This window comes from Gemmatimonadota bacterium (assembly GCA_009838645.1).
GTDB lineage: Bacteria > JAAXHH01 > JAAXHH01 > JAAXHH01 > JAAXHH01 > JAAXHH01.
The window spans coordinates 57,672-105,568 of record VXRC01000005.1; the positions used below are offsets into that span (position 1 = coordinate 57,672).

43 protein-coding genes (1 of these 43 only partly in view) are annotated in these 47,897 nt (G+C 62.2%); 16 read left to right on the forward strand and 27 right to left on the reverse strand.

The features are described 5' to 3' along the window. The 5 genes in view from F4Y38_02345 to F4Y38_02365 are tightly spaced (at most 57 nt apart) and all read left to right on the forward strand, a layout consistent with a single transcriptional unit that may run on beyond the window. Positions 1-182, forward strand: partial view of a sugar phosphate isomerase/epimerase gene (locus F4Y38_02345; GenBank protein ID MXY48118.1) — the final stretch only. It extends 865 nt beyond the left edge of the window; 182 of the gene's 1,047 nt are visible here — the last part of the coding sequence; its start codon lies off the left edge, out of view; the stop codon is at positions 180-182. A gap of 17 nt (positions 183-199) precedes the next feature. Further along, positions 200-1,309: a hypothetical protein gene (locus tag F4Y38_02350; GenBank protein ID MXY48119.1), complete on the forward strand. Its 1,110-nt coding sequence runs from the start codon at positions 200-202 to the stop codon at positions 1,307-1,309. After that, positions 1,306-5,016 (forward strand): HAD-IB family hydrolase, encoded by a 3,711-nt coding sequence (locus tag F4Y38_02355; protein MXY48120.1) that lies wholly within the window; start codon positions 1,306-1,308, stop codon positions 5,014-5,016. Before F4Y38_02350 ends, F4Y38_02355 begins: the two co-directional genes overlap by 4 nt. After that, complete coding sequence (locus F4Y38_02360; protein MXY48121.1) at positions 5,013-6,248, forward strand: zinc-binding dehydrogenase; 1,236 nt, start codon at positions 5,013-5,015, stop codon at positions 6,246-6,248. Before F4Y38_02355 ends, F4Y38_02360 begins: the two co-directional genes overlap by 4 nt. A 57-nt stretch (positions 6,249-6,305) precedes the next feature. Further along, positions 6,306-7,946: a SpoIIE family protein phosphatase gene (locus tag F4Y38_02365; protein ID MXY48122.1), complete on the forward strand. Its 1,641-nt coding sequence runs from the start codon at positions 6,306-6,308 to the stop codon at positions 7,944-7,946. Between the two features lie 24 nt (positions 7,947-7,970). Here the strand turns inward: F4Y38_02365 and F4Y38_02370 are convergent, their stop codons facing one another. Genes F4Y38_02370 through F4Y38_02380 form a run of 3 tightly spaced genes read right to left on the reverse strand, consistent with a single transcriptional unit; the run spans position 7,971 to position 9,478 of the window. Next, entirely contained in the window at positions 7,971-9,056 is a 1,086-nt protein-coding gene (locus tag F4Y38_02370) for a Gfo/Idh/MocA family oxidoreductase (GenBank protein MXY48123.1), read from the reverse strand. A gap of 15 nt (positions 9,057-9,071) precedes the next feature. Beyond that, entirely contained in the window at positions 9,072-9,278 is a 207-nt protein-coding gene (locus F4Y38_02375) for a type II toxin-antitoxin system HicA family toxin (GenBank protein ID MXY48124.1), read from the reverse strand. Further along, entirely contained in the window at positions 9,275-9,478 is a 204-nt protein-coding gene (locus F4Y38_02380) for a type II toxin-antitoxin system HicB family antitoxin (protein ID MXY48125.1), read from the reverse strand. The genes F4Y38_02375 and F4Y38_02380 overlap by 4 nt, the downstream gene beginning before the upstream one ends. Before the next feature lie 456 nt (positions 9,479-9,934). Here F4Y38_02380 and F4Y38_02385 point away from each other — a divergent pair, with 456 nt between their 5' ends. Then, the gene (locus tag F4Y38_02385; protein MXY48126.1) at positions 9,935-11,734 is read left to right on the forward strand and encodes a cyclase family protein; all 1,800 of its coding nucleotides are present in this window, start codon (positions 9,935-9,937) and stop codon (positions 11,732-11,734) included. A gap of 36 nt (positions 11,735-11,770) precedes the next feature. On the opposite strand, the gene F4Y38_02390 is transcribed toward F4Y38_02385, so the two are convergent. From F4Y38_02390 to sprA, 16 genes are all read right to left on the reverse strand, one after another. Further along, on the reverse strand, positions 11,771-12,031 hold the full coding sequence (locus tag F4Y38_02390) for a peroxidase (protein ID MXY48127.1): 261 nt from the start codon (positions 12,029-12,031) through the stop codon (positions 11,771-11,773). Positions 12,032-12,067: 36 nt separating this feature from the next. Continuing rightward, positions 12,068-12,349 (reverse strand): hypothetical protein, encoded by a 282-nt coding sequence (locus F4Y38_02395; GenBank protein MXY48128.1) that lies wholly within the window; start codon positions 12,347-12,349, stop codon positions 12,068-12,070. Beyond that, a complete protein-coding gene (locus tag F4Y38_02400) occupies positions 12,336-13,691 on the reverse strand; it encodes an amino acid permease (protein ID MXY48129.1) in 1,356 nt (451 codons plus the stop codon). The genes F4Y38_02395 and F4Y38_02400 overlap by 14 nt, the downstream gene beginning before the upstream one ends. Positions 13,692-13,706: 15 nt before the next feature. Continuing rightward, positions 13,707-14,510: a phytanoyl-CoA dioxygenase family protein gene (locus F4Y38_02405; GenBank protein ID MXY48130.1), complete on the reverse strand. Its 804-nt coding sequence runs from the start codon at positions 14,508-14,510 to the stop codon at positions 13,707-13,709. Further along, a complete protein-coding gene (locus F4Y38_02410) occupies positions 14,503-14,808 on the reverse strand; it encodes a hypothetical protein (GenBank protein ID MXY48131.1) in 306 nt (101 codons plus the stop codon). The genes F4Y38_02405 and F4Y38_02410 overlap by 8 nt, the downstream gene beginning before the upstream one ends. Beyond that, on the reverse strand, positions 14,808-15,302 hold the full coding sequence (gene rfaE2, locus F4Y38_02415; protein MXY48132.1) for a D-glycero-beta-D-manno-heptose 1-phosphate adenylyltransferase: 495 nt from the start codon (positions 15,300-15,302) through the stop codon (positions 14,808-14,810). The genes F4Y38_02410 and rfaE2 overlap by 1 nt, the downstream gene beginning before the upstream one ends. A 112-nt stretch (positions 15,303-15,414) precedes the next feature. Beyond that, positions 15,415-16,530: a DNA-protecting protein DprA gene (gene dprA / locus F4Y38_02420; GenBank protein MXY48133.1), complete on the reverse strand. Its 1,116-nt coding sequence runs from the start codon at positions 16,528-16,530 to the stop codon at positions 15,415-15,417. Positions 16,531-16,637: 107 nt separating this feature from the next. Beyond that, positions 16,638-17,663, reverse strand: a complete 1,026-nt coding sequence (gene obgE, locus F4Y38_02425; GenBank protein ID MXY48134.1) for a GTPase ObgE — start codon at positions 17,661-17,663, stop codon at positions 16,638-16,640. Positions 17,664-17,769: 106 nt separating this feature from the next. Then, positions 17,770-18,999 (reverse strand): NADP-dependent isocitrate dehydrogenase, encoded by a 1,230-nt coding sequence (locus F4Y38_02430; GenBank protein MXY48135.1) that lies wholly within the window; start codon positions 18,997-18,999, stop codon positions 17,770-17,772. 69 nt (positions 19,000-19,068) lie between these two features. Beyond that, on the reverse strand, positions 19,069-19,992 hold the full coding sequence (gene mdh / locus F4Y38_02435) for a malate dehydrogenase (GenBank protein ID MXY48136.1): 924 nt from the start codon (positions 19,990-19,992) through the stop codon (positions 19,069-19,071). Positions 19,993-20,035: 43 nt separating this feature from the next. Continuing rightward, positions 20,036-20,575 (reverse strand): NYN domain-containing protein, encoded by a 540-nt coding sequence (locus F4Y38_02440; protein MXY48137.1) that lies wholly within the window; start codon positions 20,573-20,575, stop codon positions 20,036-20,038. Positions 20,576-21,239: 664 nt separating this feature from the next. Next, complete coding sequence (locus tag F4Y38_02445) at positions 21,240-22,451, reverse strand: pyridoxal phosphate-dependent aminotransferase (protein MXY48138.1); 1,212 nt, start codon at positions 22,449-22,451, stop codon at positions 21,240-21,242. Positions 22,452-22,500: 49 nt separating this feature from the next. Then, the gene (gene coaD / locus F4Y38_02450) at positions 22,501-22,986 is read right to left on the reverse strand and encodes a pantetheine-phosphate adenylyltransferase (GenBank protein MXY48139.1); all 486 of its coding nucleotides are present in this window, start codon (positions 22,984-22,986) and stop codon (positions 22,501-22,503) included. Continuing rightward, positions 22,983-23,621: a 16S rRNA (guanine(966)-N(2))-methyltransferase RsmD gene (gene rsmD, locus F4Y38_02455; protein ID MXY48140.1), complete on the reverse strand. Its 639-nt coding sequence runs from the start codon at positions 23,619-23,621 to the stop codon at positions 22,983-22,985. Before rsmD ends, coaD begins: the two co-directional genes overlap by 4 nt. 223 nt (positions 23,622-23,844) lie before the next feature. Next, entirely contained in the window at positions 23,845-24,306 is a 462-nt protein-coding gene (locus F4Y38_02460) for a ComEA family DNA-binding protein (GenBank protein MXY48141.1), read from the reverse strand. Positions 24,307-24,324: 18 nt separating this feature from the next. After that, the gene (gene sprA, locus F4Y38_02465) at positions 24,325-30,633 is read right to left on the reverse strand and encodes a cell surface protein SprA (GenBank protein ID MXY48142.1); all 6,309 of its coding nucleotides are present in this window, start codon (positions 30,631-30,633) and stop codon (positions 24,325-24,327) included. Positions 30,634-31,246: 613 nt separating this feature from the next. On the opposite strand from sprA, the gene F4Y38_02470 reads away from it, so the two are divergent. From F4Y38_02470 to F4Y38_02505, 8 genes are all read left to right on the forward strand, one after another. Next, a complete protein-coding gene (locus tag F4Y38_02470; GenBank protein ID MXY48143.1) occupies positions 31,247-31,513 on the forward strand; it encodes a MoaD/ThiS family protein in 267 nt (88 codons plus the stop codon). Beyond that, on the forward strand, positions 31,494-32,024 hold the full coding sequence (locus F4Y38_02475) for a molybdenum cofactor biosynthesis protein MoaE (GenBank protein MXY48144.1): 531 nt from the start codon (positions 31,494-31,496) through the stop codon (positions 32,022-32,024). The genes F4Y38_02470 and F4Y38_02475 overlap by 20 nt, the downstream gene beginning before the upstream one ends. Before the next feature lie 15 nt (positions 32,025-32,039). Next, entirely contained in the window at positions 32,040-33,191 is a 1,152-nt protein-coding gene (locus F4Y38_02480; GenBank protein ID MXY48145.1) for a cysteine desulfurase, read from the forward strand. A 30-nt stretch (positions 33,192-33,221) separates the two neighbouring features. After that, positions 33,222-33,440, forward strand: coding sequence for a sulfurtransferase TusA family protein (locus F4Y38_02485; GenBank protein MXY48146.1), 219 nt, complete (start codon positions 33,222-33,224; stop codon positions 33,438-33,440). Positions 33,441-33,616: 176 nt separating this feature from the next. After that, entirely contained in the window at positions 33,617-34,684 is a 1,068-nt protein-coding gene (locus tag F4Y38_02490; GenBank protein MXY48147.1) for an Mrp/NBP35 family ATP-binding protein, read from the forward strand. 13 nt (positions 34,685-34,697) lie between these two features. Continuing rightward, positions 34,698-35,738, forward strand: a complete 1,041-nt coding sequence (locus F4Y38_02495; protein ID MXY48148.1) for a thiamine biosynthesis protein — start codon at positions 34,698-34,700, stop codon at positions 35,736-35,738. A 13-nt stretch (positions 35,739-35,751) separates the two neighbouring features. Next, positions 35,752-36,009, forward strand: coding sequence for a HigA family addiction module antidote protein (locus tag F4Y38_02500; GenBank protein ID MXY48149.1), 258 nt, complete (start codon positions 35,752-35,754; stop codon positions 36,007-36,009). Further along, positions 35,883-36,674, forward strand: a complete 792-nt coding sequence (locus tag F4Y38_02505; protein ID MXY48150.1) for a carboxylesterase — start codon at positions 35,883-35,885, stop codon at positions 36,672-36,674. The genes F4Y38_02500 and F4Y38_02505 overlap by 127 nt, the downstream gene beginning before the upstream one ends. 65 nt (positions 36,675-36,739) lie before the next feature. Here F4Y38_02505 and F4Y38_02510 read toward each other — a convergent pair whose 3' ends face one another. The 4 genes from F4Y38_02510 to F4Y38_02525 all read right to left on the reverse strand — a co-directional run bounded on the left by F4Y38_02510 (position 36,740) and on the right by F4Y38_02525 (position 39,482). After that, positions 36,740-37,495, reverse strand: coding sequence for an amidohydrolase family protein (locus F4Y38_02510; protein MXY48151.1), 756 nt, complete (start codon positions 37,493-37,495; stop codon positions 36,740-36,742). A gap of 13 nt (positions 37,496-37,508) precedes the next feature. Beyond that, positions 37,509-38,327, reverse strand: coding sequence for an amidohydrolase (locus F4Y38_02515; GenBank protein ID MXY48152.1), 819 nt, complete (start codon positions 38,325-38,327; stop codon positions 37,509-37,511). Positions 38,328-38,419: 92 nt separating this feature from the next. Further along, positions 38,420-39,268 carry an amidohydrolase family protein gene (locus F4Y38_02520; GenBank protein ID MXY48153.1) on the reverse strand — a complete coding sequence of 283 codons (849 nt, stop codon included), beginning with the start codon at positions 39,266-39,268 and terminating at the stop codon, positions 38,420-38,422. A gap of 10 nt (positions 39,269-39,278) precedes the next feature. After that, complete coding sequence (locus tag F4Y38_02525; GenBank protein ID MXY48154.1) at positions 39,279-39,482, reverse strand: hypothetical protein; 204 nt, start codon at positions 39,480-39,482, stop codon at positions 39,279-39,281. Positions 39,483-39,881: 399 nt separating this feature from the next. On the opposite strand from F4Y38_02525, the gene F4Y38_02530 reads away from it, so the two are divergent. After that, the gene (locus tag F4Y38_02530; protein ID MXY48155.1) at positions 39,882-41,336 is read left to right on the forward strand and encodes a hypothetical protein; all 1,455 of its coding nucleotides are present in this window, start codon (positions 39,882-39,884) and stop codon (positions 41,334-41,336) included. Positions 41,337-41,339: 3 nt separating this feature from the next. On the opposite strand, the gene F4Y38_02535 is transcribed toward F4Y38_02530, so the two are convergent. Beyond that, complete coding sequence (locus tag F4Y38_02535) at positions 41,340-42,725, reverse strand: aspartate aminotransferase family protein (GenBank protein ID MXY48156.1); 1,386 nt, start codon at positions 42,723-42,725, stop codon at positions 41,340-41,342. 216 nt (positions 42,726-42,941) lie between these two features. Between F4Y38_02535 and F4Y38_02540 the strand changes: the two genes are divergently transcribed. After that, complete coding sequence (locus F4Y38_02540) at positions 42,942-44,036, forward strand: Gfo/Idh/MocA family oxidoreductase (protein MXY48157.1); 1,095 nt, start codon at positions 42,942-42,944, stop codon at positions 44,034-44,036. 20 nt (positions 44,037-44,056) lie between these two features. On the opposite strand, the gene F4Y38_02545 is transcribed toward F4Y38_02540, so the two are convergent. From F4Y38_02545 to F4Y38_02555, 3 genes are all read right to left on the reverse strand, one after another. Beyond that, complete coding sequence (locus F4Y38_02545; GenBank protein MXY48158.1) at positions 44,057-44,359, reverse strand: hypothetical protein; 303 nt, start codon at positions 44,357-44,359, stop codon at positions 44,057-44,059. Between the two features lie 540 nt (positions 44,360-44,899). Continuing rightward, entirely contained in the window at positions 44,900-45,280 is a 381-nt protein-coding gene (locus F4Y38_02550; protein ID MXY48159.1) for a hypothetical protein, read from the reverse strand. A gap of 159 nt (positions 45,281-45,439) precedes the next feature. Further along, positions 45,440-46,147: a hypothetical protein gene (locus F4Y38_02555; GenBank protein MXY48160.1), complete on the reverse strand. Its 708-nt coding sequence runs from the start codon at positions 46,145-46,147 to the stop codon at positions 45,440-45,442. Positions 46,148-47,897: the final 1,750 nt, after the last annotated feature.

Consider the following 47,897-nt stretch of genomic DNA (forward strand, 5'->3'; position numbering starts at 1 on the left):
TGCTGCCGTTTTTGCGGCTGTACTGGTCCCACGTCCGTCCCGTCGGGGAAGACTGGCGCACGCCCAGGGAGAAGGACGAATCCACCGAGGCCCTGAAGGCATACGAGACGCGGGAGTTCGAAGAAAGCGTCGCCTATCTGAAAGAAATCGGGGCCGTCCGGGCGGACTCCGGCACATCCTGAACCAGGCGGGTCGATTCATGAGCTTCTCCTATCAAACCGGCGACCCTATTGAAAAGAAGGCGGCCCTGATGAAGATGGCACGCCTGGACCAATCCGACATGCATGGGTCCATCGGATCGATCCCGGACCAGATGGAGGCGGCCTGGGAGGCCATGGCGGGACGCACTTTCCCCGACGCCTGCCGGAACGTCAACCACGTGGTCGTGGCGGGCATGGGGGGATCGGCCCTGGGCGCCCACCTGATACAGGACGTCTTCCGCGACCGGCTGCGCGTTCCGGTCACTATCGTATCCGATTACGCGGCCCCTTCGTGGATCGACGAGCGGACCCTCATCGTGCTGTCCAGCTATTCCGGGGGCACAGAGGAAGTGATGGCCGTGGCGGAACACGGCCTGTCCAGGGGAGTATCGATGATCGCCCTGACCACGGGGGGCGACCTGGAAGCGTTCGCCGGGCGCCATGGGCTGCCGGCCGTGGTGTTCGGCAGCGAGCTCAACACCTGCGGGCAGCCGCGTATCGGCCTGGGCTACGCGGTCACCTACCTCCTGGCGATGTTCCGTCAACTGGGGTTCGTGGCGCTTGCCGAATCCGAGGTAACGAGCACTCTCATGCTGCTCCGGGAGACCAACCCGGATTACGCTGCGCCCGGTGAGGAGAACCCCGCCTATGAGTTGGCCTCGGCCACGGGGGGGAAGTCGATCCTGATCATGGCTTCCGAGCATCTCACGGGCAACGCCCACATCCTGGCCAACCAGTGGAACGAGAACGCCAAGAACCTGGCCGTCTGGTTCGCCATACCGGAACTGAATCACCATCTGCTCGAAGGGATGACCCACCCCGTGGAGCACCGGGACGGACTCGCCGCCGTGCTGATCCAGTCCGGCCTGTACGATCCGCGCAACCGGCGCCGCCACGAGATTACCCGCACGCTGCTCGAGCAGCAGGGGATCGCGTGTTCCGTAGTAACGCCCGGGGGAGAGACGGCGCTCGAGCAGGCCTGCGACCTGCTCCTGCTCGGTACCTACGCCAGTTTCTACCAGGCAATTATGAACGACGTCGATCCGTCGCCCATACCCTGGGTCGATCAGTTCAAGCGGCTGATGGCATCAAGAGACGGTAAGGTATGAGTGAAATCGTCACCTACCTGCGGGGAAAGAACCTGCTGATCACCGGCGCCACCGGATTCCTTGCGAAAGCGGTCGTGGAGAAGATCCTGCGGTGCGCCCCGGAAGTAGGCCGTATCTACCTGGTCGTCCGGGCCCGAAGGAGGAAGGACGGCACCACACTGACGGCGCGGGAACGGGTGGAGGAAGAGATCCTCCAGTCCGCCGCCTTCGCCCGGCTTCGCGAGACCCACGGCGAACGTTTCGCGGATATCATGCGCGCCAAGGTCCACGCCGTCGAGGGCGACCTTACCCAGGACCACCTCGGACTGGAACCGGACCTGTACCACCGGCTCGCGGCGGAAGTCGACGTGGTGCTCACCTGCGCGGCATCCGTGACCTTCGACGAAGAAATCGACGCCGCGCTTCAGCTTAACACCCTCGGTGCGCGGCGCATGATGGAATTTGCCAGATCGTGCGGCGACGCCACGCTGGTCCACGTCTCGACGGCCTACGTTAACGGCCAGACCAAGGGCCGCATTCCCGAAGCACCGCCCCGTCCGGACTGGTCCATGGCCCAGGAAATGGGGCGAAGCGACGCGCCTTTCGACCTGGAACGGGAAATCCGGGACATACTCGCCAGGGCGGATGAGATCCACGACGACTCCCGTTCGCCGGGACAGCAGGAGCGTTTCAGGAAGATGGCGCTGCAGCAGAACCCGAGCCCCTCGCAGCGCTGGCTCGACGCCCAGATGGAGACCTTTCGCAAGCGCTGGCTCAAGGAACGGCTTATCGAAGAGGGCATGCGCCGCGGGCAGCAGTGGGGTTGGCACGACAGCTATACCCTGACGAAGGCCATGGGCGAGCAGTTGATCGTCAAGCACCGGGGCGACCTGCCCACGGCCATAATAAGGCCGTCCATCGTGGAAAGCGCGCTGGTCGAGCCCGAACCGGGATGGATCGAGGGGCTCAAGGTAGCCGACCCGCTCATCGACGCGGTGAGCAAGGGGCGCCTGCCGGACTTCCCCGGCCAGAAAGACATGATCGTGGACATCATCCCGGTGGACATCGTGGCCAATACGACCCTGGCGGCCATGGCGCGCACGGCCCGGGAAGGCGGGATCGGCGTGTACCACGTTTCGACGGGCGACCGGAATCCCGTCCTATTCCACCAGGCCTTCGAGCACTCATACGAGTACTTTCAAAAGTACCCCCGCCTGAACCGGAACAACGAACCCATACCGATCCAGCGATGGACCTACCCGACCCTTGGCCAGTTCCGGCGCCGGTACAACCTGCGCTTCGTCTACCCCCTGAACGCCGCGTTGTGGACGCTCAACCGCTTCACCCGGATTACCCTGCTGAACAACCTGAAGCGCAGAATCGCCGTGATGAAGTCGGCGATCTCGCGCATGCTGTACTACGCCGCGATCTACAGTCCCTACACGTCCCTGGAATGCACCTTCGAGACGGACCGCACGGTCAGGTTGCACGAAAGTCTGGATCCCGAGGACCGGCTGCTCTTCAACGGCGACGTCTCCAGGATCCTCTGGAAGACCTATTTCCAGGATATCCATATCCCCGGCCTGAAACGCCACGTGCTGAAGACCGATGAGCCGAAGCCCGCGGTCACGGAAGAAGAGGAGGTGGCGGAGCGATCCGGGTTCGCCCAGGCCGGGGAGGATGCGCTGCCCCATCTCGATACGCTGACGGACATACTGGCCAAGAGCGCGGACATGTACGGAGACAAGACCGCGCTGCAGATGCCGCGGGACGATGGCTGGATCCGCTATTCCTTCAAGGACGTGTTCGCCCTGGCCGGACACATCGGCTGGCAGTGGCGTTCCAGCGGCCTGCATTCGGGTGACCGGGTCTTGCTCTTCTCGGAGAACCGGCCCGAATGGGGTATCGCCTGTTTCGCCGGGATGGTGGCCGGGGCCGTGCTCGTGCCTGTGGACCGCCGGTCGACACCCCAGGAAGTATGGCGCATTGCCCGGTTTACCGAATCGAGGGCCATCCTCTGCACGGAAAGCGGTCACGCATTACTCACCGCGTCGGCGAAGCCCGGCGGTGAACCGGCGGAGCCCGGCGGCGACGTCATGTTCTGGAACATCGAAAACTACGGTCTGCCGTTCGACGCGCCGCGAAGGTCCGCGTCGCCCGTCACACTGAACGAGGAGCCGCCCCCCTGGGCGCCAGTGGATCCCGATACGCCGGCAGCCATCATGTTTACCCGGGGCATGGCGGCCGAATCCCACGGCGTGGTCCTGACCCATCGGAACTTCGTTTCGAACCTGCTGTCCCTCGCCGAGATCCTGCGCGCCTACCGGACCGACCATTTCCTGTCCCTGCTGCCCATGAGCCAGGCCCTGGAGTTCACGGGCGGTTTCCTCATGCCGTTCTACGCGGGGGCGACCATTACCTATACCACGTCGGTAAGGCCGCGGTCCCTGGTCGGCCTGATTGATGAAACCGGGGTCAACTGCCTGATCGCTGCGCCACGGTTATTCGGGCTGTTGCACGGGTCGCTGCGACAGACGGCCGAGAAAAACGGCGACAGCGTCGTTTCCCGCATGCGGCTGCTGGTCAGCGGCGGCGGCACGCTCGATTCGGACCTGTACCACGCCTACCGGGAGATCGGCCTGACGATCCACGAGGGATACGGGCTCACGGAAGCGGCCCCGGTCGTGACCGTAAATCCCATGGACCGAAGCAAGCCCTCCTCCGTCGGTGTGGCCCTGCCGGCGGTAGACGTTGAAATCCAGGCCCCCGACAAAGAAGGCAACGGCGAGATTATCGTGCGCGGGAACAACGTCATGCAAGGGTACTACAGGAACCCTACGGCGACGGAGAACCGTCTCCGCGGCGGGTGGCTTCACACGGGGGACATCGGACGCATCGACCGCGACGGCTATCTGTACATCATGGAGCGCCTGGGCCAGGCCACCGGGTCCGCCGGTTCCGCCGGTTCCGCCGGTTCCGCCGGTTCCGCCGGGTCCGTGCCAGGAGGTCCGGAAGGAGCGGCCGGTCGACGGGCGGGACGCTTCGTAAACGGCCGGGAACACGCCGCGACGGCCTTCTTCGACGTGGACGGCACCATCGTGGACGCGACGATCGTACACTACTACGCCTTTTACAGGACCTGGGGATATTCCTCCCTGCGGCGCCTAGTCTGGACCATCGGATTCCTGCCGAAAATCCTCTATTACATCGTCCTGGACAAGATCAGCAGGAGCCGATTCATCCAGGCGTTCTACCGGCAGTACCGTGGTTTCGGTCGCGGGGAATGCGTTTCGAGGAGCGAGCAGCTTTTCGAAAAAGTCATGCGTCCACGCATGTACGCCGGGGCCGTCGATCGCATTCGGGCGCACCAGCAACGGGGCGAGCGCGTGGTCCTGGTCACCGGGTCCCTGGATTTCGTCATGGAGCCGCTGGCGGAATACACCAAGGCGGACGACCTCATCGCCCTGTCCATGAAGGAAGACGACGGCCAGCTGACCGGCGAGACGGAAGGGCCGCCCATCGGTGACGAGGCGAAGGCCCGAATCGTCCGGGACTACGCCGAGCGCCGCGGTATCGACCTGGCCCGGTGCTATGCCTATGCCGACAGCAGTTCGGACGCGCCCATGTTGGGCGTGGTAGGACACGCCGTCGCCGTGAACCCCGGCGGGAAGCTGAAGAAAGCCGCGGAAGCCGGCGGGTGGGAAGTCGTGCACTGGACCCATGTATGAAAGCCGTACAGTACATCAAGAGCGTACCCCGGTACCTGTTCGTCCGCACCCTCGGCCATCGCCGACCCGGCCCGGCCACCGGCGCGCTGTCGTGCATCCGCATGGCGGACGTCGATCCCCCCGCGCTTCCGACGCCTGAATGGATGCGTGTCAGACCGCTGTTGAGCGGAATCTGCGGATCGGACCTTTCCACCATACGGGCGAAGGGCAGCCCCTATTTTTCGCCCCTGATTTCCGCGCCTTTCGTCCTGGGCCACGAAGTGGTGGGCGAGGTGGAGGAGGCCGGTTCAGGTCCCGGGGAAGTTTCCCGGGGAGACCGCGTGGTGATCGAGCCCGGCCTCTGCTGCGCCGTCCGGGGTATCCACCCACCGTGCCCGCCGTGCGGGGAAGGCGATTTCGGGCTGTGCGAGATGGTCATGCACGGCGACATTTCCCCGGGGATACAGACCGGGTACTGCAGGGACACGGGTGGTGGATGGAGTACGTCCCTGGTGGCGCACCCCTTCCAGGTCCACCTGGTGCCCGATCCGCTTTCCGACGAGGAAGCGGTCCTGGTCGAACCCTTCAGCTGCTGCCTGCACGCCGTGCTGAAGTCCTTTCCCGGTGATGACGAGACCATCCTGGTGATCGGCTGCGGCGCCGTCGGACTACTCACCATCGCGGCCATACGGGCCCTGGGAGGGAAGTGCCGCATCCTCGCCGCCGCGCGGTATCCCCATCAGCAGGCCCTGGCGCCCGCCCTCGGCGCCGACCGCGTCATCGGCAGGGGCGAAGACCTCTACGATACGGTCAGCGAAGTGACGGGTGCGGAGATCCATCGGCCCGAGATCGGGCGGCCCGTATTCATCGGCGGCGTGCACCGGACCTTCGACTGCGTCGGGTCGTCGCGCACCATCGACGACGCGCTGCGGCTGACCGGCTCCGGCGGCGTCGTCACCGTGGTTGGCATGCCGGGCATTCCATCCGGGATCGACTGGACGGCGGTGTGGTACAAGGAATTGAAAGTGCAGGGGGCCTACGCCTACGGGACGGAGGAACACGAAGGTCGGTCCGTCCGGACCTTCGACCTGGCCATGGATCTGATCGCGTCGGGGGAGGTCGGCCTGAAGCCTCTCGTGACGGACCTCTTCCCCCTTACGGCATACCGGAAGGCCATCGGCCGGGCCCTGGAAGCCGGCCGGCACGGCGCCGTCAAGGTGGCTTTCGACCTGAGAAACGAACCGGGGCCGTAAGTCCGATGGGGACCGCACCGAGGTTTCAACGGTAACCGTGCGAATCGGAGCACACCCGTGCCTTACCTGAAGTTGTTGCACGCAAAAGCCCCGCAAGTCCATGTCCTGTCAAGGGATGTCACTACCCTGGGCCGTTCCGGCGAGGCCGACATCGCCATAGGCGGCGACCGGGGCGTTTCGAAGCTTCATGCGCGTATCGAAACGGAGGCGTCGGGCTACGTGATCGCGGACCTGGGCAGCCGGAACGGGACTTACGTCAACGATCATCCAATCGGCGACGAGCCCGCCCCGCTGCTGCCGGGTGACCGCATCCGGCTCGGACGATCGGTTTTCGTCTTCGAGGGGGGAGAACCCGGAGAGCGCGCCGATGATCTGCAGGCGCCGGCCTCCCTCTTCCGGGCGGACCAGTTGCCGTACACGATGGCGGGCGGGACACCCGCCGTGAAGCCTGAGGATACCGACGGACGGCTGCTGAAACTCACGGAACTGAGCAAGGAAGTCATGACGGCCCGCAGCGAGGCCGAGCTGGGAGACCTCGTGACGGGGAGCCTGCTGGAATGGCTGGAGGCGGACTGCTGCGCGATCGTCCATCCCGTCGAGACCGGGGATGGCTACGATTTCGAAATCCGGACGCTGGCCTCCCGGCCCGGTTACGAAGACCGCTCGATTTCGATCAGCACGACGGCGGTGAAACAGGCCCTGGAAAACCGGATGGCCTCTATCACTTCGAACGCCCCGGGGGACGAGCGGTTCAGGGACCGGCAGAGCGTGATCGTCCGCCGGCTGGTGTCCATACTGTGCGTGCCCCTGTGGCATGAAGACCGGGTGTTCGGCCTGCTTTACCTGGATTCCGCGGATCCGGCCGTGGAGTTCACCGTGGACCATCTCGGCCTGTCCAGCGCGGTGGCCAACCTGACCGCCATCAAGACCGACAACCTGCGCCTCTTCGACGCCGCCGTGGCCAAAAGCGCACTGGACAAGGAACTGGCCCTGGCGGGCGAGATCCAGGCCGGGCTGCTGCCGGGAGAAAGCTATGCCTTCAACACGCTGGCCTGCGCGGGCGCCCATGTGTCCTGCGAGGAGATCGGCGGGGACTATTACGACTTCATTCCTTATGGCGAGGATGTCCTGACGGTGACGATCGCCGACGTCACCGGACACGGCCCGTCCAGCGCGTTGCTCATGGTCGCCTGCAAGACCATGCTGACCACCCTCATCGACATCGGCGTGCCACTGGTGGAACGCGTCGGCAGGCTGAACGATTACATACTCCATCATTCCTCGGTGAGCCAGTTCATCACCTTCTTTCACGCCGATATCGATACCGGGGCGAACACCCTGCGGTACTGCAACGCCGGGCACAATCCGCCCATGCTTCTTTCGCAGGATGGACCGGTCCAGAAGCTGCATGCAGCCGCGCCGCCGCTGGGGATCGCCGACGTTTCCTTTGAGGTGGAATCGGTACGGTTCGAATCCGGGACCAGGCTGGTCATGTATACCGACGGCGTCACCGAGGCGGCCAACGCCGAAGGCGATCTCTATGAAGAACAACGGCTCGAGTCCCTGCTGACGAAGCACAGGGGCCAGGATGCGGGCGCATTGAAGGACACCGTCATGGCGGCGGTGTTCGGGTTTTCATCGGAATCCCGGCAATGTGACGACGTCACCCTGGCCGTGGTGGAGCATACCGGCGCGTAATACCCGCGCGTCGCCGTGGATCCGTCAGATCCAGCCGTGATCGATGTTCACCGGCGTGCCGGACTGCTGGTGGGTCCACTGTCCCCCACTGGCCAGCGGCACCTCCCTGCCCGAAATGGAAGAATGCTCCGCGGCGAACAGGATCTCCATGACGTGGCGGCCCCATTCTCCGGGCGTGGGCGGTTCGATATCCTTGCGGATCGCCTCGACGAACCCCTTCCACTCGTTGTACATGGGATGAGGCGGGTCGTCGAAGGGCACGTCCTCCCACCGGTTGTCCTTGCCCACCCTGACGTACTTCTCGCCGGACTCGCTGAAGCGCAGCGATCCGTTGGCGCAGATCACCTGGCACTCGTGATTGGGGCCGCCGTCGGCGTACCCGACGGCCACCGCCACGCCCGACGTGCCGTTCTTGTAGCGGATGAATGCCGTGGCGGAATCGTCCGCGGCCTGGTAGTGGGCCCGGTTGCCGATGGTGGCGGAGACCGAGACCGCCTGCGAGGCCATGACCCAGGAAAGCCGGTCCACCACGTGGACCCCGTTGGTCATCCACATGCCGCCGCCGTGGAACCGGCTGCGGTACTGGGGTCTGCGGCTGCCGTACCCCCAGTTCTTGGACATGTAGCACACCCCCGTAATGGCCGGTCCCAGGGCGCCAGAATCCAGGATTTCCTTGGCCTTGATGCTGGTGCCGTAGAAGTGCTGCGTCAGGCCCACCATGAGCTTGACGCCGTTGGCCGCCGCGGCGGCGATCATGTCGTCGCACTGTTCCAGGCTGATCGCCATGGGCTTTTCCACCAGGACGTGCTTGCCGGCGTTGCAGGCGTCCACGGTCAGCCGGTGATGCAGCTGGTGGCCTAGGACGATGGCCACCGCTTCGACCTCGTCGTCCTCAAGCAGTTCCGTATGGGTGGCGTAACCCCTGGGGATGTCGTACATGTCCATGTATTCACGGCGCTTTTCCTCGAGCAGGTCGGCGACCGCCACGATTTCCACGCCGTCCTGGTTCGCAATGGCTTCGCAGTGGGGACGGGCGATGCCGCCCAGTCCGATGATGCCGACGCGCAGGTTAGACACGGGTGAGACTCCTTTAGTCGGTTCTGTCTTAATGACTGGCCGTCTGGATCACAATTCATTTTCCGATATCTGTGCGATCCTCATCAAGTGTGCCTGCAATCCACGTTTGAGCGTTACATTCCCATGGACCGGAACCGAAATGCGCGCGACTTCTCCATCTTTGGCATAAATATGATGACTGCCACTTATTCGTTTGAGATGCCATCCATGAGATTCAAGCAACCGGCAAAGGCGCTTCCCGGTAATCGCTTTCACACGGCCACTTCTATGATGCGATCGGTCTCAGAGATTTCGAAGTCACCGACTTCGACGGACAGGCATCCGTCAATCGCCTCAAGGATGTTGCTGCGCAACTCATCCAGCGAATCACCTTGCGACACGCATCCTGGGATTGCGGGGACTTCGGCCCAATATCCACCTTCTTCGGCTCTATGTACGATGACTTTGAGTTTCATTGTTCTCCTCGGGTTCCGTTTGCGGTAATCAAATTGGTGGTCCAAGTCCTCGAAATCGATCACCATGAGGACCTCCACCAGGAACGTCAGACGCCGGTTTACTGATATCAGGCACGGCGTGGCGGTCTTACTCAACTCACCCTGCGTTACGTGTCTTCAGACTGCAGTGGTCAAACGATACGATCATAGTATTACGGTAACTCGTAGCCTGCTGGTTGACAACCGTTATTCGCTGTCGACTGTTCCATTGACCACAGGACCGTACTGTATGTCAAGGAGCATCTTTGACATTACTCCCGTCGTACTCTTCAGGAGGATTTTGACAGGTTGACAACCGGGAAAGAAAACACCAAACTTCTATCACTACAAGCAAACAGCCTGACATTAAATGGTTCTCGTTATCCGGTCGCATTTAACCCCGTGACCTCAAGTTTTGCAGATTCCCGGGAGCACCCCATGTACCATCAACGGAAACACGGACGCATTCGCAGGCTGTCCCTTAGCCTGATCCTTGCGACCACGACCCTCTGCCTGCTTGCTACCTCGAACTCCTCCGCCCAGTACACGCCGGTGGGCCCCGGCGACGTAGTCGATCTATCGCCGGTCATATCCGGCCGCCATTACCAGTACTGGCCGGGTGGGCAGATCCATCACCAGCCCCTCGTCGTGCCCTATATCGTCCACGGAGACCGGCCCTGGGCATCGGACCTGATCATCCTGGACGAGAACACGGCGACGCAGACGGACACGCCAGCCCACATGATGCCGCCCCAGCACAGCGGGCTGCCGAACGCCCACTACTGGGGTGATCTTACGGTGGAAAAAGTCCCGGCCTGGCAACTCGTGGGCGAGGTTTACAAAATCGACGGCCGGTCCATGCTGGACCAGGCCCCGCCGGGCGTGAGTCCCCTGTTCACCATAGATGTGGTAAAGGCCGCCGAGGCGGCGCACAGGCCCATGGGACCGGGCGACGCCGTCCTGTACTGGAGCGGGTACGACGACCGCCACGACCGGCCCGCGCCGGACGACCGCCGCCTGATCGTGGAACCCGTCGGTGGGACGGCGCCTGGATGGCCCGCGCCGGACTACGACGCGGCGGAATACGTGGGCAGCCGGGGGGTCTGGCTCATGGGCATCGACAGTCCGAGCATGGGTGGACTGGGTCCGCCCCGCTACATCGCGTCGGGTCCCGAGGGCATGTACGTAAATCCCCTCGCCCTGGAAAGCCATCTCGGCCATTTCAAGTACGGTGCCGTGCACACGGAGGGACTGATCAACCTGGACAGGACGCCCAACGGATCCCTGTACATCGCCCTGCCGGTCAAGCACGAGAACTCACCCACGGTGGAAACGCGGGCGGTGGCCATAACCAATCCGGACCTGGCTGCACGTCTGCTTGAGGCCGTTAAGTCGAAACGGGTGGTCGACCTCTCCGTAACGCTGTCAATGGACCGCCCCGTCTGGTGGCCGGGCCGCGGCGTGGGCCGTCACGTCTTCCCCTATTCGAGGGTGCAGCCGGTGAACTATTTCGATGGTCCCTTCGGCCCCTACTGGGTCAACACCCATATCATGGACGCCCATACCGGGACCCACGTGGATCCGCCCGCGCACTACGGCCCTCCGCCCGGATTCGACACGGGCAGCTATGACGAAACGGTCCGCGTCGCGCTAAGGGAGTTCGAGGCCGAGCACGGTCCGCTGAAGCACACGGAAATGACGACGGAAAAAGTCCCGTTGCACCACTTCATGGGCCCCGCCCGAGTCGTCAACGTGCAGCACCGTGTGGGGACGACCTCGAGGGATGACTGGCCGGCCTCACCGGCCATCACGCTGGACGATGTCAGGAGACACGAGGAACTGTACGGGGAGATCGAGGGCGGTGAGGTCGTGCTCTTCCATACGGGACATACGGACACCCATTTCCGCCGCTTCATCCGGGTTGTGGTGGAACAGACTGTCAAGGCGCCTCTGGATGGACAGTCCGAGGGATGGCCGGCGCCGGGTGCGGAAGTTATCGCCTACCTGGCCGGCAAAGGCGTGAAGCACGTGGGCATCGATACGCCCGACATGGGATCGGTGGACCCGGTGGAATCCATGAAGACGCACTGGACGGCGGTGAACCACGACATGATCTTCACGGAGTATCTGATTGGCGTGGGCCAGCTTCCGCCGAAGGGCGCCTTCTACGTCTTCCTGTGTCCCCGCCTCGAGAACAACCACGGAGGTCCGGGAAGGGCCATCGCCATACTCCCGTAAGGCGGCGTAACGATCGCCACCCGCCCGGGCGGCCGTTTACGAGTCGTCCGCGTCCCGTCCCACCCCAAGGGCGTCCGCGACGCGGTTGATGTAGTTGAACCACGACGCGATCAGGGTGATCTGGAGGATGGCGACGTCGTCGAACCCCACGGCCCGCAGTCCTTCGAGATCGCCTTTGCGTATCTGCGTGGCATCCTCGGTAAGCCGGATGGCGAAATCGAGCATCGCCCGGTCCTGCGCGTTCAGCGGCGCCTTGTCGTAGTCGTACTTGATCGCTTCGACCAGTTCGCTGTCCAACGTGACCCGACGCAGAAACTCTGCGTGCGAATCAATTCAGTATACACACCGGTTTCTCGACGAGACGATGGTCGAGATCATCTCGTGCTGCCTGCGGCTCAACGGCAGATCCGGCGACAGCAACACCCCGAAGGTGGCGAAGGCGTGATGCAGCGCCTCCGGGATCAATGAATGGGACGCCACGATGCCGGACGTGCCGTCGTCGGTGGGATGCACCGGCGTGTCGTACTCCGCGGGATAAAGCGCGCGCTGTGCCTCGAGGGCGGCGAGCAGCCGTTCGTCCCCATCCGACGCGGAGACGGTCTTAATCCATGCCATGGGCTTCTCCTGACGGTCTTTGCTGTGTGGACTGTTTTCTGAATACGAGAAAGTACACCGGTATCCCAAGGACCGTCACGCCGACGCCGAGCAGGGCCTGCACGGGACTGTTGCCGAAGAGCAGCACGAGCAGGACCGCGGCGAGGATCAGGAACAGCACCGGGGTGACGGGATAGAAGGGGGTCCGGTAGGGAGGCGTCTCGGACGACCTGCGGCGTACCACGAACAGGCCCGCCACGGTGAGCGCGATGAACAGTACGGCCACGAAGATGAAGTAATCCAGGATCTGGCTGAAGGTCCCCAGCCACACCAGCAGCGAGGCCAGTCCGCCCTGGATGGCGATCGCACGGTAGGGCGTGCCGAAGGCGGGATGGACCGCGCCGGCGAAGCGGAGGAAGACCCCGTCCCTGGCCATGGCGAAATACACCCTCGGCGCCATGAGCAGCAGTCCGGTCAGGCTGCCGACGATGGACAAGATGACCACGGAGGAAAACAGGATGCCGCCGCTGCGTCCGAAGAGCACCTCGCCGGCCTGCGCCGCGAAGGTCTCGTCGCTGGTGACCTGGGATACGGGTACGAGGTACATGAAGACGGCGCTGGTGGTGATGTAGGTCAACGCGACGATGCCTACGGCCAGCAGCAGCGCCCGGGGCAGGATGCGCGCTGGGTCCTTGATTTCACCGGCCACCTTGTTCAGGTCCCACCAGCCGGCGAAGGCGAAGAAGGCGCCCACGATGCCGCCGGCGAGGGCGCCGAACAACGGGCCGGAATCCGCGGGCCGCGCCACGAAGGGCGTGAAGTTCGACCAGTCGCCGAGCCCCAGGCCGAACCCCAGGAGGGAGATGACCGCGAGCACCCCGACCTTGAACACGGTCAGCAGGACGATGATCCAGGCGCCGATGCGCACGCCGTAGATGTTGACGGCGGTGAGGACGGCCAGCACGACGATGGCCAGCAACTTCATCGCGACCGGGTCCATCGCGTAGATATGGCCCGCGTAGCTTGCCATACCGGTCGCCAGGGTCGCCGTGATGCCCGGATCCAGCACCATCAGGGACATCCATCCGTACAGAAAGGCCGTCGGCGTGCCGTAGGCCTCCCGGAGATATACGTATCCGCCGCCCGCGTGGGGATAACGGGAAGCCAGTTCCCCGAAACACAGCGAACCGCAGAGGGCCATCCCGGCCATCGTCAGCCAGATGACGAGCAGCAGCAGGGGCGATCCCAGCGACTTGGCCATCCCGGCGGGCACCAGGAAGATCCCCACGGCGATCATCCCGCTGATCACCATGGCCGTGGTCGGCCAGATACCCAGTTGTCGGCGCAGGTTACCCGTGGTCATGAACGCGTTTTCGTCTCACACCAGTTCGGGTTCGTTTTCGATCCGGCTCAGCCAGTAGTGGTTGTCGAACTGGTCGTCACCGGTCAGGAACCGCCAGAAGTGGATCCGGTTGACATGTTCGATGCGTTCTTCGTTCCCGTGCCACGGCTGGTTCGTGCTCAGGATATGGCTGACTTCCGGATCGTCGATGTCATCCGTGTTCCAGAGCCTTAGCTGCCGGACCGTGGGGTTGAGTCGCAGCTTGAACATGTACCGCATCTCGTCGGTGCGATTCGGCTGGGCGCAGTGCCACATGCCGTGATGGAGCACGATCACCGTCCCGGCCTTGCAGATCATCGGCACCTGGCCCACGAAGTTGTGGTACCGGGCGATGTCGGATTCGCTGATGCGTCGGTAGTGGCTTCCGGGAAGGATCAGCGTTCCTCCCATTTCCCTGGGCGTGTCGTGGGCGAAATACATGAACTGGATGTCGAAGTGCAGCCGCGTGTCTATGATCGCGTCCGCGTGCCAGTGCTGTCCGAAATGGTGGCCTGCCGCTACGGTGTGCACGGCGTGGTGGTCGTATAGCGGATCCGGTCCCACGAGGCTGTGGATGATGCCTTCGATCTCCGGCAGCCGGAAAACGCGTCCCACGGCCGCTTCCGGCCAGATGACGCTCAGCGGCAATCCCGCCTCTTCCCGGGGGATGGCCTGGTTGTCCATTTCGGCTTTCACGGACTGGTTGAGATCTTCGGGCACCAGTTCGTCGAAACGGAGATACCCCTCCGCGACGAACCGCGCCATTTGCTTGGAATTCAACAGATGGGTGCTGTCAGCCATCGACCACCTCCATTTTTTCGAGTATGTACTCGTACTTGAGATAGGACACCTGGTATTCCGTACCCGGATAGGCCGGATATTGCTGGGGAAACTGGACGACCCGCCAACCGTCCCGCATGGCGTCCACTACCGACGCGTAGGGGGGATTCGTAGCGCCGCCCGAGTCCGCGGCGTCCCCCGATGTGTGGCGTTCGTCGGCGGCCGAGGTGCCGTCGAATTCGGACCAGGCCACGACGCCGGCGTGAAGGTCGGGGGTCCGCAGGTAAAGCACCAGCAGTTTCTGGCGTGTTTCAGGCATTACGTTCCCTTTCCGGTGATGCGCGCTATCGTGTCGGTGGTCGACATGCCGTCCAGGACGGGCACTCTCTCCACGCGGCCGCCGTAGGATTCCACCACGTCCCAGCCCACCACTTCCTCGTGGCCGTAGTGACCTCCTTTGACCAGGACGTCCGGCTTGAGCAGGTTGAGCAGCGGGATGGGCGTTGGCTCGCCGAAAAGGACCACATGGTCCACGCAGGCCAGGGCGCCGAGCATGTAGGCCCGTTCCGTTTCGCCGTAGATCGGCCGGCCCTCGTCCTTGATCGCCCGGACGGACGCGTCGGTGTTTATGGCCACGATGAGCAGGTCGCCGAATGATCGCGCGGTCTGCAGGAGATGGACATGGCCCGGATGGAGCAGATCGAAGCAACCGTTCGTGAACACGACGGTGGCGCCATTCCGGCGCGCGCGCTCCACGACCGATGCAAGTTCATCGCGTTCGAGGAGTTTACCGCGGGTCTGCTGATCGGGCATAACCGGCCACAACGTACGTTTTGACGATTCTAGCGAGTTGTCCTTGATGTAACATCGGGAGAGCGGGGCGTGTCAACCTAAATAACCGGGGCAGGCGGTCGGACGGACGAGGTCAGGATCTCACGAACATCATGCCCGGCAACTGACGCACCGCGCCTTTCAGTTCGAGCGCCAGCAGGATGCCGAGCGCCTGGGAGGAAGTAAGGGAAAGGGCGGACGCCAGGTGGTCGATGTGTTTGGGATCCGAGGTTACCTGGCCGTACATGGATTGCTCCTCGGGCGGCAGTTCCAGGGCCGTGCCGGCCGGTTCCGGTTCCGACCGGATCGGCTCGAAACCCAGCCGGGGCGCCAGTTCGTCGATCACGTCGTCGACCCGCTGGATCAGCTTGGCCGTACCGTCCTTGATCAGCCGGTTCACCCCCTCGCTGCTCGCCGCGTTCAGCGGTCCGGGCACGGCAAAGACCTCGCGGCCCTGGTCCAGGGCGAAGCGCGCGGTGATCAGCGCTCCGCTGCGCTTGCCGGCCTCCACCACGATCGTTCCCAGCGTCGATCCGCTGATGATCCGGTTTCGCTGGGGGAAATGGACGGCGTCCGGGCCGGTTCCGAAGGGGTGCTCCGTCATCACGGCGCCATGTTCCCGGATGGTCGCCATCAGTTTTCGGTTCTCCGCGGGGTACGGCCGGTCGAGGCCCGAACCCAGTACTGCCACCGTGCGGCCGTTACCACGCAGTGCGGTCCGGTGGGCGAGCGTGTCCACACCCCGCGCCAGGCCGCTCACGACGGTGAACCCGTATGCGCTCAGTTCCGCGCTGAAGGACTCGGCCATCTTTCGGCCATAGGCGGAGGTAAACCGCGTACCCACGATGGCGATGGACTGTTCGTCCTCCGCTTTCCAGCCGCCGGAAACGAAGAGCAGGGGCGGCGGATCGTAGATCTCGCTAAGCCGCTCGGGATAGTCCCGGTCGCGGAAGGTGACGATGCGTGCGTCGTGCCGATCGAGCAGGCGCAGCTGGCGGTCGACGAAGGCCTGGTCCCGGTGGCCGCGCACCGCCCGGGCGATCTGCGGCCCCACCCCTTCGGTCCGGGCCAGTTCGTCCACGGAGGCGGACAGGGCCGCGGAGGGCGACCCGAACCGCCGCAACAGCGCGTGGAACCGCGACGCGCCCACGCCCGGTACGCGCGCGAGGGTCAGCCAGGATGCCAGGTCGGCCATAGACAAGTCCTCCATAGCCAGGTCCTCAAGGGACAGGCCATTCGGTGCAGTTGCGGGTTACGGGACTAACCGGGAACCCGTCGGCGGGTAACGCGTTCCGAATCCGACGCGATTCAATGTGATTAGTCGGGCGAGTCGGTTCCGATCTCGTGAAGAATCTGGCCGATTTCCCCGAGGAGGTCGGGGATGCCTTCTCCGGTGGCGGATGAGATCGCCAGCACGGGGTTGTTGCGCTGGCCCGCGTGCTTCGCGCGGTCGGGATCCACGACGAGGCCGTCCAGGGCGGAACGGTCCACGATCAGGTCCAGTTTGGAGAAGACGACCAGGGCGGGGCGGGAGAGGAGTACGGGATTGAACTGGCGGAGTTCGTTGACGAGCACTTGGTAGTCGTGCACGGGATCGGGCTGGCTTGCGTCGAGCAGGAAGACGAGGATCCGGGTCCGCTCGACGTGGCGGAGGAACTGGTGTCCGAGTCCCTTGCCCTCGTGGGCGCCCTCGATCAGGCCGGGGATGTCCGCGAGGACGAAGCGGTCGTAGTCTCCCAGCTTGACGATGCCCAGGTTGGGTTCTAGGGTGGTGAAGGGATAGTCGGCGATCTTGGGTCTCATGGCGGACAGACGCGACAGCAGTGTGGATTTGCCCGCGTTCGGATGACCAACCAGTCCCACGTCGGCGATCAGCTTCAGTTCGAGTTCCAGCAGGCGTTCCTCGCCCGGATGACCTTCCTCCCATCGCCGGGGCGCCCGGTTGGTGGACGTGGCGAAGGCCGAGTTGCCGCGGCCCCCATGGCCTCCCCGGGCGATGACCAGGGTCTGGTCATCGCCGACCATGTCGGAAATCACCGAGCCGGACTCCCGGTCCTTGACGATGGTACCGGGAGGGACGCCGATGACCAGGTCCGGGGCGTTCCGTCCGTGCATGTCCTTGCCCTGTCCGTGCGTGCCGTTCCGGGCACGGTACAGGTGCTGGAACTGGAAGTCGAGCAGCGTGCGCTTGCCCGGGTCGACCTGCAGGACGACATGGCCTCCGTCGCCGCCGTGTCCGCCGTCCGGCCCGCCCCGCGGCACGTTCTTCTCGCGGCGGAAGCTGCAGCAGCCGTTGCCGCCGCGTCCGGCCTTTACGTGGATTTTCGCGAAATCGACGAACATGAGGGATATCCGAAGAGCCGGCCGCCCGCGATCGCCAAAACGATCGCGCCGTACGAGGACTGCACAGTCACACGCCCCGCTCGATGTCGGCCGCGTTGACCTAGGCCTACATCCGCTCGATGATGGCGGTGCCGAATTCCGAGCACTTGACTTCCTGCGCGCCGTCCATCAGGCGGGCGAAATCGTACGTCACGATCCGGCCCCCGATGGCCTTTTCTATCCCCTGGATAATCAGGTCGGCCGCTTCGTCCCAACCAAGATAGCGCAGCATCAGTTCGCCGGAGAGGATGACGGAACCCGGGTTGACCTTGTCCTGGTTGGCGTATTTCGGCGCCGTGCCGTGGGTCGCTTCGAACACGGCGTGTCCGGTCTTGTAGTTGATGTTGCCGCCCGGCGCGATACCGATACCGCCCACCTGGGCGGCCAGGGCATCGGAAATGTAATCGCCGTTCAGATTCATGGTGGCGATGACGTCGAACTCGTCGGGACGGGTCAGGATCTGCTGCAGGAAGATGTCGGCGATGGCGTCCTTGACCAGGATCTTGCCCTCCGGGACGTCGCCCCCGCATTCGTCCCAGCTGACCAGCCGGTCCGGGTATTCCTCCTTCGCGAGTTCGTATCCCCATTTCTGGAAGGCGCCTTCCGTGAACTTCTGGATGTTGCCCTTGTGCACCAGGGTGACGCTCTTGCGGTTCCGCGCGATGGCGTACTCGACCGCCGCGCGGATCAACCGCTTGCTGCCGGTCTCGCTCACCGGCTTTATGGCGATGCCCGAATCGGACCGGATTTCCCACCCGAACTGTTTCCTGCAGAACGCGATCAGCCTGGCGGCCTCGTCGCTGTAGGCCTCCTGTTCCTTCCCGGCGTACACGTCCTCCGTATTCTCGCGGAAGATGACCATGTCCACCTTCTCGGGATGACGCACCGGACTGGGCACGCCGGTAAACCAGCGTACCGGCCGCAGGCATACGTACAGGTCGAGGATCTGGCGCAGCGCCACGTTCAGGCTGCGGATGCCGCCCCCCACGGGCGTGGTCAGGGGTCCCTTGATGCCCACCAGGTATTCCCGGAAACTGTCTACCGTTTCATCCGGCAGCCAGCTGTCCGTGAGATTGAAGGCTTTTTCTCCTGCCAGCACCTCGTGCCACATGATGCGCCGGCCTCCGCCATACGCCTTGTCTACGGCGGCGTCGAAAACGCGCTGTGCCGTCCTCCAGATATCCGGTCCCGTGCCGTCGCCTTCGATAAAAGGGATGACCGGTTGGTCCGGGACGTTGAGCACGCCCCGGTCATCGATGGTTATGTGCTTTCCACCAGCGGGTGGTTTTGCAGCCATGTCGCTTTCTTCCTCCTCCGTCGGGTTTATTTCATGTTAGATGAAAATCATGTGGAAGTCGTGTGGATGCTATATGCCCAGTTCGTCCAGGCTCTCCTGGTACACCGCGGCGGAAGCACGCAGCGCCGCCCGCTCGTCGTCCGATAGGTCCAGTTCGATCACTTCCTCGATGCCGTCGCTGCCCAGTTTCACGGGCACCCCCACGCAGACGTCCCGCAGTCCGTACTCGCCTTCCAGCATGACCGAGGCGGGCAGCACGCGGTTCTTGCCCTTCAGGACGGATTCCACCATCTGGACGACGGAGGCCGCCGGGGCGTAGTAAGCGCTGCCCGTCTTGAGGTAGTTAACGATCTCCGCGCCGCCGTCGCGGGTCCGCTGCACGATGCGGTCGATGGCTTCCCGGGACAGCAGCTCGGTGATGGGTATGCCGGAGACCGTGGTGTACCGCGGAATGGGGACCATGGTGTCGCCGTGCCCGCCGAGAATGATCGCCTGCGTGTCTTCCATGGATACGCCGAGTTCCATGGCGACGAAGGCGCGGTAACGGGCGCAGTCGAGCACACCGGCCTGTCCGTATACGCGCTTCCGCCCGTACCCCGATACCTTGAGGGCGACATAGGTCATGACGTCCAGCGGGTTGCTCACCATCAGGATCTGGGAATCCGGCGCGTACTTCACGATGTTTTCGGTTACGGACGTGATGATTTCCGCGTTCTTCTTAAGCAGATCGAGCCGGTCCATGCCCGGCTTGCGGGCCAGGCCGGCGGTGACCACCACGAGGGCCGCGCCGTCAAGGGCCGCGAAATCGTTGGAGCCTTCGATCGCCGAATCATAGCCCAGTACCGGTCCGGCTTCCATCATGTCCAGTCCCTTGCCCTGCGGGATACCGTCCACCACGTCGATCAGGGCGATATCGCCCAGTTCCTTCTGCGCGGCGTACAGCGCAGCGGTCGCCCCCACGTTTCCCGCACCGACCATGCCGATCTTTACCATTTGTTCCTCCATGTATGAACGATGTATCGAGTTTCCTGAGACTTTAGCGGGCCGGATCCATATCGATCAGCAGCGATGCGTCGATGGGATGGTAATGGTCCGCGGTTTCCATCAGGTCCCGCGCCGTGTTGTGCGGAAAGGAAAACACCTCCACGCGCGGGCCCAGTTCCTTGAGCAGCTGGATCAGCGACACGAAATCCCCGTCGCCGCTGGCCAGGATGACCACGTCGACCTTCTCGGCCATTCTGATCATGTCGATGGCCATCTCCATGTCCCAGTCGCCTTTCGCCGAACCGTCGCTGCGCCTGCGGAGGTCCTTCCGCTTCACCTCGTAGCTGAACTGTTCCAGCATGGTGACGAATCCGCTCTGGTCCACCTCCGGGGTCTGGATCACGTAGGCGTAGGCCCGTATCAGCCGGCGATCGCTCACGGCGGCCTGCATGAGCTTCTCGAAATCCACCCGCGCCGCCATGCCGTGCTGTTGCCGGGCGGCATACCACATGTTCTGCACGTCGATGAAGAGGGCGACCCTTTCAGATTCCGCGCCGCTTTCTTCGCTGAACTGTTCGATCCGCCGCTGCATCTCCCTGACGCGGTCTTCCAGGATCCGATTCCGTTTTTCCAGGTCCGCGCCGTACCGGCGGGCTTCGATCAAGGCCGGGTCGGTATCCTCCATCCGGCGCGCGTCCTCCTGCCCCTCGTTCAGAACGGGATCGTCCCGCAGGTAGGGGGACGCCGTCTCTTCCGATACGCCGGACCGGGGTTGAAAAGCCGGTATCCGGTTCAGGCGTTCTATGGCCGGCGCGTAAACCGCCTCCCGTTCGTCCAGCAACATGGCGAAGGTCATCCGTCCGCACTCCCGGGTATAGGCGTCGGTCCTGTCACTCAACAGGGAATTTATGCCTTCGGGGGACGACCTCCCGATCTGTTCGATCTCCCGTGAACTGGTCTGAACCAGGGTCCGGATGACCTGTGCGGCCGTGACTTCCCGCTCGAAGCAGTCCCCGGCGAGCTGCGCGGCGAGCGTATGCATCGCCGTAGTCGCCAGGTCCCGCCCGTCCCGGACCAGTCCGCAGATGTGCAGCAGCTTGACGATCAGTTGCCGGTCGAGGGCGAGTTCCAGGACTCGGGCAAGCCCCTTCTCGTCGATCCTGCTGAAAAGATGCCGGTAATCCGCAAGCGCGGTTTTCGAGTTTTCCATGGTTCCACCGTGCGTTCGACAGGTTGCCGCGGAGCTTCGCGGCCGGTCAACCCGCCAGGGACGACAACCCCTCCTCTACCCGGTCCATGCCCCTTTCGATCACGTCCAGGGTGGTTGCGTAGGAAAACCTCAGGCAGCCCTCGGACCCGAAGGCGGCGCCCGGCGCCGAAATCACCTGGTACGCCTCGAGCAGGTACATGGCCAGGTCCAGCGATCCTTCGATGGGGCTGCCGTCGGGCCGCCTGCGGCCCAGATACGCCGACAAGTCGGGAAACACGTAGAACGCGCCGCCGGGCCGGGCGCACGCCACGCCTTCCATGTTCCGCAGCCTTCCCATGATGTAGTTCCGCCGCCGGTCGAACGCCTTGATCATGGGGGGCAGGAAGTCCTCGGGGCCGATCAGCGCGGCGATGGCCGCGTGCTGGGTGATGGCGCTCGGATGCAAGACTGTCTGTCCCTGGAATTTCGAGACCAGATCCATCACCTCGGCGGGACCGGCGGCGTAACCCAGTCGCCATCCGGTCATGGCGTACGCCTTGGACAGTCCGTTGACCACCAGCGCCTGTTCCTTCATCCGCGGATGGAGGGCCGCGATGCTTATGTGGCGATGGCCGTCATACAGGATCTTCTCGTACAGTTCGTCCGTTATGACGTATATCCCCGCATCCATGACCACTTCGGCGATGGCGGCGAGTTCGTCCCTCGAGTACACCATGCCCGTGGGATTGGAGGGAGAGTTGAGCAGGAGCGCCCTGGTCTTCGGCGTAATCGCGGACCGCACCTGGCCGGCCGTCGCCTTGAAAGAAGCGTCCGGTCCCGTGTTCAGCACCACCGGAACGGCGCCCGCGAGTTTGACCATCTCGGGATAACTGACCCAGTAGGGCGCCGGGACGAGTACCTCGTCGCCTTCGTCGCAGATCACGTAGAGCAGGTTGTACAGGGCGTGCTTGCCGCCGGAGGTCGTCGCGATCTGGTTCGGCGCGTATTCGAGCCCGTTGTCCCTGGCCAGCTTGCGGCAGATCGCTTCCTTGAGGTCCAGGATGCCGGTCGCGGGCGTGTACCGGGTGAGGTTGTCCCGGATCGCCGCCATGCCGGCTTCCTTGATGTGGTCGGGCGTGGGGAAGTCCGGTTCGCCCACGGCGAAGTTGAAAACCTCGACGCCTTCGCGTTTCATCGCGATGGCCCGCTCGTTGAGTGCGGTGGTCGCGGAGGGTGCGATGCGATCCAGTTTTCGGGAAAGGGGACGAATAGCGGGCATGAGAAGGGGGCGGAGGGTGGAGTCGGGCAGTCCTTGAATAACCTGGGGTTCAGCCGATTGAGCCGCGTTTTTCCGACAGTGCCTTTAACACGGGAGGCGGGACCTGATGGCTTACGTCGCCACCGAACCGGAAGACTTCTTTGACGAGCGAAGAACTCACGTACACCGATGGTTCACCGGGAAAGAACGATACCGTGGTCACCGACGGGGCCAGGCGCCGGTTCATGAGCGCCATCTGGGATTCCGTTTCCAGGTCTCCCGCGGAACGAACGCCGCGGACGATCGCATGGGCGCCGAGCCTTCCGGCCAGTTCGACCGTCAGTCCGTCCGTCGACATCACCTCGACCCCCGTCCAGCCGTCCACTGCCTGCCGGAACAGGTCCACGCGTTCCTCCACCGAAAACATCGGGTGCTTTTCCATGTTGGTCGCAACGGCCACCACCACCCGGTCGAACACGGTCAGCGCCTGTCTCAGCACATCCAGATGTCCGTTGGTCACAGGATCGAAAGTACCGGGATACACCGCAACTTTCATCGCCGGGTTCTCGATGAAGGAGGTGGAAGATCGATGGGCAGGACTTCCGGACGGTTCACGGATGCCGCTGCAACGGGTTGATTGGACGAGGTGGGCTGAAAGAAAGACAGCGCCGTGTCACCGTACGTTCGGCTGCGCACCAGGTCGAGACCTTCGCAGGATTCCGGTTGATCGTCTCCGCGATGCTCCAGGACGAGCAGGCCGCCCGGAGCCAACACGTTCCGTTCGCCGACGGTCCGGACGATTTTCCGTACGACCGGATCGCCATAGGGCGGATCGGCGAGTATGATGTCCACCGCGCAGGCATGGTCGGCGAGGTGATCGAGACCCCGAACGGCGTCTGTCATCCAGATCCTGCCGCTTCCGCGAAACCCACAGAGGGCGAGATTGTCTTTTATCGAACGGGCGGCGCGCCGGTCGCGGTCGACGAACAGGCAGCAGCGCGCACCGCGGCTCAGCGCTTCAATGCCCAGGCTTCCCGTGCCGGCGCACAGGTCCAGCACTGTACCATCGACGATTCGTGCCGACAGGATGTCGAACAGCGATCCGCGTACGCGGCTGCCGGTGGGACGGATGTCGCCGGTTACGGACTTCAGCCGACGGCCCCTGGCGATTCCTGTGCCGATTCGCAGCATGATCCCCACCTCCGGCCATTACCGTTCGGACCACATCGAAAATAGATTTGCAGGGGGTGCATGTCAACAAAAAAGGCCGTTGGGAAACCTCGGTTTTCCGGCTGTTTGCGGGGATTTCCGGCACGCCGACCCATGGCTTCCGACCAAGCGCGTCCAGGCGCGACCTGCACCTGGGCACAGGGGCCATTCGGACGCCTCCGGGCGCGACCAGGCGCGTAGCCATTCACTCCAGCTTCACCAGGGGCCGCATACGGCCGAGTTTGGCGGGACCGATCCCCTTCACGTCGAGCAGCTGCTCGACCCGCTTAAAAGGTCCGGACCGTGTCCGATATTCGATGATCGCCTCCGCCAGTTTCGGACCGATCCCCGGCAGTTTCTGAAGTTCGGACGCAGGCGCGGTGTTTACCGGCACGAGCAGGTTGCCGTCGGCCGGTTGTCCCGCGTCCGGTTGTCCCGAGTCCGGTTGTCCCGAGTCCGCCCTGGTGGACGGGAGGCGTGCGTTCGAATCGTCCACGTCAGTCGTGGCGGATCCCGTCTCGATGCCTGCGTTCAGCCGTCCGTGGACCGGAGCCGGTCCCAGATCGGGCAGGAAATCCGAATCGTACTGTTTCACCAGCAGAATAACGGCGCCGGCCAGCATGCTTGCCGCGACGAAGATGACGGCCTGGATCTCCCCTTTTGTCATAGTCACCCTCGGAGCAAATCAGTTGAAGACGAACTCGGTCCACAGCCCGCCGCCTCGACGAAGCCGTTTCTGCTGGGTAATCACGTTCAGCGTGTTCGTCAGTTCAAGCGTCACGCCACCGCGGACGTACCTGCTGAAGCGGTAGTCCGTCGTAACCGAGAACCGGTTCTGATTCTGGCCGTTGTTGGCCTGGAAATCGCCGCCTAACCGAGAGATCAGCGTCCTGTTGGAGTTCCGGGTGAATTGCAGCCGGGCGTTGATGTCCCCGCTCGTTCTCCTCCCGAAGATCCGGATTCCGGGCCTGAGCCGGTAGTCTAAGGCGACGGTTACCGACCTGTTCTGTAGTTTCTGATCGGTCGCGTTCCGCCCGAACTGGGTCAGTCCGTCCGATGTAGTGAAATTGCCTCTCAGCACCAGGCCCGCGTTCAGGTCGAAGACGAAACCGAACAGTGGAGACAGGGTCGTCGTGGTCGTCCGGGTGATGGCGGATTCGCCGGGGTCCGAATCACCCGACGCGGCGCCCTGGGCGATCGCCAGGTCCTGTTGCTTCAGGTCGGTACTCTTGACGTTGCGTCTCGAGAAACCGCTGGACAATTCGATCCGACGAAACAGCCGGCCGAATTCACCCATGCTCCTGGGATTGGGACTCCAGCGCAGGTTCATTTCCGGCCACGTGTTGTTGCGCTGCTTCCGGTTCAGGTTCGTGGACCGGTTATGGGTCGACACCCATGTGGGCCTGACGGAAAAGGACGCCCCTAGGAAACTGATCCCCGTTCCGACGTTGAAGGTCGACCGGTTCGCTTCCGATTCCTGGTTGCGCTGAATGCCGGTAAACCCGCCGCCGGTCCCCAGGGTATCGAACGGTACGGAAAAATAGTCCGACAACCCCATGCGCTCCCGAAGGGTCGGGCGGGAGACCGCGTTGAAGAAGTTCTGATTGCGGCTGACCGTAAAATTGAGCGTGACCGGCGAGAGATTGCTCAAGACGGTGACAAACCGTTCTGCCACGTTACGCCTGAACCATCCGGAATCTCCCGGTTCCGAACTACTGGAAGTTCTACCGAAAACGTTCGATACCATCCTGGCCATGTTGACATTGGTACGCACGCCCTGCTGGTTGTTGAACGTGATGGTCCTCGCTTCCGGAGAAGCGCCGACAAGCTGAAGCTGTGGATTCCGGTTCTCCGCGTATGACGTGGTAAAGTTGTAGGAAGGCCTGAACCAGGTGGTGATTTCGGGCCGGTAATCAATGCCCAGGTTCTGGCGGAAGCTGGTTTCCGGTCCGAATTCCAGGCTGGTAAACGATACGGTGGAATCGGATTTCATGTCGTTGGAAACGGCAAGGTTGTAGTTCATTCTCAACGACCTGAAAGGTTCCATGATCGCTCTGATATTCCGATTCAGATACCGGGTGAAGCGTTCACTCCGGTCCGAAATGACCGAAGGGGTCTCACCGGGATCTCCGGCCTCGACGGTCCGCCCCGGCCTGTTGAGATAGATCCGCCTGTCGCGGTTTATCTCCGAGAACAACTCCAGTCGAACGGGGAGCGGGTTGAACGTCAGTCCTGAAATAAAATCCGGCAGCGGCATCCAGCCGAGAATCGGCCACTGGATCCTCGAACGCGGGGTCAGGTTGTACTGCAGCCGGGCCCGGTAGGCCCCGGAGGTATCGATCCTGGAAACGGAGTGCCGGTAATAGTTGGTCGACGTGTAGTCGAACCGGAGGCGTTCCAGGGTCCAGGCGACGAATGGATTCGAGGAACCGATACGCTTGGAGATTGAAGTCGAGAAGGACCGGTCGGTGTTCTCCGTGCGCTGCGCTTCGCGCTGTTCGCTGTTCAGCGGGACGATGTCTGAGCCGACCAGCAACCGGGGCAGCCTGAGATCGTTCCTCCAGCGGAGGCGCACCGGGACGGACAGCCCCCAGTCTTCCGGCAACATGTTTCCCAGGTTCAACAGGGAAGAGAAGTTCATCACGGTGGTCCTGCTCCCCGCTTCTTCACCGCCTATCCGGCGGAAGTGGCTGCCCACGCTTCTGACGGTCCCGAACAGCGAGAACACGTCGGCGAAATCGGCGTCTATTTTCAAGCGTCCGGCCAGGCCCCGGTCGCGCCTGACGTCACCGGCCCTCAGTTCGTCCAGCCAGAACTCGCCTCCCTCGAGTTCGGAATCGTAAGGATTGTAGATCCCGACCGTGATATGGCGAACCCGGGCCAGCGCGGGTGCTCCGAGTACCCTGTACTGCTTGTTCCCTTCCAGCTCGGCGATGGCCAGCGTGCTTCCCGTGCCCGGCGGTCCCTCCTTGAAACGCACGGGACGTCCCTTTCCGTCGCTCAATATGACCGTATAGGTAGTATCCGCCGTCGTCGCCGTCGCCCGCGCGGCTTCTGTTTCGCTTTTCAGGATCGTCAGGTCGTCGAAAACGACCCTGAGATGATTCGCATCGTCCCAGCCCGGGACCACGCGGGTCCTGTATTCGTAATAGTCGAATTCACCGCTGCCGAATCGTATAAAAAAGTCGGGCGACCGGCCGCCTTCGAATTGATCCGAACCGTGGATGTACAGTCTCAGGGTATTGTACAACGTATAGTCCTGGAAGGAGAATAGCGTACGGTAGGCCTGGGCGCTGTGGTGAGGCTGCAGGTTGGTATAGGTGAGGATCAGCGACTGCTCCTTGTTCTGCAGGCCGGTTACCCGATCGTACTCGATGATCGCGCCTGGTGGCGTTGTGTATTCCCCCGGGTTGTCGTAGGTGTTCTTCACGGCCACATCGAAAGTCTCCTCGTATTTCGCCAGCGTTTCGGCCGGTACAGGGAAACCGCTGGAATCGGTAATGGCTCCGTGAAAGTCTTCCTGCCACTGGTTGCCCACGATGTTGATGGAGGCGATGCGCGTTTTTACCGGTTCGTTGACCATCGTGATCCATAGCCGGACCGTTTCGATCTGGCGGAACCTCGGCATGCCCACCGAACCGTCGTAAGCCCGGTTTGACGTTGCGGAACCCCCCACCATCGATTCCGCACTGCCCTGTCCGCCCGCGTCACCCTCCCGCGGACCCGGGCCGAGCGGGTCGGCGCCGGACAGTCCGGTGTCCAGCGGAATGCGGTACAGGCGCCAGCTGTCCGGGTTCTTCCAGTTGGATCGCTCCCGGTCGCCGCCGGCTACGAACATCGTGTCTTCGTGGTCCGGACTCAGGTTCACGACGAATTTGAAGTAATCGTTTTGTACATCGAGGAATCCGGAGTAGTCGAGGTCTTCGGTATCGGGACGCCGGTTCTGGTCCGGATCGCTGGCATTGACTTCCGGTCCATTGATCCTGCTGTAGTCGACCTGGTCGACCGGCACGTTTCCGCCCCGCGTGCCTTCGAAGGCGAAGTTGTCCCCGTGCGGGTCCGGATTCGTCACCGGGTCGAAACCGGTCTCGTCCTCGTCCCGCAGGCCGTCCAGCCCGATGTCTTCTTCCGGTTCCAGGAGATTGTTTCCGAAACCGTCGCTTCGGTCATCTTCCGTATCCAGCCGTCCGTCGTCATTGACGTCCTCGCTGATCACGCCTAGGTCGATGTGCAGTTCGCCCCGGTCTCCATTCACCCACAACTCAATGAACCGGCTGCGCGTCTGGTCGACGTAGCTGCCGGACAGCGGATGCATCAGACCCGCCCAACGGTTCAGCACGTCATCCGGTCCCATGGGCTGCCCCGGCGCGTTGAAGGTAGAATCCGCGTGTATACCGCCCCAGCGCAGGTCGGGTTCCGTGGGATCGAATTCCATGATCAGCACGTGCTGCAGCTGGTCGCGGCCCGTGACCTCGCGCGTCGGATAGATCTGGCGGACGTCGACCTGCTCCAGGGGATTGTACCAGATCAACCGGCCCCGCTGGCCGTGCGTGTGCCGATCGGGCGGACTGGACGGCCGCCAGCCGCTGCGGCGCACGCCCAGGTCGGTTTCCTCCTTGCTGCCTTCGAAGTCGTCGATGAACCCGTCGCCCAGGATATTGGGATTGGGCACGCTCTGGGCCAGTTCGGCCTCGATGATCAGCGAGGACGCCTCGTCCCCGAGGTCCGCGGGGGAAATGAAGTCCATGAAAGAAGTCATAAAGTCCGGTTCGAATTCCAGGCGCGCATCGATGCCCCACATCATGTAGCGCCCGGTTTCGCGGCCGATCCGGGATTTCTGTTCCAGGGACTTGTCGGACCGGTACAGCAAGGTGCCCTTGATCCAGGACCGTTCGCTGAACTGGTATTCGCCCTGCAGCCCGAGCAGGGTGTTCGACACGGGCTTGAAGAACGGGGCGAACTGAAACTGGACGGTCACGTCGGCATCCGGGGTCAGGGCATCCTCATTCGTGAAACGGATCTGTCCGACCTCGTACAGAATGATGTAGTCCGTATCCCGCTGCAGTTGCTGGCCGTTCAACCGGACGATTTCACTCCCCTCGATGATGTTGGTCCGCCCGAGCGCATACTGGGACAACTGGTTCCGGTATTCGACCTCCAGGAAGTACTTGTGCAGCCTGCTATGTTCCCTGATGATCTGTTCGTTCGAAAGGTTGTAAATCCCGGGCGTTTCGTCGGGGAGGCCTTCGTCCTGCGTATCCGGGTAGGCCAGCTGTCCGGCGGAGTTCCGGGTCAGCATCGGCGCGAAGGGATACTGGTCGGGGAAGATCAGTTCGCCCCGTTCGAAATTGATCAGCGAGTAGTCGATATCGACGCGCCGGTCGGGCTCGGAGTGGGCGTCCACTCCCCGGCGGTCGAGCCCCAGCAGCTGGACGTAAGGCGTTCCGTTCTCGTCGATCTCGCTGTGTTCGCCTTCGGACTCGATTCGGTAGATCCTCAGGTCGAAGTTATTAGGATCGATATCCGTCTGGCCCAGGTAGTACACGTTGCGCCACTCGTACTGCCAGGTACCCCACTGGGAGGGATCGTCCTGCACATCGGGAGGGCTTTCCTGCTGCCGTTTGAGCAGGCGCAGCAGCGGGACGTCGCCGTCGAGCCGGCCGTACTTCCTGACTTCTCCGTCGAGACTCACCGTCTCATAGTACACCGCGAGCATGTCATCATCCTGAAGGGGCGTATTAAGCGCGATGTAGCCGAACTGTTCGTTTACGTAGAACTCGTCGGATTCCAGGAACCTGAATTTCCCTTCGATGAACTCACCTTCCTCGGAGCCCTGGATGAGTACACCCTCGGCGTCGTATACCGGAGGCTCCGGGAAGGCGCCGGCATTGACCAGCCTGGCCTGGTTGGTGAGGGTCACCTGCCCCGACACGTAGACCTGGATCAATCGGACCGAGTCCTCCGCCGCGATGTGGGAACCGTTTGCGTCCCTGCGCGAGAAGTTTCGGCGGTACCGTTCGTCGATGAAATAGTAGGTCCTGCGCCTGAAGTCGAGGTCCCTGATCGTCCGGCTTGAACCCTGCGAACCCGCCTGGAACGTGGCCGACTCGCCTTCCCCCTTCTCCTGGCTGGCGATCGCGGTCAGGTGGAAGCCGCCGAGTTGGCCCGTCGTCTTGATCCCGAACAGTCCGGTGTGCTGTTGCGTGTAGCCCGTGAACTCCGTGTTCTTCAGTTCGAGGGAAACGTTGCCCGCCTCGAAGCTTTTCAGGATGCCGTTTCCTTCCCGACCGTCGTCGAAGACATCCTGGTAGCGGATGGCGAGGTTGTTGTCGAGATCGGTGAACGCTTCGCTGTTCTGCTTGATGTTTACCTCGATCTTCTCGCCGATGTTCCCCGTCACGGTGAATTCCTGGTTTTGCTTCATGGACACGTTAGGCGTGCGGGAAAACCGGTTGGTCGCCGTGCTCGCACTGCCTTCGGTCCATTCGCTGGCCATGTCCATCTCGATGCGCTGGTTTCCGAGGATCCGGATTACGGGTGAGCCGCCGCCGAGAAAAGTAGGCAGGTTCACCGGCACATCAAGGGTCAGCAGGCCTTCCTGGCTGAGTCGCGTTTCGGTGTCGAAGACGTAGGACAGCACGGACGTCCGCCACAGCGTCCTGAATTGCGCAGCACTGCGCAGCCGGTAGTACTGGTCGAAGGAAAGAACCAGCGGAACGCGCCGGCCGAGCCCGCGTTCCCCGTCGATGTAGGCCAGGAGCTGGAGATCGGGATAGACGACGGTCCGTCCGCCGAAAAGCCACGGCGTGTCGGAGAGCGTACGCAGCGGTGATTTGCTTTGCCCGCGGGCGATTTCGTCAACCTCTTCGAACGTTACGAAGTGCAGCCGTGCGCTTTCGAGCCGGATCACAGGGCCTTCCCCCTGTGCCTGTGCGGCGAAGGTACACGCGGATATCAGCACGAGGCTGAGGAAAATCGTGAAATTGCGTTTCATAGATTAACGAAAATATACCTGGGAAGCGACGCTCGCAATACCTGTTGGTACGTCTGAAGGACGACCGAAGGATACCTGGCGTTCCATGACGGGAAGCCCGTTCCATGACGGGTAGCCCGCCGGCAAAAGACTTGACACGGCCCGCCGCCGGGATTAGCGTAACCTTGCACACCGCGTTCGCGTGGGCGCCATAGCACGAGCGCCGTCGGCCCCGATGCTGAAAACGAAATCTGGAGTTTGCTTCCCATGGAACAACAAGCCACCGAGTTGACCACGGGCGGATGGGTCTTTCTCATCATCGCATGGACCGTAATCACGGGCCTGACCGCCGCCTGTTTTTACCGGGTAAGGAAGTTGAAATAGGACCCGGCGGGATTCGCGGTTCCCCACCGTGATTCCCGGTTTATCGGCCGGCGCCCGGTTGCCCTTCACTTTACGTCAAAGATCAACACGGAACCCCCGGTGTCGATTCCTCGCATACACTCCGTTTTACGTCTTACAGCGACAGCGAGTCCTCCCGATCCTGAACAGGCGCCCCGCTTGACATTCGGGCGTTTTTACCTTATTCTGTAACGGTTTTCCCGACTACGGATGACGCCTGCAAAGGACGGCCATGCGGATCATCGTCAAATGTTTCGCAGGATGCAAGGACGCGGTAGGCGCGGCGTCGGTCGAGGTGGATCTCCCGGCGGGGACCACCGTTGGCGAGGCCTTTGCGGAGCTTGTCGATGCCTATCCCGCCCTGGCGAGCTACGACCGGAGCGTGATGCTGGCCGTGAACCGCGAATACGCCGATCGGCAGTCCGTGCTGGCTGACGGAGACGAACTGGCGTGCATTCCGCCCGTGAGCGGCGGCGGCGATGCGGATTATCCCTCGTGAGCGGCGGCCCGGTCCGATAGCGAGGGTGAAGTTCGTCGCCAGCGGCGATGAACGTCATAGTTGGCACGAATCCTCCCAAAGAGGCAGGTTCAAGCGCGTGTACAAGATCACGAGCGAATACATCAAGCCGGACGCTCTCTTCGAATGGTCCCTCAAGCCCCACCACGGAGCGGTGGTCACCTTCGCCGGTACCGTGCGGGACCACTCGGACGGCCGGAGGACCCTGCGCCTGGAATACGAGGCCTACGCCGAGATGGCCGAAGCCAAGATGCGGGAAGTGGGCGAGGAAATCCGCGAGAAATGGGGCATCGAAGACGTCGCCATGATCCATCGCGTCGGCACGCTCGAAATCGGGGAGATCAGCATCCTCATCTCCGTGGCGACCCCCCACCGTAAAAACGCATTCGAGGCCTGTTCCTACGCGATCGACCGCGTCAAGCAGATCGTGCCCGTCTGGAAGAAGGAGATCCGGGCAGACGGGGAGCGGGAATGGGTGGAACGCAATACCTGAAGACCGGTCCCTGTCATGATAAACCTGGACCACGGCGCGGCGCCACCGGTTGACCCCCGTGTCATCGAAGTGATGGAGCCCTGCCTCCGCGAATTCGCCGGGAATCCGTCGAGCCTTCACCGGGCCGGTGTGGAGGCACGTAACGCCCTGGAACAGGCGCGCGGCCGGGTATCGGGACTGATCGGCGCCGATCCCGGCGAGATCATATTCACGGCGAGCGGCACCGAAGCGGACAACCTGGCCGTCAAGGGGATTGCGCAGGCGAGCACGAAACGCGGGCGGCACCTGGTCGTTTCGAGTATCGAGCATCACGCCGTGCTGTATGCCGCGAGAGCCATGGAACGGCAGGGGTTCGCCATTACGGAGGTCCCTGCCGACGGGGACGGCGTCGTGCAGCCCGACCAGGTTGCGCGGGCCATGCGGGACGATACCGTCCTCGTTTCCGTCATGTGTGCCAACGATGAGACGGGCACGATCCAGCCCGTGCGCGAAATCGCCGAGATCGCCCGCCGGAACGGCGCGGTCATGCATACCGATGCCGTGGCCGCCGTGGGGCGCATGCCCGTCGACGTTCTCAATCTGAACGTGGATGCCCTGTCCCTTACCGCCAAATCCCTGAACGGTCCGCCAGGCGCCGGAGCCCTCTACGTGAAGGCCGGCACCCGTCTGCGTCCCCAGGTGGAAGGAGGCGTCCAGGAAGACGGCCGTCGAGGCGGACACGAGAACATCCCGGCGATCGTGGGTTTCGGCAGGGCGGCTGAGTTGGCGGCGGATGAATTGCCTGCCCGGATCGACCGATTGAAGCGGCTGGACGAATCGCTTTTACGCGGCCTGAGAGACCGCCTGCCGGATGCCGCCATCAACGGGCATTCCGATCTGCGCCTGCCGGGTCACCTCAACCTGTGGATACCGGAGGCCGACGGCGAATCCGCGGTCCTGATGCTCGACGCCCGGGGCGTCGCCGTTTCCGTCGGTTCCTCGTGCGCCGCCCACGCGGCCAAGCCGTCGCACGTGCTGCTGGCCCTGGGGCGGACGGCGGCCGAAGCCCGGTGCTCGCTGCTGATCACCGTAGGTCCGGACACCGAGGAATCCGAGGTCGGCGCGGCACTGGACGCGCTCTCTGAGGTCGTGGGAGAACTGCGCGCCATCGCCGGTGTGACGGCGTAGGAGGCTCGACGAACCGTGAACCAACCGGCCATGACCCTCGACACCTTCGGCCTGCTCTGTCCCGTGCCGATCATGAAGACCGCGTCGGCCATCCGGGAGATCGCCGTAGGGGAAGTGCTGGAAGTGCTGGCCGACGACCCCCAGATCCTGGAGGACATGCCGGCCTGGTGCGCGAGCAACGGGCACGCCCTGCTCGACACCATCGAGGAAGGCGAGGAATACAGGCTGTTCGTAAAGAAGGTAAAGTGATTGCCCTGGCGGGCCGTCGGATGTAGATTGCGCATCGAGATTCGACCATCGGATGGTTGCCCGTTTGACTATCGGTTGGATGCCCGTACGATCATCGGAAGGTTTACGGTTGGATTGAAGCGGTTGCGCAGCGCAGCGCCACCGATCAGGAGTAAAAGATGGCCCATGAAGTGACCATGCGGGACGTGGTGGACCGGTTGAAGCAGATCATGTACCCGGGATTCGACCGCGACATCGTCTCCTTCGGCCTCGTGAAGAACGTGCAGGCCTCCAACGGTCACGTGGCCTTCAGCCTGGCCTTTTCCACCCAGGACGAATCCACGCGGCGCCAGATCACCCTGACGGCCAAAGAAGCCGTGGAGCGCATGCCCGGGGTGCAGGACGTCCAGATCACCGGGCCGCCGCCGGGACAGTCGGCCACGGCCCAGGGACCAGCGGGCGGGCCGGCGGGACAGCAAGGACAGCCCGGGCAGCCCGGAAAGATCGAACTGCCGGGCGTCAAGACCATCGTGGCGGTGGCCAGCGGCAAGGGCGGCGTGGGAAAGTCCACGGTCTCGGTGAACCTGTCCGTGGCCATGGCCGACGCCGGTGCCAGCGTGGGCCTGCTCGACGCCGATATTTACGGTCCCAGCATCCCGACTATGATGGGCGTCAAGGACCAGCCCGGCGTGGTGGGGCAGAAGATCCTGCCCATGATCGCCCACGACATCAAGATGATGTCATTCGGATTCCTGATCCCGGAAGACCAGTCGGTCACCTGGCGGGGTCCCATGGTCCACCAGGCCGTGCAGCAGCTTTTGCGCGACGTCCTGTGGGGAGAACTGGACTGCCTCGTCATCGACATGCCCCCGGGCACGGGGGACGCGCACCTGACGCTGACCCAGTCCGTGCCGCTGACCGGCGGCCTGGTGGTGACGACGCCCCAGGACGTGGCCCTGATCGACGCGCGGCGCGGCGTGGCCATGTTCCAGCAGGTGAACGTGCCCATTCTCGGCATCGTCGAAAACATGAGCTATTTCAATTGTCCCCACTGCGGCGACCGTACGGATATCTTTACAACGGGCGGAGGAAAGCGGGCCAGCGAGGCGCTGGGCGTGCCCTTCGTCGGTTCATTGCCCATCGATCCGGCGGTCTGCCTGGCGGGCGACCAGGGTACCCCCATCGTCCGGAGGGAACCGGACTCGCAGCAGACCGAGGCCTTCCGCAGGGTGGCGGAAACGCTCCGGACATCGATCGGGGTATGAGGAGGCTCAAGCCATGTCCAAACCCGTGAAAGCAGTCGGATTGCTGTCCGGCGGACTGGACAGCACGATAGCGGCCGCCATGCTGATGCGGCAGGGCATCGAGATACAGGGACTCACGTTCTACACCGGCTTCTGCGTGGTGGAGCACAACCGCAGGTCCAAGACGCGGAAGCGCAAGAAACCGGTGCGCAACGAGGCCCTGCAGGCCGGCGCCAAGCTGGACCTGCCCGTCGAAATGATCGACATCTCCGGTCCGGACTACCTGAAAGTCCTGACCGATCCGAAATACGGTTACGGAAAAACCGTGAATCCATGTATCGACTGCCGCATCTTCATGTTCAGGCGGGCCCGCCAGTACATGGACGAGATCGGCGCCCAGTTCATGTTCACCGGCGAGGTCCTCGGCCAGCGGCCCATGTCCCAGCGCCGCCAGCCCATGAACGTCATCGACCGTGACGCTGAACTGGACGGCCTGTTGCTGCGGCCCCTTTCCGCGAAGCGCCTGCCACCCACCGTGCCGGAACAGGAGGGGTGGGTGGACCGCGAGAAACTGGGCGACATCCAGGGACGCTCCCGGCAGAAGCAGATGGAAATGGCCGAGGAGTACGGCATCGAGGACTATCCTTCACCCGCTGGGGGCTGCTGCTATCTGACCGATGCGAATTTCGGCCGGCGTATCCTCGACTTCTTCGAATATGAGGGCAAGGAAAACCTGACCATGGACGACGTGATGCTCCTCAAGATCGGTCGTCACTTCCGCGTCAAGTCCGACGTCAAGGTCGTGATGGGGCGGGAAGAAGGGGAAAACAAGTTCCTGGAGCGCTACACGCCGGGCCGGTGGAGACTGGAAACGAAGGACGTCACGGGTCCGACCACCCTGGTCGAAGGCCATCCCACCGACGATGACCTGCGTCAGATCGCGGGCATGACCGTGCGGTACGCGGGCTCGAAGGCGGATGCCGACACCCCGGTCACCTGCCGCTACGAAGATGCCGAACGCATACTCGAACCGTCCCCGGTCGAGGAGTCCGTGCTGGAGGCGTGGCGGATTTAGGGTATGATTGCAGATGCCCATGAAGAACCCACCACATCCCGGCAAAGTGGTGCGCATCTCATGCCTGGAGCCGCTCGGCTTCAGCTTGACCGATGGCGCGAAGGTACTGGGCGTCAGCCATCAGGCGCTATCGAATCTGGTGAAATGCCATTCACAGATTTCCGGCGACATGGCCGTTCGCCTTGCAAAGGCTTTCGGCTCGACCACGGAGACCTGGATTCGTCTGCAGGCGGCTTACGACGCTGCACATTCCGGTTACAAACCACATTGACCGATCTCCCCGTTATAGAACGCACATCCAACAATTCTGCCGAGGTCAACGCTTCCATCATCTGGCTGCATGGGCTGGGAGCGGACGGAAGCGATTTTGCGCCGATTGTTCCGGAACTGGGGCTGCCGGCGGCCTGCGCGGTCCGTTTCGTGTTTCCTTCAGCGCCTTCCATCCCGGTGACGATTAACCGGGGGATGGTGATGCCCGCATGGTACGATATCATGGAGTTGGGCGATTCCCGCCGTATCGACGAAGCCGGGTTGCGCGCTTCCGCCGGCAAGGTGCAGGCGTTGTTGCGACAGGAGATCGATCGGGGCGTGCCGAGTGAACGGATCCTGCTGGCGGGCTTCTCCCAGGGCGGCGCGGTATGTCTCGAGGCCGGGCTTTCATTCCAGGAACGGATCGGCGGCATCATTGCCCTGTCCACCTACTTTCCCACGGCCGCCAGCGTCGTCGCGCACCCAGCTCAGTCCAGGCTTCCCGTACTGGTCTGCCACGGATCAATGGACCCGATGCTGAATGAATCCCTGGGGCGCGCCGCCGCCAGATCCCTCAGGCGACTGGGCATGGAACCCGAATACCACGTGTATCCCATGGCCCACCAGGTGTGTCCAGAGGAAATCGTCCAGATCGGCCAATGGATCCGTACCGTACTGGGGACCTGAAGGGGAATGTTTTGGGGAGGCGCACCGGAAAGCCTCTGAGTTTAGTTCGCCGGTTCAAGCCCCCATCAAGCCCTCAGCAATCCCGCCGCGTTGTCATTCATGATCCCCACGGCCGCATCCTCTTGAAGATCGGTGAGTACCCGCGCCATGGCCGCCGCCGGCATGAACACCGGAGCGTGCGATCCGAAAAGCAGCTTGCCCCCAATTCCCGCGTCCACCAGCATCTTCACACTATCCACCCCATCCACCTGGGAAGTGTCTGCATACAGACCGGGCAATCCGCGTAATTCCTCCACGAAGCCCTTCAAAGTAGCCGCGCTTGCTCCGCCCATGACCAGTTTCAAATCGGGATGGCGCTTCGCCGCTTCCACCACGTCTCTTGCCGGTACGTCGGGAACCTGCGCCATCGGGTGATGTCGCCGCGGGTCGTCTATGCGGATCTGGACCATCACTACCAGGCTCGCCCGGCCCGCCTCTTCGAACAACTCATCCGCCCCAGCCAGGTCATATTTTCCATAACCCGGCAGCAGCTTGATCATGCGGACGGCGTGATGACCGGTAGCTTTCGACAACGCCGCAGGCCATGTGGGCAGCGTCGGATCGATGACCGGTACGGGGCCGATGTCGCCATACTTTTCTGCCGCTTCATAGACGACCGGGTTGCAGAGATGCGGGTTGGCACTCCAGGCGGCTCCAAGGGGAGCCATGAAAACCCGCTCCACGCCATATGCGCGTAACGAGGACCGTACCGAAGCGACGTCGTACGGCACGTTGACCAGGGCAGGCCACGGACCGGTCCAGGCACTGACGTCGATGATCATGATTCGCTCCGTGTTATTCGCCCAACTTCAATATACGCAATATGTTATCCCACAGAATCGCCCGTTTGTCGGCGTCCGGTATGCCCGCCCCAAGGACCTTGTTCATCGTGACGCCGAAGTGCCGGATAGGCGCGTCCGAGCCGTAGACGACCCGATGGGCGCCAAGCCTGCTGACGGCCACTTCGACCATGCCGCTTTCCGGATCGCCGCCCGAAGTATCCACCACGACGTTCGGCATGTCGGCGATCGCCTCGATGCCCCGGTAGCCCACCCCATTGAGATGGGCCATGATGATCCTCGCGCGGGGATGGCGGCGGGCGAGGTCGGTCACGTCGAAGGGCGTGGACTCGCCGGGCAGGTTACCGGTGGTCTTCAACCAGGCGTGCTGCAGCACCGGTACGTCCAACGACACGGCCGCTTCCATGATCGGGTCGAGCCCGGGGTCCGTTGCCCGGCGCGCTACCCACAGCTTGACCCCGGCCATGGCCTGGCCCCTTACGCACCGTTCGATCTCGGCGGCGGCCTCGTCCGGAAACGCGGGTGTGACATAGCAGAACGGCAGGATCGCGTCGGGTTGTGCGTCCCGCATCCGTAACACGTAGTCATTGGCCTGCCGGCACTGTTTGGGTGTGGGCTCATAGGGCGTGGTTTCATGCAGCGAAAACACGCACATCCGGGTCACGCCGGAACGGAGGGCGGTTGCGATCAACCTTTCCGCGTCCTCGACAGGCGAGGAAACCCCATAGGTGCCGAAGCAGTTCAGGGGATGTACGTGGATATCCAGCACCGGTCCACCGGGCAGAAGCTTCTGACGCAGGGAGGCGAGGGTCATGGCAATCGGGCAGTGAGGAGTATTGCGTGACGGGGCGTGGTGCCCGGAACAGCGCCGGGCACGGACGGGTCGTTACTACAGCCCGTAGACCGTTACAGCCGGTAGAAGGAGATGGCGTTGTCGTGGAACAGCTTGCGTCTTTCGGCGTCCGAAAGTCCGCTGGTCGCCCAGGACAGGGTATCCACCCAGCGCGGGTACTCCGTGGCCTGGAAGGCGACGGGCCAGTCCCCGCCGTACATGACCCGGTCTATGCCGAAACACGCAATCACGTGGTCGATGTAGGGCTTCAGATCCTCGGGCGTCCACCGCTCCATGTCCGCCTCGGTGACGAGCCCCGAAATCTTGCAGTAGACATTGGGCATCTCCGCCAGGGTCCTCAATTCGTTCTTCCACGGATCGAATACCTGGTTCTTGATGTCGGGCTTGCCGATATGATCCAGGATGAAGGAGACGTCGGGGCACTGCCGGACAAATTCGATCGCATTGGCCAGTTGCGGGTGGAAGATGCAGATATCGAAGGACAGCCCGTGGGACGGCAGAAGGCGGACCCCTTCGATGAAACCGGGCTGCAGGCAAAAGGCGGCGTCCTCGGACTGCAGCAGGCGGCGGATGCCCTTTACCAGGGGAATGGCGGCCAGGGTCTCGAGATCTTCGTCGACCGCCGCGCCCCGTTCGAGCGGCGCGTTGGCCACGATCCCGCGGATCCGGCCGTCCTGCCGGGCGAGACCGGATACCCATTCCGCTTCCTGGACGTGCTGGCCGGCGTCGCATTCGCATTGCACGAAGACCATCTGCTCCACCTGGACCGCTCCGCAGGCCTGCCGGTATTCTTCCAGCAGGTACCGCTGGTTCAGCAGGGGAATACCGTCCAGCCAGCTGTATCTCAGGTGATTCGGGTCCCAGAGATGTACGTGGGTATCGACAATGGGGAAATCCACCATGGCGTGATCCTCAAATACCTTTGGAAGAGACGCTTTGGGTACAGGCTGGATTCTTCCAGGCGTACCACGCTTTATCGGTATATCCGCTCTTGACTTCAACGTCAACTTCCATACGCAATGCGACGATCTCTTCGTCGTTTAAAACATCCATCAACGCGGTTTTGAGACGCTCGCCGACGTCCACGTCCAGAATCCGTCCTTTCTTCTTCGACATAACCCTTCCCTCATGGAATAAAAACCAACCGGTTCTTGATACTGTTGTCTTTGTAATAGATTTCGACCATTACTTCATCGTTGGAGTCAGGTGGTTTTCTTTCGTTCATATTATGATCTCCTTCATTTGAAAGCTATCAGCGCAATGGCAGGTAGTCAACGGATTTACACCCTCACCCTCGTCAGGCTGTGCAGCTGTGAACCAGCCTTGAGAAATCTGTGGGATCAAGCCACCTGTGGTTTCTTTTTTGTGCTTGAACTATCCCGCACCCCCGTGTACTATGCCGGTTCGACCGGATCCCGCAACTTCCCCCGTTTCCCCGACCAATAGTTCGTCTTCGCGTTGATTGGACTGTATACCTTAGACGGAAAAAAAACGCCAGTCCTCGGATCCCATTTCATGTCCGACGAAACCGCCACCGAAAACACCCGTCCACTCGGCCGCCTGTCGCCGCTGAAACTGGCCGCTGTGCCCACCTTCGCCGGCATGCTTAAGTACGTCGGTCCCGGCATCGTCTGGGCCGGACTGGCCCAGGGCAGCGGCGAGCTCATCTGGTGGCCCTACCTGACCGCCAAGTACGGCGCGGCCTTCATCGGCCTGCTCATCCCGGCCGCCCTGATGCAGTACTGGGTCAACGTGGAGATCGCCCGGTATACGATCATGACGGGAGAGACGGCCCTGACCGGCTTCAGCCGCATCGGGAAGTGGTACGTGTCGGCCATCTGGGTCGGGGTGTTCCTGGAGAACATCTGGTTCGGCGCCTACGCTTCGGCGGGCGGCGGCGCCCTGGCCGAGCTGACCGGATTCCCCTATGGATGGACGGTCCGGGGCCAGTCGCTCTTCTGGGCCTACCTGACCATCGGCATCTACCTGGTCGCCCTGTTCATGGGCCGGGTGGTCTACCTGATCGTGGAACGGCTCACCGTGGCCGTAGTCGTCATCACCATGGTGGGGATTGCCTTCGCCGTCTTCCAGCGGCCGGTTCTGGACGTGGCGGGCGAGTTCTTCGGCGTCCTGCTGACGCCCGGCTACCACAGGCCCGCCAACTGGGATCCCGCGGACCTGTCCACAGTGCTCACCGCCATCGTCTTCGCCGGCGCCGGCGGGTTCGGCCAGCTCTTCCTGTCCTACTGGATGCGGGATAAAGGCGTGGGTATGTCGGCCTACATCGGGCGCATAACCAGCCCCCTGCGGACCGCGCCGGAGGCCATATCGGCCACGGGGTACGCCTTCGAGGACACCGAGTCCAACCGTATAAACTTCCGGAAGTTCATGCGGTACCTGAAGCTCGAGTCGGGCCTCGGCGTCGCGCTGAACCTGGTGACGACCATCATCATGTGCTGGCTGGCGTGGGCCCTGCTGAAGCCGCAGGGCATCGTTCCCGAGGGCTGGGAAATCGCCGTGGTGCAGTCGGCCTTCTTCGAGGTCAGCTGGGGCGCCATCGGCAAGGTCGTGTTCCTGGTCGTCGCCGCGGCGTTCCTGTGCGATGCCTGGTTGCAGTCCACCGACGGCTTCGCCCGCATGCAGGCCGACTTCATCTACGCCAACGTGAAGCGGGCGAGGCGGTATCATTTCCGGACGCTGTATTACGGTTTCGTCGTGGTGTTCACCGTGCTGACGACGATCACGCTGCCCCTGGCGCAGCCCGGGGACCTGCTCATCATACGGGGCGTCATCGCCTTCATGGCCATGGGACTCTTCTGTCCCGGCCTGATCTACCTGAACTACGTCCTCGTCCCCCGGGCCTTCCCGTCGTGGGTCAAACCCCATCCCCTAACCCGGGTCATCATGGTCGCCATCACCGCGACCTACATCTCCATCGGGCTCTGGTACATCTTCGTGCGCCTGTCCTGAGCGTTACTCCACCGCCGGCGCCACGCGCGCCGTCCTTTCTTCGGCGATGCGCACCCCGGCCTCGATGATCTCCAGGGATTCGTCGATCTGGGCTTCGGTGATGGTGATCGGCGGCATGAAGCGCAGCACCTGGGAACCCGACAGCTCCATGAAGCGCCGGCTGAGCGGATCCTTATCGAGCATCCTGGGCACGATGGGCAGCCAGAGGCCGTTCTCGTAGCAGTACTCCGTCACCATGGCGGCGCCGTCGAAATTGGGCTCCCGGCTCTGCTTGTCCGTCACCAGCTCGAGCCCCAGACACAGCCCCAGTCCCCGGGCCTCGCCCACGATCTCGTAGGTATCCTCCATCACCTTGAGCCGGTCCATGAAGTAGTTGCCCACGACCCGGGCGTTTTCCACCAGGTTCTCGCGATCGACGATTTCGATGTTGGCCAGGCCGGTTTCGCAGAGGAGCGGATCCCCGGCATGGGACGAGAAAGGCATGAATCCCTTGGCCACCGCGGCGTCCGCGATTTCCGCGCTGGTCATCACGGCGCACAGGGGCACGGCGCCGCCGAGTCCCTTGGAGCAGGTCACGATGTCGGGCACGAAATCGAAGTGCTCGAAGGCGAACCACTTGCCCGTACGTCCAAAGCACGTCAGGGCCTCGTCCGCCACGGTCAGGATGTCCCGTTCCCGGCAGATTTCCACGATCCGCTGAATCCATTCTTTGGAAGGCACGATCTGCCCCGCCGCGCTCATGAGCGGTTCGAAGAAAAAGGCCGCGGGCCGTCCGGATGTGGACGAGTCGATCACGTTCTCCGCCGCGTCCGCGCATCCCAGGTTGCAGCAGGCTTCATCCCGGCAGAACTGGCAGCGGTACTCATAGGGCGTCGGAATGAACGAAGCGCCTGTGGGCATGGGCCCGTATCCCTCCCGCAGCATGCCTCCCCGGCCGGTGATGGACGCGCTGCCGTAGGACTGGCCGTGGTAGCCGCGCATGAGGGCGATCACCTCGAAGCGGTCCGTGTACTTCCGCACGAGGCGCAGGGCCATTTCGTTGGATTCGGATCCCGTGCAGGCGAAGAAGGACTTCTGCAGCGGGTCCGGCGCGATCTCGGCCATCTTCTTGGCCAGCAGCACTTCCGACGGCGCGATGAAAGTCGTGCCCACCTGGATGATCTTGTGGGCCTGGTCGCAGAGGGCCTTCACGTAATCCGGGTGGGAATGGCCCAGGGTCACGCACAACTGTCCAGACTGAAAATCGATGAACCGCCGGCCTTCCACGTCCCACATGTAGAGCCCGTCGCCGCGTTCGGGAACCAGCGGCGCGGTGCGCATCGGATGTCTCAGAAGGTACTGGTTGCCGAGTTCGAGCCAGCCCTTGTTCGTGGTGGGTAGCGACGCCATGTTCCGTCTCCTGGGGTTGCTGGATTGTGATGGTGACCAGCGTTTTTTTTAAGGGGGGAAAGGGTAAGGCCATGCTAAACCGGCACCACCGGCCTGTCAATACAATTCGCCGGCCCCGTTCGCCGTGCCGAACGCCGGTGCCGTTCGCCGGTGCCGCTGCGAGGCAAGCCAGATAGTTTTTGCCTTGTTGCGGGTCCGGTTTTATACTTTGAAACCATGAAAACTTATCGCGTAGGGATCATCGGACTGGGCCGCATGGGCAGCACGATCGACGACGAGGGCCATACGCCCCTGCCCTATTCCATCGCGGCGGCCTGCAGCGCGAGCGAACGGCTGGAGATCGCCGCCGGCTGCGACCCGCGCGCCGAGCGCAGGGAGGACTTTGCCAGGCGCTGGGGCGTCAACGCCCTGTACGAGGACTTCCGGGAGATGGTCAGGGAGGAGCGCCCGGATCTCGTCGCCGTATGCACCACCGCCTCGGGGCTGCAGAAACCGGCCCGGGAGGCGCCGGATGCTTCGTTCCGCGGAGACTCCCATGCCGAGCTGGCTGTCGCGCTGTCGGAAATGGGCGTGCCCATGCTCTACGTGGAGAAGGCCATGGCCAGTTCCATGGCGGCGGCCGACGACATCCGCGACGCCGTGTTGAAGCACGGAACGGTGTTCAACACGGGTGTGCTGCGCAGGTTCGACAACCGGTACGGCGTGGTGCGCGACGCGGTGCTTCGCGGCGACGTGGGCGAGCCCAGGACGGCCATTCACTACGCGCAGTCATCCCTGATGCACGGTCACATCCATTCCATCGACACGCTCTCCTGGCTGATCGGCGATCCCGCCATCCGTTCCGTTCGCGGCGAGATCGACCCCCGGGACTACGTCATAGAAGGCGATCACATCCCCTACGACCCGATCGCGACGTATGAACTGAATTTCGAGAACGGTGTCCGCGCATGGTCGATCCCCGCGGCGGGATGGGAGTACGAGATCATCGGGACCGAAGGGACCATCCGGTCGCTGAACAACGGGGCCGGTGCATCGTTGCGGCGGGCACCGCTCGATGGACGGGATGATCGAAAAGGCCGAAGCGCCTGGGAGGAGGTGCCGTTCGAATTCGTTACGCCGAAGAGCACGGTCGTTTCCTGCCTGGAAGATCTCGTTCGCGCTTACGAGACGGGCGATCAAAGCCTGGGGCACGTCGAGACCGCGCACCACATCACGGAAGCCTGCATCGCCGTCGCCGAAAGCCATCGCCGCGACGGCACCTGGGTGGATCTCCCGCTGGCCAACCGCGATCTGTATATCTGGCACGTCTGAATGCCTTGCCTGATCTGAGTTTACTCCTTTGGGGTAAGTTCGTTGGGTGGCGCGGCTGCGTTGAATCTCAAGTATCCCCTGACCTCCTCCACCTTAGTCTCCACCCGGTCCAACGCCACCCGCAAATCCTTGAATTCCGCTATGATTTCGGTCCTTAAGCTACTCATTTCGTTTCTCATTTCATTTCTCAGGCTACCTATTTCACTCCTTATATCAACCCTTAAGGTATTCAATGAAACGTGTAAATACGTTAACACTGAGATAAGGGTGATTATCGATGTAACGACCGCGCCGTGGCGCTGCCACCAACCTGACCCGGACATTCCATTCCCTCCTTAAAACAGTTCGCCATGTGTCCACGATGCCAGTGATTCCTGATTCTCATTGACGGCTTTTTGTTTCATTGCTTGTTACAAGGTCCGATATCGCGATCCGGATCGTTCGGATGTCTTCCTTGATGACTTCAAGCGTCGTTATGACGCCACTTTCAATTCCCTCCCTCTTCCCCATCCAAAGGCACAGTTTTCCTACAGCCCCGATAACAGCGATCAACAGTACGGCAGCAACCGTAGGCAACCACGAAGGTAACGATTCCAATTGAATGCCCTTTTTCAATTCTTTTGGTGTGTACCTGAATCTTTTATTGTGTACCTGGATATTGGATCACGAGATAAACAACCTCAGGAGGATCGCAACGGTCATGACCAACTGGCCGATCACCACCGTCTCGATCCGGGATAAGCGCTTGTCTATCTGTTCATTGATGCCTTCCAGGCGTCCGATCCGACCTTCGTTGTTTGTGCTTTCGGTTGACATGATCTCAATTCACTCCTTTGCAGCCGTCAGGCGTTCGAGTGGACCCATTACCATATCTTAATCATAGCGACCACCATCCCGGTGAAATTGATCAATCCCACCAGTGCGAGTGCCAGCACCCAGGTTTTAGTCGCCATCGTTTGCTCAATCACACTCAGCCTCGTAAGGATACCGTCCTGGTTTTCGGTACCATTAACGGCGTTTTCCAGCCGACCCACTGTATTTTCCAGCCTTCGCACGTCGTTTTGCAGTTGCCCCACGTCGTTTTGCAGTTGCCCTACGTCGTTTTGCAGTTGCCCCACATCGTTTTGCAGCCGATCCATTCCATGGCCCAGCTGATCGAGTTTCTGAACAACATACCATTCGAACGAACCAGGCTGCTCATGAAAGTCCGATTTATCAGGGGGCCGGTCTTTATCCAGGGGCATAGGTTCACTCCTTATGATTTGATGTGCCACGTCTGTAATCCCATCTGGCGAACATGATGCGGTAATGCTCTAAATGGATTAGACAGGAATCTTTTACTGAATCTCGAAGGAAAAACACTTTTTGGAAAGATGGGGTCCGAGCATACAGCCAGGCGCGACTCAAGACAGCGTTGATGGTCCTGAATCTGGTCGTTCGCTCCGGGGATGGCTGGACTCAACCTGCACCAACCGGTCTTCCTGCAGCACGTATCCGCTCAACTGCCCGCCATAGATACATCCCGAGTCCAGGCCGATCACGTAGGGGGAACGGTCTTCCCGGCGCTTGATCACGAGGCCGCCGGGCGCGTCGTGGCCGAATATAATCAGCTTGCCGGATGGATCGTACGCGTCGTGCCATCGGGGCCCCACGATGCCTTCCACGGGCGGCCATGTACGGATGACGAGGAACTCTTCCGTGGTCGTGCCGTGAAAGCCTTTTTCCGGATTGATGCCCGCGTGGACCAGCAGGAATTGAGGCTCGTCGATCCAGAGGGGAAGGGATTCCAGCCAGGGGATAAGGGCGTCGGCGCATGGGGCGAGGGCTTCCAGGGTCTTAAGGGTATCGCGGCTTCGCGTGGAAACCCTGGCGCCGGACAGGTGCCGGCGTAGCCGGTCCGCCAGCCGGTAGTCATGGTTGCCGAGGACCATCCTCGCGCCCGTATCCTGGATCAGCTTCCATACGTCGACGGGGTCGGGGCCCCTGCTGAAAGCATCGCCTGTCAGGTACAGGAGGTCCGTGTCCCGCTGGAATGCCAGCTTGGAAAGCAGTTGTTCGAATTCACGGGCGCAGCCGTGAATATCGCCGATGAACAGGGTTCGCAAGGGGATTCAGGACTCCGGGACGATCAGTATGCGGGTATGAACTGATGGCAAATGATGGTCCTCACTGTGTCTTTTGGAGGACACGGAGGATACGGACGACTGGTCGTCTCGTCATCCTGAATAATAGCCGCGCGGCTCGGGGAGGGTCAAGGGAATGAACTGCCCCAGGATCTGTATTAAACGATGATTACGTTTTCCTGGGTGGTCGATAACAGCCATTCTTCCGGGGATCGGCCCATTTGATTACCTTTACATAAATCGTTGAACGCAGAAAAGCCCCGTTTACCTCAACGGGGCTTTTCTTTTTTTCGGGACCGATCGCCCTTTTCAGTGGCCGGTGGCTCCTACTCAGGGCGAACGGGAAGGCGTTCTAAGGTGACTTGATACAAATGCCAGAACGAGTGTGTCCAGGGTGTCTCTTGCCACACCGTCCTGTCAGGACAATACCGGGAGCCACCCTTGAACTTGGTGAGTGCCCACTACCTTGGCAGGCATGACCACTCACCCTTCACAGGACTCTACCAGCACCCTGGCTACGGGCCCGGATTATCCCGAATTCCTTGCTACTCACGACCGACTATCCACAATTTTAATTGTGAACTCTATCTCTGCATCTTCTTCCGCACCCGGACCACTTACGGTTACCGTTATCGTGGCTTCGGTATCCAAGTTGCCGGACCGCAGTTCGCCAGGGGTTATCGTTATAGCGCTGACATTAAAAACCGCCAAGCCACTGTCTTCCGTTGTACTTACCGCAGTAGTCGATACGGCAGAGGAAGGAATTGCCACATCAGCAGGAGCATCGACGGGCGCTAAGAGCCCTAAAAAGCCTTCATTCGTGCCAGTTTTTATGGTCAATGTACGTGGAACTGCCACAGGATTACCATTCGACTCCAAAAGTCGTATCTCGACCTCGGAGTGAGCGGTATCCCACGTTCCCGAAGCGTAGCCGTCGGAGTCATCATCGTCCCCTACGACAGTGTATGTAAACGTGGAATTACTGACGCTAACAATACTCAACCGGCGATCGTTCTGAATTTCCGTCTCCTTGCCGATGACGTTAACGTTGAACGATTTCTCTATGCCCTCGTATGACACGGTGATGGTAGCATCGCCACGCGATTTGGCCGTTACTGTGGCCATGGCCTTGTAAGGGTTGGTTCCCTCATTAACTTTCACTTCGACAGAGGAATCGTCAGAACTCCAACCGAAATCACTTCCAGCCCGCATCATCACATCCGCAGAAGCCGCTAACATGAACGTAGCTCCCGGGGCATACGAATCATCAACTTCAAACTCATCGTCACCCATCATCAAAGTGATCTTCTTCGCTGCCTTGGTCACTGTGATGTTGATGTCAGCCGCTACTGCGTGACCGACCGCGGTAACTCTGAGCGTGGTCTCTCCCTCTTCCGCGGCCTCGACATCTGCTGACATGGTGTCATCACTGGGATCGAGTTCTACGGTATCTCTATCGTCTCCCTCTTCCCAATCAAACATGACATCAGAAACCATGGTTCCGTTTTGAGCGCGAGCTACCACGTGAACTGTTTTTTCCTCCTCCAATCGGAGGATTGCCATCTTCCCATCATCACCGATTCCATACGACATATAGTCTTCATCGTCTGGATCGTCAGCGCCTGCCTTAACTGCAGCAATTGCTATGTGATGAACTGCTGCCCCTGGATCCGGGGCGTCAGTACCTGCCGGACCTGCCGGACCTGCCGGACCTGCCGGACCTGCCGGACCTGCCGGA

Bases quoted from the DNA above. Each gene is read 5' to 3' on its own strand.
- F4Y38_02350 (MXY48119.1), top strand. From the start codon at position 200: ATGAGCTTCTCCTATCAAACCGGCGACCCTATTGAAAAGAAGGCGGCC.
- F4Y38_02355 (MXY48120.1), top strand. From the start codon at position 1,306: ATGAGTGAAATCGTCACCTACCTGCGGGGAAAGAACCTGCTGATCACC.
- F4Y38_02360 (MXY48121.1), top strand. From the start codon at position 5,013: ATGAAAGCCGTACAGTACATCAAGAGCGTACCCCGGTACCTGTTCGTC.
- F4Y38_02380 (MXY48125.1), bottom strand. From the start codon at position 9,478: ATGAAACTCAAAGTCATCGTACATAGAGCCGAAGAAGGTGGATATTGG.
- F4Y38_02385 (MXY48126.1), top strand. From the start codon at position 9,935: ATGTACCATCAACGGAAACACGGACGCATTCGCAGGCTGTCCCTTAGC.
- F4Y38_02395 (MXY48128.1), bottom strand. From the start codon at position 12,349: ATGGCATGGATTAAGACCGTCTCCGCGTCGGATGGGGACGAACGGCTG.
- F4Y38_02400 (MXY48129.1), bottom strand. From the start codon at position 13,691: ATGACCACGGGTAACCTGCGCCGACAACTGGGTATCTGGCCGACCACG.
- F4Y38_02405 (MXY48130.1), bottom strand. From the start codon at position 14,510: ATGGCTGACAGCACCCATCTGTTGAATTCCAAGCAAATGGCGCGGTTC.
- F4Y38_02410 (MXY48131.1), bottom strand. From the start codon at position 14,808: ATGCCTGAAACACGCCAGAAACTGCTGGTGCTTTACCTGCGGACCCCC.
- rfaE2 (MXY48132.1), bottom strand. From the start codon at position 15,302: ATGCCCGATCAGCAGACCCGCGGTAAACTCCTCGAACGCGATGAACTT.
- dprA (MXY48133.1), bottom strand. From the start codon at position 16,530: ATGGAGGACTTGTCTATGGCCGACCTGGCATCCTGGCTGACCCTCGCG.
- obgE (MXY48134.1), bottom strand. From the start codon at position 17,663: ATGTTCGTCGATTTCGCGAAAATCCACGTAAAGGCCGGACGCGGCGGC.
- F4Y38_02430 (MXY48135.1), bottom strand. From the start codon at position 18,999: ATGGCTGCAAAACCACCCGCTGGTGGAAAGCACATAACCATCGATGAC.
- mdh (MXY48136.1), bottom strand. From the start codon at position 19,992: ATGGTAAAGATCGGCATGGTCGGTGCGGGAAACGTGGGGGCGACCGCT.
- F4Y38_02440 (MXY48137.1), bottom strand. From the start codon at position 20,575: ATGCAGCGGCGGATCGAACAGTTCAGCGAAGAAAGCGGCGCGGAATCT.
- F4Y38_02445 (MXY48138.1), bottom strand. From the start codon at position 22,451: ATGCCCGCTATTCGTCCCCTTTCCCGAAAACTGGATCGCATCGCACCC.
- coaD (MXY48139.1), bottom strand. From the start codon at position 22,986: ATGAAAGTTGCGGTGTATCCCGGTACTTTCGATCCTGTGACCAACGGA.
- rsmD (MXY48140.1), bottom strand. From the start codon at position 23,621: ATGCTGCGAATCGGCACAGGAATCGCCAGGGGCCGTCGGCTGAAGTCC.
- F4Y38_02460 (MXY48141.1), bottom strand. From the start codon at position 24,306: ATGACAAAAGGGGAGATCCAGGCCGTCATCTTCGTCGCGGCAAGCATG.
- sprA (MXY48142.1), bottom strand. From the start codon at position 30,633: ATGAAACGCAATTTCACGATTTTCCTCAGCCTCGTGCTGATATCCGCG.
- F4Y38_02470 (MXY48143.1), top strand. From the start codon at position 31,247: ATGCGGATCATCGTCAAATGTTTCGCAGGATGCAAGGACGCGGTAGGC.
- F4Y38_02475 (MXY48144.1), top strand. From the start codon at position 31,494: ATGCGGATTATCCCTCGTGAGCGGCGGCCCGGTCCGATAGCGAGGGTG.
- F4Y38_02480 (MXY48145.1), top strand. From the start codon at position 32,040: ATGATAAACCTGGACCACGGCGCGGCGCCACCGGTTGACCCCCGTGTC.
- F4Y38_02485 (MXY48146.1), top strand. From the start codon at position 33,222: ATGACCCTCGACACCTTCGGCCTGCTCTGTCCCGTGCCGATCATGAAG.
- F4Y38_02490 (MXY48147.1), top strand. From the start codon at position 33,617: ATGCGGGACGTGGTGGACCGGTTGAAGCAGATCATGTACCCGGGATTC.
- F4Y38_02495 (MXY48148.1), top strand. From the start codon at position 34,698: ATGTCCAAACCCGTGAAAGCAGTCGGATTGCTGTCCGGCGGACTGGAC.
- F4Y38_02500 (MXY48149.1), top strand. From the start codon at position 35,752: ATGCCCATGAAGAACCCACCACATCCCGGCAAAGTGGTGCGCATCTCA.
- F4Y38_02505 (MXY48150.1), top strand. From the start codon at position 35,883: ATGCCATTCACAGATTTCCGGCGACATGGCCGTTCGCCTTGCAAAGGC.
- F4Y38_02510 (MXY48151.1), bottom strand. From the start codon at position 37,495: ATGATCATCGACGTCAGTGCCTGGACCGGTCCGTGGCCTGCCCTGGTC.
- F4Y38_02515 (MXY48152.1), bottom strand. From the start codon at position 38,327: ATGACCCTCGCCTCCCTGCGTCAGAAGCTTCTGCCCGGTGGACCGGTG.
- F4Y38_02520 (MXY48153.1), bottom strand. From the start codon at position 39,268: ATGGTGGATTTCCCCATTGTCGATACCCACGTACATCTCTGGGACCCG.
- F4Y38_02525 (MXY48154.1), bottom strand. From the start codon at position 39,482: ATGTCGAAGAAGAAAGGACGGATTCTGGACGTGGACGTCGGCGAGCGT.
- F4Y38_02530 (MXY48155.1), top strand. From the start codon at position 39,882: ATGTCCGACGAAACCGCCACCGAAAACACCCGTCCACTCGGCCGCCTG.
- F4Y38_02535 (MXY48156.1), bottom strand. From the start codon at position 42,725: ATGGCGTCGCTACCCACCACGAACAAGGGCTGGCTCGAACTCGGCAAC.
- F4Y38_02540 (MXY48157.1), top strand. From the start codon at position 42,942: ATGAAAACTTATCGCGTAGGGATCATCGGACTGGGCCGCATGGGCAGC.
- F4Y38_02545 (MXY48158.1), bottom strand. From the start codon at position 44,359: ATGTCCGGGTCAGGTTGGTGGCAGCGCCACGGCGCGGTCGTTACATCG.
- F4Y38_02550 (MXY48159.1), bottom strand. From the start codon at position 45,280: ATGCCCCTGGATAAAGACCGGCCCCCTGATAAATCGGACTTTCATGAG.